Origin of the sequence: Vibrio anguillarum (assembly GCF_001989995.2) — a bacterium.
Lineage (GTDB): Bacteria > Pseudomonadota > Gammaproteobacteria > Enterobacterales > Vibrionaceae > Vibrio > Vibrio anguillarum.
The window spans coordinates 1-57,671 of the sequence record NZ_JAHGUP010000008.1 but is presented as its reverse complement, the minus strand read 5'-3'; the positions used below and the strand labels follow the sequence as shown (position 1 = coordinate 57,671).

Here is a 57,671-nt window from a genome sequence, read left to right as displayed (position 1 = left end):
ACGCCAAACAGATCCCCTACCGCTTATGTAACGCAAAAATGCAACGCGGCCGGAAGGAACTGGATGCGATCGGCGCGCGCAGTGTACCGGCTTTAAAAATTGGTGATCGGATTATGATTGGCTGGAACCCAAACAACTTTGAAAAAATCTATCAAAGTTAATCGAACGATACACATCGCCCCTTTCACACGTACTGTTTCACAAATTCAATAAAAGTACGGTCGGCATTAGACAAATAGCCCTCTTTGCGCCATGCGAGGGCTAAATCTAACCAGACTGGCGGTTCAAAAGGGAGCGCTCGTACATCCGGTTCATGCTCCGTCACAAGCTCTAACAACGCAGTCACTGCGTACTCATGTTTGACAATACTTAAAATCATTGGCAACAGATTGGTTTCAAAAGAGAAATGTGCGCTGAGCTTATGCTCTTTACACACTTTATCAATGAAGTCGCGGTGGAAATAACCGGGCTTAAACATTACCAATTCATGCTCAAAAAAGGTCTTAAAATCTATCGATTCTCGTTGTGCTAACTCATGTTCTTTCCCCACTACCGCCACCATTTGCGATGATAAGAGGGGATCAACCTCTAAATCCGGAGGAAGATCATGATTGAGGATCACGCCAATATCTAGCTCACCACTGAGCAACATTTTTCGAATCGACTGAGTTCCCGCTTCTATCACCGTCATTTTTAGCAAGGGAAAGTGACTTTTAAAAGCCATTACAATTTCTGGAAAGAAATAGGATCCCATCATGCTCGGCGCGCCGAGCCTCACTTCGCCTTTGACGAGCCCTTTAAGCTCATCCATCGCCAATTGTGCATCTTCAAGTTGCTGCAAAATACGAGTGGTGTGTTCATATAACACTTGCCCTTCATGGGTCAGCGTCACTTTTCGCTCATCTCTTTTTAGCAAAACAACCCCTAATTGCTGCTCAAATTTTTTAATCGAAATACTGAGTGCTGGCTGCGCAATGTGCAGTTGCTGGGCTGCTAAAGTAAAGCTGCCGCACTGAACCACAGCCGAAAAATGTTTTAGATGGCGAGTATCCATAGCGTTATGGTTCCACAAAATCAAACGAAGCGAGATTCGTCCAACGAGGTTGGGATATATTTTATATATCACGACGATATTTTTAATATATTTTATTAATCACCAAGCCACTGCTACTGTGATCACAGATACATAACGTAAGTGAAGCGTAATCATGATCGAAATTGGCAGTAAAGAATACCGAAAAGTCACTTGGGGGCTTGCGCTCGGCTCGTTCTTAGTCTTTTGTAATCTCTATCTTTTTCAGCCAATGTTGCCCTACCTTGCTACGCATTTTGCGGTTTCGGAAACTCAAATTAACTGGTTATTTGCCGCATCAACTCTCGCACTCTCCGTCAGTTTAGTCCCTTGGGCAATCAGCTCTGAATCCTTTGGCCGCCGCAAAGTGATGTTATTGGGGCTATTCATGATGCCCTTGATCGGCAGCTTGATGCTGATCAGCCAACAACTGTGGGTGCTGGTTTTAACTCGTGCACTAATGGGCGTCGCATTGGCCGCCTTTGCTTCGGTTGCCGTGGCTTACATGGCTGAGGAGCTTTCACCTCAAGCATTTAGCCAAGCGATTGGCGGTTATATTGCTGCGAATTCATTAGGTGGCATTAGCGGCCGAATTTTAGGCGGTATATTGACCGATGCCTTTGGCTGGCAACAAGCCGTGATTGTGATTGCCATACTTACTTTCGTATGCGCCATCACTGTGCTGTGGTTACTGCCCATTCAACGCAATTTCACGCCGCAACGAGGCTTGTTCTTTCACCACAACCGTGCGCTAGTAAAACATCTTTCTAACCGCACACTGTGGCTAGCGATGCTGATTGGTGGTACTAACTTCGCGCTGTTTGTTAATCTCTACTCAGTGATGGGCTTTCGGCTTGTCGCTGAACCCTACTCGCTACCGATTGGCTTAGCGTCGCTGATCTTCCTATGTTATTTGGCGGGAACACTCAGCTCGAAACTGACCGCCAACTGGACAAAACGCTACAATGCCATTTCGGGCATGATGTTGGGAGCCTTACTCAGTTTGTCGGGGATGTGGCTAGCCTTGATTGAATCGATCCCGTTTATGCTGATCGGTTTAATGTTGATCAGTTTCGGCGCCTTTTTTACCCATACGCTCGCCTACTCATGGGTGAGCCAAAAGGCCAGCAGCGCAAAAGCAACCGCGACTGCTCTGTATTTGGTTCATTACTATGTAGGTGGCAGCCTCGGCGGGTTTTTCCTACTCTATTGCTGGCAAAATGGCGGTTGGCCGGTGGTGGTTTCGGGTGGAATGGTGTTGTATGTGGCGATGTTTTTTCTCTGTTGGAAATTGCGCCATGATGACCGCGCCCTTGCGCACCGCAAACCGCTGCATGAATTGATCAAGTAGTGTTATCCACTCACTTTATCAAAAGACTCATGTTATGCTTGCGCCAAATTGACTGTTTTAATAAGCACTATGAGCGTAACTATAAATAAAACCGCCATCACAACTGAAGTCGAACAGTGGCTTAACGATGTGGTGATTGGCTTAAATCTCTGCCCTTTCGCCGCAAAACCACAACGTAACCAGCAGATCAAAATTTTCGTCAGTGAAGCCGATACTGAAGAACAATTGCTGCAAGATATTTTGCAACAATTGCTAGAGTTAGAAGGCAGCTCGGCACAGTCTCTTGAGACCACCTTAGTGGTGGTGCCAAACATGCTCGAAGATTTTTTTGAGTACAACTTTTTTATCGATTGGGTCGAAGCATTAATTACGCAACAAGATTGGCAAGGCATCTTCCAAGTCGCTACCTTTCACCCTCACTACTGTTTTGGCGGCACACGCCCCGAAGATGACGAAAACCTAACTAACCGTTCGCCGTACCCGATTTTCCATCTTATTCGCGAAGAGAGCATGGAAAAAGTACTCAAGCACTACCCTAACCCAGAAGCGATTCCCGATACCAATATCGCTCGTGTTAGTGCTCTAAGTGACCAAGAACGCCGCCAACTGTTTCCTTATTTGTTTCTCAATAAGTAACCCTGTTCTTTGACCAAACTGATGGCATGGGTCGCAGCTTTGCCATCAGTTTGTTACTATCCATTTTCTTACTGTCAGTTTATTACTATCAATTTGTTACTACGCGTCACAATCCCTGTTAACCAAACCAATGGACCGAGATAATGCATTTATCCAAGCTTACTCAAGAGATTTACGATCATCTTTACCGCGATATTACCGAGTTTCGTAGCACCTTTGATCTCCCCGTTGCTGATGCCAGCAGCTTAAACGATAAAGCTGACACGTTGCATACTTCGCTCGCGATTGAAGAGTTGACTGAACTTGCTGAAGCTGACAATAAAACGGAACAAGCGGATGCGATCATCGATACTGTGTACGTTTTGATGGGTCGTTTAGTCCACCTAGGACATAGCCAAGTGAGTGACAACTTAGCGATCAGCTATTTGATTGATCTTCTGCTCAATGTTGCCGTGAATCGTGGCATCGAATTTATTCCATGCTGGGATGAAGTACACAGCTCGAACATGAGTAAAGTGTGTCGCAATGAAAAAGAGTATGCCGATACCCAAGCCTACTATGCTGAACAAGGTATTGAGCTGATGGCCGTACAAAAAGGCGACTACATTATTGCTAAATGTGCACAAGATTTTGTCTCTGAAGGCAAAACGATTCGCCAAGGTAAAGTGCTTAAATCAGTCTATTACCGTCCTGCTGACCTTGCTTCATTGACGCAATAACCTTGCAAAGACTCATATAAAAAAAACCACCTTGTGGGAGCAAGGTGGTTAAGAGACTTATAAAAAGCCTAACAAGAACGAGAATGTATCGATTCTATTAATGCGATTGGCGTGCCAACTTTCACATAAAACCTAACTATTTGTTTTTAATAGACTTACTATTTTTATCATTCTATCTTCAGCACATTAATGCGCTAAAAGTGTGCTGACTGCACGACAGTTGTGCTTTTAATCAAAGATAAGGTAAGGCTTTCCTTCAACAACAACCTGCTTCACCTGAGTCTGAAACGCTGCACTTAACGCTTGGCTCTCTAATACTTGTTCAACCGAGCCGGAACTTTGCAATACGCCATCTTGCAGTAACAGAGCGCGATCGGCATGGCGCAATGTTCGATTGAGATCGTGATTGGCCATCACTACCGCTATCCCTTGCTGTGCAACCTCTTCAATCAAACGATAAAGCAACCCTTCTTGAGCAATATCAAGAGGCGCCGCAGGTTCATCTAATATCAATAACTGCGCGTAAGGGTTTAAGGTTGGCCAAATTTGCAAGCAAATACCGGCCAAGCGGACACGTTGCCATTCGCCGCCTGACAGTTGGTGAATGGATCGATGCAATTTGTCTTGAATATTCAATCGTTGAGTGAGATGAACCACGGCTTGATTAACAACCTGAGAATGTAAATCGGCGCAACTGGGGATCGCTAAGGCAAGATATTGATAAACATCGACATTAAAAACAGGCTTGTCGTTTTGCGACAGATAAGCTCGGTGCAGTGACAGCGCCTCTAACGATGCGCTTGAAAGCTGAAGATCACCAATGTAGACCTCACCTTGGCTCTCTGTCACGCCAGCTAACGCCGACAGTAAAGTGCTTTTTCCGCTGCCATTAGGCCCAATAACATGCAGCACCTCTCCCGCTTGGCAGGTAAAAGAGAGTGGTAATAAGCGTGATGAAACCTGCAGGCTATTAACGTGAATCATGGTTTTTCAACAACATCCAAATAAAAATCGGCGCACCAATGGTGGTAGTGACGACACCAAGTGGAAGCTCAGCAGCATTAAGCGCCGTTCTGGCAACGGTATCCGCGCAAACCAGTAAGAGTGCGCCGAACAGAGCCGACATAGGTAAAAGGTAGCGGTTTTCAGAACCAAACGCCAAGCGCAATAAATGCGGAACAACCAACCCAACAAAACTGATCACACCGCCCAATGCCACCGCAGCTCCTACCAGCAGCGACACGGAAAAAATCAATTTCCAACGTAGTCGATGCACATCCACACCTAACTGCTTTGCATGAGTTTCGCCCAACATCAGTTTGTCTAACGTTTTTCCTTGCAGAGCAAGCCAGATGATCACCGGAAGCGCAGCTAATGAAAGCGTATGTTGATACCAGCTTGCACCACCAATACTGCCCATCAACCAGTAAACCAGTTGCCTTAAACTGAGATCATTACTGAAATAAAACGCCCATGTCACCACAGCACCAGATAAAATACCCAGCGCCACACCGACCAACAGTAAGCGAGTTGTACTTAAACGCATCGCTTTAGCCATGCTGACCAGTAAAAGAGTAAACACCATCGCACCGACTACGGCACAAAGCATGAAAATTTCAGGGGAGGCCAAGGCAGGGAAGAAAAACAGCACCACTACCATCGCCACACTGGCGCCACCGGAAATACCAAGCACGCCCGGCTCTGCCAAAACATTCCCTAATAACACTTGCAGCGCAGCGCCTGATACGGCTAGTGAAGCACCGATGATGACGGCAGAGAGCAGACGAGGAGCACGAAGTTCAGTCACTAACTGCCATTCCAGTGGTGACCAAGCGTGAAATGGGCTGATAAAGAGCTCACCCACCATCAAATAAAACGCACTCATCGTAATCAACAATGCCAGCATAGCGTAGAGGGCGTAATGCCAGCGACGCTGTTTTTTTAAGAGTAACTGATTGAACGTCATGCGCTTATATGTAAGTAAGAGAAACAATAATGGCCTAACCTTACCGTTAAGCCATTTAAATAGAAAGTGATATACCAAAGCAATCGCCTGTTAACCTTGTCAACAGGCCAAAAGGTTAACAAGCCAAAAGTACCATCGGTTAATCGTATACCAATTGATCGTCTTCATAGCGTGTCGCCACTTTGCACACCATTAACGCGGCGCGCTGGCCTAATGCCACTTTTCGGTTAGGAAATACGATCGCTTCATCTTCATTTTTCGCCATGAGTGGCTTTTCACCATCATGACCAAATACCTCACCATGTTTAAACGCAGTAAAGTTTTCGACGTTATCATCAAACATGAAATCAAAATCGTCATGCAAACGGACGATGGTACGGCTGACACGATAAATAGTTGGCTTTCTTGGCAAGTGTTCAGGTGTCGCATTGGCTACCAAATCGCGCATGGCTAAGTCAAACGCGACTAATCGCTCTAGGTTGTTTTGACCAAGAGGTGCGACTTGCCCCAGCTCAAGCGTTAAAGCTTGCGCGGCAAAATTCTCTGCACTGTACCAACTGAAGGTACTCGAGGGTGAATTTGAAAGCAGCACCGCTTCGATATGCGCACTTTCAATTAATGCCATCAGTGCACGGCTGCGGACAGGATGCCGAGATTTAGGACTGACGGCAAACGAATAATGTTTGGAGTGACGAATCGCACAGTGCAAATCAAGATGCCACCGATTTTGCTCAGCGGTGTGTTCGAAAAAGTCTTTCACTGTCTGTTTGAGATGCTGCGCAATCTCTCTTTCTAGGGAGGCATTGCCCTTTTTATCATCAAATAAACGGTTCAAATTTTCTTGCACGAAACGGGTATGTTGATTCGTCGCCTGAGGATGAGCCACAATAAATAAGCAGCGGTGTTGGACCGCTTGAAAACCTGACTGAATATCATCCACCAGCTTATTGACTAATTCCATTGGCGCAGTTTCGTCACCATGAATACCGCAAGAAATAATGATGTGCTTACTCTCATCGTTGAGATGAGCGGGGATCACTTCGAGCACTCCACGCGAGAGCACTTTAAGCGTAATACCAGCTGCCGTTTTGATTTCGCCAGTGACCATTTCTTGGTCTAAATCCAAACTATCAAATAGGAAAGATTGGCGGAAAAGGGACTTCGTCATGCGTTACTCCTTTATTGCACAGCGGTATGTTAATGAATTGTAGAAGCAATTTATGTTGAGGCGATCCCACTTATCAAGATGGATAAGGGTAAACTTAACTCATCAACGATCGTCTCAATGCCTTATACAAAAATACGCTTAACCAGAGGTTCGGCGTTAATTGCCGGGAATTCTACCATTAAATCTGATAGTTACTCCATACTCTACTGCATGCTCACCCGGTGCTAAATTTGAATTCCGATGCTCTTCACACTCACATTCTTAGCGTTATCTTTTCCTATTTGGATATGAATTAATGATTGATAGTCGATATTCAACACACTATACCAATGGCGGTTTTGCCAATCAGTGCCTAGAACATTGGCAAGTATCATTCTGATTGTTCCACCATGAGCGATGATTAAAGTGTCTTGCTTAATCCCTTTAATCTGAGCCTCCCAAGCACGAGTTACACGCTGATGAAAATCGGCCAAGTTTTCTGCATTCGGTAGTTGATGTTGGGCCGGATTGGTCCACAAAGTTTCCACTACTGGCCACATCGATTGCAGTTCATCAAAGGCCACGCCATCGACATCACCAAAATCCATTTCTTGGAAATCAGGCTCAATTTGGTAATCCAATTTCGGCTGCTGTAAAACCAGTTGCTGCGCTAAATCATGGCAACGGCGTAGCGGCGAAGTAATGATGTTTGAGAAGGAGTAAGGGGATCTCAGTAAAGTGTGAGCGATCTGCTCTTGCCGATGCGCTTCAACGAGCACATCTGTTTTACCATTGAGCGCAGGCCGACCGACGGTTTTACCGTGGCGCATCAAATAGAGATTGATCATTGTGAGCCTTTTAAAGCGATGTCGTTTAGAGCAGTGTCTTTTAAAACGATGTCTTTTAAAACAATCGGTAAGCCCGCCGCAATAAAGCTCACTCGGGTTGCTAACTTGGCTAGCGCTTGGTTAAGCCAGCCCGCGTTATCGACAAATAAGCGCGAAACCTCCCCCAGTGGGATCACGCCAAGGCCCACTTCGTTAGCGACGATAACCAAAGTGGCGGGCGTTTGCTCAACGGCAAAACAGAGTTGCTCGACTCGCTTTTTTATCTCCGCTTCGTGAGCTTGCTGGCCATGGTTATAGATAACGTTATTCAGCCACAGCGTTAAGCAGTCCACCAATACCACATCATGTGCTGAAAAAGTGGCAATTAACTCAGGCAGTTGTTCAGGGCATTCGTGCTCTTGCCATTCCGACGTTCTTTGCTGCTGATGGTGAGCAATCCTTGCCTGCATTTCATCATCAAACGCAATCGCGGTGGCAACATAGTTAAGCTGAGCCTGCGGCAGCCGCATTAACAGCGCTTGGTGTTCTTGCTTTGCGGCCTGTTCAGCGAAACAAGACTTACCGCTACGCGCACCACCCAAAATCAAATGCACCATTATTCAATCAGTCCCATGCTCAAATAACCCAACCCAGCGAATACAATAAGCAGCAGATAGATCAGCAGTTCCATAATCTGTTGTGCAGCGCCAAGGCAATCTCCAGTGAAGCCACCAATACGCGCCATCAACCAAGCTTTGAAGAAAATACGAAAAACTACAGCAACCAATACCAAACTTAAGCTTACCTGCCAACCAAACCATAACGCAGGCGCTAAGCCGCACAGCAGTAGAAAAATGAGCTCTGGAAGGGTTTGTTTATTGGCTAGCGGCTTACTTTTGCTGCTATCGAGATCGCTCACATACGGCATGTCGAAAATCAACGATGCCGCTATCGCACGGCTAAAACTGTAGCCTAGCACCCACACCATCAATACGTTGCCATAACCAAGTAGCGCCTCTAAAAAGAGAAACTTACACAGTAGCGCCATCACTAAACTGGCCGCACCATAAGTGCCAATGCGGCTATCTTTCATGATGCTCAAACGGCGCTCAGCCGTCATTCCTCCGCCAATACCGTCCGCCATATCGGTTAAGCCATCTTCATGAAACGCCCCTGTTAATAGCAAACTGGCCACCATCGTCAGTGCGATGCTTACCTCGTTCGGTAGAATCAGGATCAGCACACTGTAGATGGCACCGCAGATCGCGCCGAGTAATAGACCAACCAAGGAAAAATAGCGCCCAGATCGGTTCATTCGTTCACTGCAATAGGGCGTATTGTTAGGAATAGGAAGGCGCGAGAAAAAACTCAACGCCAACCAGAACAGCTCTAATTGATAAGCGAAAACGCGCAGCATTACACTATCACTCCTGCGTCGGCAAAACTGGCCATGGTGTTGTAGAACTCGGCGGCCGCTTTGACCAAAGGTACGGCTAATACAGCACCCGTTCCCTCACCCAACCTCAACCCTAAATTAAGCAGTGGTGTCGCGTTTAACTGTTCAAGTACGCGTTGATGGCCCGATTCATGGGACTGATGAGCAAAAACCATCAACTCGCGGCAATCCGGTTCAATAAGTGTGGCCACATACGCGGCTACCGTGACGATAAATCCATCCACCAGAATCGGCGTTTGCTGCTGGTAAGCGCCTAAAAATGCTCCGACCATTTGCACAATTTCAAAGCCGCCTACTTCCGCAAGGACCGTTTCTGGATCCAAACCACGGCAGCGTGTTACGCCTTGCTTCACCAGCTGTACTTTTTTCTGATATTGCTGTGTTGAAATGCCAGTGCCGTAACCAACGCACTGTTCAACAGAATGTTCAGAAAGTGCCGCTAATATCGCAGAAGCGCTGCTGGTATTACCAATGCCCATTTCACCAAACATCACTATATTGGACCCCGCACGGATGACCTGCTGCACGGCCTGATTGCCTAGCAATAGCCCTTGTTTCACTTGATCTACAGACATCGCCGCTTGACGAGCAAAGTTCTCCGTTCGGCTACCTAAGCGCTGCACAAAAAAGTGCGGATTGTCGCTTTCTACAGGGAGTAAAATCCCGCAATCTATTACTTTCATCTCGACTTGATTGCTGCGACAAAAACAGTTGATGGCCGCACCACCCGCCAGAAAGTTAAGCACCATTTGCTGAGTCACCGCGCTTGGCGCAATGCTAATCCCTTCATCTGCAATGCCGTGATCGCCAGCAAAGACCAGTACGGTAGGCTTATGAATGGTGATCTGCTGAGTGGGCTGAGGCTGATTTTGACTTTGGATTAAGGCGAGCTGGTGTGCTAATGACTCAAGTTGGCCCAGCGCTCCCAACGGTTTGGTTTTTTGATCGATTCTTTGTTGTATCGCTTGGCTATGATCTTGTTTTAACATTGCTTCTGGGCTCTTCCATGAAAAGAGAAGAGTTTACTCGTATTCGCTAGTATCGGCTAGGTTTTGCCTATTTGAGCCTAAAAAAACACCCCCTGTTTTCTACAAAATCAGGAGGCGTTTTCAGGTTTATATGGGCGCAATTGTCAAACAGACACGCCCACAAAGGCTGGTTTTAACCCATGAAAGACATGATTACGACAAGCTAAACTTCCCGGTATTCACATCCGACCATGCGGCCATAATCGCTTGCTGAGGCTGAGAAGCTAATCCATCCATAAAGTTGCTTTCTCCCACCTTAGGCGCGAAGGAACTCATCGCTTGAATGAGGTTGTCTAACGCATTATCAGTCAAGCAGGTATATTCCTGATCGCCTTGAGCGTCTTTTTCACCTAAACCGATAATAAGTTTGGCTCGATTATTTGCAAAATAATCATTGAAAGTAACACAACCTAACGCATCAAATAGCGTTTGATCGGAAGAGGTATCAGTATGGCGTGCCATAGAGATTTTCAGATCGTAACCACTACGCTCAAACCATAAACGGTTCCAATCAATACCGTTGAAGATGATGTTTTCACCTTGGCGAATATCTTCAACCACGTTATCGATCACCTCACCACTGACCACAAAACTGTCTACGCCAGCACCGCCTTTGAACGTATTTTGGTAACCCCCAAGCACCATGACATCGCTACCTTCACCACCGTTTAATGTGCTGAATTTTGAGATGGCGGCGGCAATTAAGTAATCCTCGCCCTCGCCAGCATTAATCGAAGCATGGTAACCCATCAGTTTGACTTCATCGTTTCCTTGGCCAGCATCAATTCGGTTGTGATTGCCAAAGACTCTCGCAAAGTCATTGCCTGCACCAAGATCAAGTTGGTTGTTATTACCGATGGTTACAGCAAAGTCTTGATCGTCTCCCATGTCCACACGGTTGAAGTTACCTGAAGTGACCGCATAGTCATTACCTGACCCCATGGTGATCTCACCACCTTCGCCAAAGACAAAGGATTGATCATCACCCGCGCCCATAAAGACGTGGTTAATGCGTCCGGCCACAACTGCCGTATCATTACCATCACCGCCGAACATCATGTTCTCGCGACCCATTAAAACGCCCATATCGTGGCCTTCACCGCCGGTGAAAATATTGGAGACTCCCGTTGCGTAGAACACATCGTCTCCACGTCCTCCCCAGAAGTTATTATTGTCGCCTAGATAAGCGCCGAGATCTTTACCGTCACCACCCCAGTTGAAGTTGTAATTACCCAGAGAAACGTTCATATCGCCATCCCCTTGCAAATGCCCACTGTTACGAAGGAAATCAAACGTTTTATCCTTCATATTGAGCAAATCGGCGGTGAGATTCTGCTTCAGATTACTGACCAATGATGCCATCTCTGCCTGCTTATCTTTGCTAAACATGGTGGCAAATAAATTGGGCAAATTGAGCGCATTAAAACCAAATGCGCGCTCTGGTTTGGTTTCTTCAACAGTGGCTGATACGTTTTCCGTTGCCGCAGGCGCGCCATTGAGAGTCACTTGCGCTGTATCGTTTTCCTCTGGTGCTTTCTCTTTCAGTCCATGACTTTCAGCAAAGGATTGAAGACCATCAGCACCCATATCGATTCCCGCTTTGAGGCTATCTAGCAATTTTTCTGGGTCAGTAAATGCGCTGAGCTGCTCACCACCAAACTCGCCAATCACTTCTAGCATCTCTTTTAAAATGGCAACGCCATCTACCGCTTCATCAGTACGAGAGACTATTTTGCCATCAGCGGTGTAATTGACACCGAAGATATCACCTAAAGTCGTCTCTGCACCGACCTCAGCAAATTTACCCAGCAGCTTATTCTTAAGCTGACGAGGCAAGTCTTGCGGATTATAGGTAAAGGTCGTTTGAGCCATTCCCGTTGCTGAGAATTGCTGGGTTAACAGGCCAAACAATGAACCGAGATTGGTATCCAAAATCGCTTGGATGTTGTCTCCGAACATAAAGTTCCAGTTGCCCGTGGTGACCTGAATATCGGCTCCTTGACCACCGACCGCGAAGTTAAAGGCCAACTTCTCGTTCATTTGACGGAACTTATCCGCACGGCTCATCTTGCCAGTATCATTATTACTATTGCCACTTAGCCACTGGTTGTACTTTTTATTCAACGTTGCTTCAGCGTCAGACTTCAAGCCGCGGCTGCTGCGCTCATTCTGAGAGTCCAAATCAACCAAACTGGTGTAGTCAACACTGCTGGTTTGATCGAGACCAGACATCTCTTTGACAAATTTTTTCGCACCAGAGAGTGTCCACTGCTGTTCTTGAGCCGCTAACCAATCGGCACCCTTTCCTGATTGTGCGATGCTTTGTAATACTCCTGAAATACGTGATGCACCATCAAATGGATTGACCAGTGGCGGTGTCGGGATCGACTTATCCATCATCACAATCAGATCATTACTTCGACCTTTGTTGAAGCTCACGTTTCGATTACCGATGAACATTTGTGCACCTTCTAGTGCCTGATAACCACCAATATCGAAGCTGTGCTTGCTCTCACCATTGCCAATGTGAACCATGACGTTATTGTCACCAAAGGCCAGCGACTTAAAGCCACCCGTGCCGACTTTAATGCCCACGTTCGATGTGCCCCAGTTCACTGCCGTAAACTCACCATCACCCACATTGACTTGAATGTTACCTGAGTAGCTGAGTTTATTGTTTGCAGAAGAAGATGAGGTTTCTGTCTCCGCTTTGCGTTTTTCTGGCGCATCAAACACATCATTGTTGTCACCGATTGCACCACGCGCTGGCTCGTCAACGTCGCTGACACCAATACGAGAGAGATCGATGTCGCCTTCCGCAATACCGTTGCGAATACGTTCATCCTTGGCAACAACTTCACCTTGCTCGTCCCAGCTTAGCGACACTTTGTTGTTTTCTGCTTTTTGGACCCAATCGCCATTCGCGTCCTTGGTATGTTTACGCCCTGCCTCGTCTACGGCCAGTTCAGAACTGCGTACAGAGACATCGACACGAAGACCATTCGCATCCATCGCGTTAATAAACTGATGACCAAAGCCTTTTTGCTTATCGTCACTCACCAAAGAACAACCAACAATACTGATATGATCAGGCTTATTGTTGATGTTTTCCGCTTGATTAAACGACTGTTGGAACTTGGCCAATTTCACTGCCAGCTCATCAGCACTGTAGCCACTTAAACGCGTGTTGTTACTTTCTGAGTCATCTCGGCCATGACCTACTAACTGCCAACGTAGCTTTCCATCCAGCTTTGACGGATCGCCATACACCACGCGATAGTTGCCGTCTGAATCGATCTGCACCACCACACTGCTTTCTGGGTGCTTACCCGCAAGGTTCGCAGCGGCTTTTGCAACGACATCATCGTTCTCCATTTGCACGATGATTTGACCATCAAAACGGCTTTCACCGCCGTCCGCTGTCGGAGTCACAACAACATGTTCCCAGTCATTCACATTTTGGTTGTGAAGTATCTTTCCACCAGCCAATGCTTCTTTCGTATCATCTACAGCTTTTGCATTGCCATCGACATCTAAAGCACCGGGCTTTTTAATCGGTGTAGCGTCAAACACAGGTAAATCGAGGATCCCCTGCATGGTGGTCTTATCACCAAAGGTTGGCTTGTAGCTTGCTAACGTGTTGCCATCCATTACCACCACGCGGTTGAAGATTGCTTCACCTGCGTCGTTTTTACCCAGCTTATAGCTTTGAGCCATGTTCAGATCGGACTTGCCGAAGAAACGCGTTAGGTAGTCGCCAAACTTCTCTGCTGATGAGAACTCAACAATACCAGCATTTGGATCGTAGAAGCCGTAAACACGATCGTCGCCTGAGCCTTTTGCCCAAGCTGCCATCGCATGCCCCGGAGCATCAAGTTCCAACAACACAGGTTTGCCGTTAGCCGATGCATCAGTGATTTTCTCAACCACACCGTTTACGGTCAGCGCTTGCTTCCCTTCCAGCTTTTCCTGCCACACTTTCATCGACGTATCATGCATTGGGTTCTTCGCATGAATGGCCGCTAAGCTGCTGAGCAACTTGCTTGCATTGGCTTTTTCACTGTCTGAGTAAAGGGTTGGATTGCTCAGCACCGCTGCCGCAGAGTACATCTTCTCCAGCAGTTGTCTTGCCACGCCAACTTGACCATCGTTTTCCAGCTGTTTCGCAACCAAAACGAGTTTAGAAAGTGGATCACAACGTCCACCAAAACCGTCATTCGATAGGTTCAACAGCATTAACTGTGGCGCGAGCTGTTCAGTCGCTTTCGCATCCACCACGCCAGCAGAAGCAATCTCACGGAACAATCGGTTGTACTTCTCAGACTTGTTCTGGAACGTCACTTTCAGTGCACGACTTTCGATTTCCCAAGCAAGCGCACCTTTTTGCTCTGCGCTCCAGTTGCCTTTAACAAACAGATCCACCAGTTGCTTGATGCTCATATCTGAGCGGAAGCCGTCAACGATCTCCTTCGCATGGTCGTTTTTGTAACCATTTAGGAAATCTTTAGTGGTACGAATGTCTTTCGATTTACCCGGTACGCTCGTATCAGGTTTCAGCGCGTCGCCATAGCGTTTAAAGTCTTTCTCTAGCCCTTTCAGCACTTCGCCCGCTTCTACCGCTGCTTGCTCTGCATTAAACAGACCGGAGACAATTTGATCCGCGTACTGCCCCATCAAGCGGTTGCTCGCTTCGAGGCCATAGAAGGTTTGTTCACCCGTGACGTTGTAGCCAGCAATCGCGAGTTTAGCTCGTAGCTTCTCGCCTTCTTCGCCTAAACCTTCGTTGTCCGTTAGCAGCAGAATCGGCGTCTCTTTTGGCAAGCCTTTTAGGTTCTTCTCCACTGAGAACTGACCGTTAACCGCTTTCGCGATAGCCCCTACAATGCCCGCTGGATTCGCCACTTCATGAGCGGTGATGGCTTTGGTCATGCTTGGCATAGGACGGTCAAGCAATAAGCCAGACACCGCTTGGCCATTTTGCGCGGCATAACGTGCTAAATCTGCGGCAATTGGACCACCCATTGAGTAGCCGTGAATGATGATGTTGCTTGGGTCAATACCCTTGTCATTCACTAGGTAGTTGAACATGGTGCGAGCATCTTGGTACAAGCCTTTTTCGCTTGGTCCGCCGTCGCTTTCACCATAGCCACGCAGGTTGACTGCGAGCATGTCGATACCTTGTTTCTGGTAGTGGCTGCGAATCGCACTCGCTTGTTCTTCAGAAGAAGAACCAGAACCGTGCAGGAACAACACGACTTTACCGCTGGTCGCGCTCGTTTCAGTGTCGCTTGATACAGCTCCCTGATGATAGTACCCCGTTAGACGGCCCGATTCCCCTTTCAAGGTGACTTTCTGCGATTCACCTTGTTCTACCGCATGGTCAAGTAGGGTTTGCGTGATTTCGCCAATCTTACGGCGAGCTTCTTTATCGCCATACAACTCGTTATTGAGGAAGCGAGTCAATGGGCTCAGAGATTCTTTATCGCGCGGTGGCGTACCATCATTTTCGATGGCGACGGTTTCTTTCTGCTTCTCGTTGCCTGATAGAGCATCAAGGACATCGCTTACTTGATGACTTTGCTTCTTAGCCACGATTTCTAACTGGGCCTCTTGTAACGCTTGACCAAAGTTAAATAGCTCTGTCGGCGTCCAAACACCAAACTTAGGCAGCCATGTGTGACCAATGAGTTTATCTGCCCCACCCGCTTTCAACACTTTAGCGACCGTGCTAGAGCAGTTTTTGGTGAGCAGTTGATAACGCGCATCCGGGTCGTTACTTAGACGATGCCATTCTGCCTGCATTGCCGCAGTATTAAGCCCTTCTAAGTTAATGCGGAATACACGGCCTTCATCCGCTTGGCTGGCCTTAAAGGCTTCGATTTCTTCCAGCGCTCTTTCAGCAAACTGACGAACCACATTATCGATGCGTTTTTCCACCAGGGCAGGATCGCCACTCGCTTTAGCTTGTTTCTGTAGCTCTTCGGCAAAACGGTTTGCTACATCCATCATGTCGTAACTGGTGTCATTCCACTGTTCAACGAATGGTTGGAATACATGTGCTGGAATGCCTGTCGTTTCAAGTATATCCGGCTTGCCCAGTAGCACACTCGCGTAACCTTCAGAAACGTCTTTGTACGAGGCATCAATACCTTTAGCGGCATTGAGTTTTTCGATAAAACGTTTCAGCTTAGTTTCGCCATCATTCAAACCAAAACGGTCGTTTTCTTCCGATGCCATATCATGCTCAAGTGTGTCATTTTGATGAGCTGGTTGGCTAAAGTCGCTCCAACGCAATTTAAGATCAGGCTGATCTTCTGTTGCAACGTTGAAGATATTACGGATATTGGATGACTTGCTACCTAGTGGCCACCAACTCACATAATTCTGCTTGTTGAAATCAGCCGCGGCTTGACCTTCAAGCTGCGTGCGACCTTGGCCAATTTGCAATGCGGCGTGACCTAGTGTGCTGTGATCACTCGGCTTCCAGATGTACATGGTCGCGCTCACTGGCGACATGTGCTGTTCAATCGCTTGGTGTACTTTGTTTAACCCAGCGATATCAATACCTTTACCATCTTTTGCAAGATCGTTTGCAGAAAGCCCTGCGAAGATAGTATCGGCAACAACTTGACCATATTCATGACTTACGGCTGCTTTTACTTTTTCAAGTACAGCATCGCTACCGCCTAGCTGATCGATATTGGCAAGATTGCCTTTGCCCTTAGTGACGAAATCGCCGTTTCCGTCGAGATACAGATGTTTGCTCTCTTTCAAGTTGGCGTTATCAAGCTGGTCATACAGACGGCTAAAGCTATCGTGAGTTTTGATGCTTTGCTCTGCGACAGAAAGAACCGAAACTTCCTCTAAACGCACATTCACTTGGTTTAACAGTGAACTCATAGCCTCAACGCGGCCAGAATCGGGGTGACCGAGTACATAACCTTCAATCTGTTTACGTAGGTTGAGCAGTTTTTCCACAGATTCCAGTTCATAGTCTGCGTGTTCAATCGTACTCGCATGGTACTCAGTCAGAGCGTCGATCACTTGTTGGTAACTTTCACCACGGATCTTCCCTGTAACACTGGCAGCATCGAGTAATTCGGTGACAGACATCAATTCTGCTTTGGTGTTGTACTTCCAAGCACCCTCTTCTTTTTGTGCTAAAATTCGCGTGCGGCCATCGTGATGCGAGAGCACCTTGTTATCCACTAAGAACAGCTCATCTGGCATCTGCTCGAAGTTGTCAAAGTTTGCCAAGATAAAGCGCTCAATGGATTTTTGTTGAGCTGCATCTTCTGGGTTATCAAGCAGAATGGTCTTGCTCTTTCCATCGGTTCCCGGCCAGGAGCGAACTTCAAAACCTTCTTCGCCTTCTTGCACTAATAGATTTCGTTCGGCACGAAGTGAGTAGAATGGCAGAGAATCACGTAACATGTTGTCGATGGCGTTACCACCCAATGCTATATCACTGGATGCCTCACCAAGACCTTCAAGATTCACCCCAGAAATGCGAATCTCTTTTCGAACCACATCCTGAGACGCAGTGGTTGGCACAACAATGCTGTCGCCGTTTGTCTCTGTGAACATCGAAGTGACAGAACTACCCGTATTTTTCGCTCGAATTCCTGCGTTAATTTGCAGACGGTTGACTGCATTGGTCGCACCTTCTAAGGCTTCTAGCTCTTGCTCGCTCAAGCCTTCGCTAAAGCGGCCATCAGCGTTTGCCTGACTGTCAGCGTTGATATGGCCCGCAGCACCAGCGGCTTCGACGCTATGTGCTTGACCCGCAAGGCCGCTGCCCGCAACACCTTGACGATCAGGGCGATCGCTTTCGTTTTGCTTAGCCCCTTTCGCATCATTCTGCACTTGGTTGGCTTTATTTTCCGCGTTCATCGCATCGCGATCACCACGCGATTGCGCATCGTTTGCGGCACTGTGTGCGTCAGATTCGGCTTGTTTCGCATCGTTGCCTTTTGCTAAAGCATCATCTTTACGTTTTTCAGCATCAGTTCTAGCATCATCAATGTCTTGCTCTGCACCCGCCAGGTTTTGCTCACCTTTTGCGACGCCCGCTTCCGATTGTTCAACCGAATCTTTGACTTTGTTTTGATTGTCCGCGTGCGTCTGTTTCGCGGCAGCAATCTGCTCACCAGAAACCTGTTTTGCGTTGTCCAATTGGGTTTGAACACCATCAAGCAAGCCACCGGCAAAATTGTTACGCCATTGGTCGCCCGACTCGCCAGTATGCGTTGCTTGGCTATCAAGCACATCAAGACCTTGCGCCAGTTTTGTCAACTCAGCCGTGATAGCTTCTGATTCTTCTTGCACCGCATCACGTTGAGCTTGACCGTTATTTCCTAACGCTTGTTGGTCGGTAGATTCCAGTTGGCTTTGCGAACCTGCGACGGCATCGAGCTGTTTCTGCTTTTCTTGTTCTAGACGCTGGCGATCCGCTTCTGCGCGCTCTTTGTCTGATAGGGCATTCTGCGACGCTTGATTTTGCGTTGCATGCTCACTCACCGCATTAGTTTGCTGTGGCGTTTCTGATTTCGCAACTACGTTATCTAAGATATAGCCCAACCCATCATTATGGCCTGTTCCTTTGAATTCGATACGGTTGCTGCCGGCATGTGCGGTCAGTTTTAAGGTTTTTTGCTGCCAAGCAGAGGCGTCACCAGACGATGGGAAGACGACTTCGCCGTTCCAAAGAACTTCAATGCCTTCGTTATTCGATAGACCTGCACGTTTTGCAAAATCAAAGCTCACAGCAATGACTTCGCCTTCCGTAAGATCGGTCAGATCTTGATAGAGACTGGTGTTGGTGTAGGTATCCAGTTCCGTCACACGTGCGCCGTGCCCTTCACCATTCACGCCATAGACGTTGCCCGAATGAGAAGCTTCAACACCGTGTGTCGATTTCCACCCTTGATCACCTTGCTCAAAATCACCATTCACAATGAGATTCGGAGCTTGAGTTTGATCAGAAGAGCCGTCAACGTCGAGCGCATTTTGCATCTTGTTGAGATCTGGGGTATCTACCTTAGTGACACTGCCTGTAAGGCTATCACCCAAATCAGAGCCCACTTCTTCAATCGCCTCCATTTGGAAGCCATCCAGCTTGGTGATTTCAGGTGTCGCAATCGCACCACGGCCTTTATGCGTGCCGGATGATGATGCTTCATCGCCTTGCACTAAGTAGTTGATTGCTTGGCTACCACCTACACCAAGTACGGTTTGCTTGATGTTATCAAACAGGGCTGAGAGCTTGTTGCTACTGGTGTTGCTCGACGCGACCGCCAAACTGTAGAAATCACCATTACCGATTTTGATCGCCACGTTGTTTTGAGCGTAAGAAGCATTAACCCCTAAACCATCACCAACATGAATATTAGCGTTGGCTTTACCTTTCATGACCGCGACGTTCAAACCATCGCCGATTTTGGTATTGACGTTGTATTGGCCCCAAGCAACATTGACCGAAATACCGTCACCAACCACGGTGTTAATATTGGCATCCCCATAAGCGGCGGTGACGTTTAGGCCATCTCCCACTCGAGTCGTTACGTTCGCTTTACCTTTCGCGGCGGTCACCTGCATACCATCACCGACTTTGGTGACGATGTTGCCCTTACTCCAAAGTGCGTTAAAGCTATCGCCATCACCCACTTGAGTCACGATGTTGGCTTCACCTTTGGCTAGCACAACATTTCGGCCATTACCCACTTTGGTGATAACGTTGGCTTTACCCCAAGCACCGGTATAATCATCACCATCACCCACATGGGTAATGATATTGGCTTGACCTTGCACGACAGAGACTTCTTGACCATCGCCCACTTTGCTGATGACGTTGGCTTCACCTTTGGCAAAATTATAGCGATCTCCATCACCTACATGAGTAAACACGTTAGCTTGACCCCAAGCCACGTTAACACCCAAGCCATCACCGACTTTGGTAATAATGTTTGCCTTGCCCTTGGCAATACCAATGGTCGTGCCATCTCCGACATGAGTCATCACGTTGCCGATATCGGAAATCAACAAACCTACCGTGGTGCCTTCGCCCACTTTGGTGAGGATATTGCCTTTACCCGCCAATACAGCGGCGGTGGTTGCATCACCGACATGAGTCACGACGTTGGCTTTCGCCGCGGCCACAACACCCATGAAATCATCACCCACTTTGGTGACGATATTGGCTTCGCCCAGTGCTAACACGCCCGTTAGACCATCGCCGACATGGGTCATAATGTTGGCTTTACCGAACATCGCCGCCAGCGTTGTGCCGTTACCGACTTTGGTCATCACGTTCACTTCGCCCGCAAATATTCCTAAGCTAGTTCCATCGCCGACATGCGTGTAGATGTTTGCTTTACCGACCATCAGCGCAGCGGTGAGATCATCGCCCACTTTGGTCATGATATTGGCTTGGCCAATCATCGCCGCAAACGTGCTGCCGCTACCTACATGGGTAAAGATATTAGCGTTACCCACCATAGCTGCAAGTGTGGTTCCATTACCGACTTTAGTTGCTATGTTGCCTTTGGCTAACATAAGCGCCACCGACATGCCATCACCGATATGGGTGAAGACGTTAGCTTCGGCCACCATTAACGCGAGAGCATCACCGTTGCCCACTTTGGTAAAGACGTTACCAAGGCCGCCCATCAGTGCCCAAGCATTCCCTTCGCCCACATGGGTAAAGATATTGCCTGCCCCAATCATGACTGCAATGGATGTTCCATCGCCCACTTTAGTGAAGATGTTGCCTGCGGCGCCCATTACACCAAGGGTTTGGCCATCACCAACATGCGTTAGCACGTTGCCAACACCAAGCATAATGCCTGTCGTGTCGCCATTCCCGACTTTCGTTAGGATGTTCGCGCCGCCTACCATTACGCCAGTTGTGGTGCCATCACCGACATGGGTAAGTACGTTAGCGCCTCCGCCCATCACAGCAAGGGTGTTGCCTTTGCCTTTTTTGGTGAGAATGTTGGCTCCGCCTAGGGCTACCGCTGTGGTGTTCGAGGTTTCGTTGTCGCCGCTGATGTGGGTAATCACGTTTGCGCCGCCCAGCATACCTGCGGTTAGATCGCCGTCACCCACTTTGGTGAGCACGTTCGCGCCGCCAGCCAGTACCGATGCTACATCACCTTTACCCACTTGCGTCATCACGTTGAAGCCGCCCGCCGCTAACCACAAGCCGTTGCCAGAGCCAATTTGGGTATGGGTGTTGTAACCGCCGAGCATGACGACACGGCTGTTACCATTACCTTTGTGCACGGAAATATTGCCGTAAGCCAGCAAATGCGCAAGGTATTGACCATCGCCAATACGAACCAATACGTTTACCGCGCCGCCCGCGTAAACATCCATCTTGCCTTGCTTACTTTGGTGAACCAACACGTTCGCCAAACCCGCACCGCGGAAGGTAAGATCCCCTTCCTCGCCACTTTTGACAATCACGTTAGCCGCGCCAGCACCGTTAAATTCAGTGTTACCGAACTGAGAGCTATGCAGGATCACGTTGGCAAGACCGCCACCGTTAAAGTAAACATGACCGCGTGTTACGTTGGATTTAATAACGTTACCGCCACCGACACCATTGAAATGAATATCGCCAGAGCTTTCACCGCTATCGCTTACGGGTTTGAATAAGGTTTGATCTGTGGATTCATCGATATCAGCCACGGTTTCGCTGGTACTTCTTACCGTGTTAACGCTGTAATGCAAGTCGCTGAGCGAGTAACCCTCTTTGTCCATTGCGTGATATCCATACGCAGACGAAATATCTTGGTTAGCTAAATTGGCAGTGTGATCACCTTCTTTATACCAAGAGCGAGCTTGATATTTCAGCGCGCCGGTTTCGGCATCGTTCGCCAGTTCAACCACAACGATTTTCGTGTGTTGTCCCAGCATTTTAGCGTAAACATAAGTGTTGGGTTTGCGGTTTGATTTTACCGCTTTGACATCAACCTTAGTACCATCAGCAAAAATGGCGTAACCACCCATTTTTGCATCCGACAATGATACATCTTTCGCATCAATCACCACACCATTGGCGTAAGTCACCCACTCATATTCAGTCAAGCTTTTCTCAACCGCATGAACAGTCACTGATTGTTGATGTTCAATGGCAATATTAGAAAGGGTGCAACCACCGTTGACTGGATTGGACTCAAAGCCACCTGAAGAAGAAACATCGGAATGAGCAAGATCGGTTAAGTGATTACCCTGCTTGAACCACGCCTCTGAGTAGTACTTGAGTTTGCCGGATTCGGCATCGTTATAGAGACGGATTTTGTTGATTTTGGTGTAATGACCATCTGCAATAGCAAACAAATAGGTATTGGGCTCTCGCTCTGATTTTACGGCGTTAACCGCATGGAACTTGTTGCCGTTATCAATCGATAAACCGTGCATCTGTGCGGCAGTGAGAACGATCTCATCCGCTTTGGCATATTCCATACCTTGAGCATCAAAGTCGCCGCCACTACCTTTACGAGTAATGGTGTTATAAGCACCGCCGCCCGAGAAGTGAATATCACCATGTGCCACATCAGAGTAAAGGCTGTTGTAACCACCCACACCTTCGAAGCGAATATTACCGCGTGTTTCGGTATACACATCGTTCGCATTGTGCGTACGCTCAATTCGGTTGGATGCCCCGGCACCCGCTAGGGTAATATCCCCAACCTTGCCTTTGCGAACCAAATGGTTATCCGCACCAGCTCCACTAAAGTGCAGGTTACCGCTTTCAACACGTGAGCTAATACTGTTAGCAACTCCCGCGCCGACAAAACGCACATCACCTTGAGATCCTTGATACTGGTTAAACCAAGTACGATCGATTTTATTGCCCGCACCTGCACCTTCGAAACTCAAGTTTCCATGATTGGTTTCATGCCAGATAGCGTTGTAGCCACCAGCACCTTGGAAAGAAACATGGCCTGATGACCCTTGCCGCTTAATGTGGTTGTAAGCCGCAGCACCTGCGTAGCTGATGTTGCCATGCTGGCCGTCATGACCAATGTCTACACCAGCAGCAGCACCTGAAAATGAGAGATTACCGTCTCCGTTTTTCTTGATATTAGCATAACCCGCAGCGCCTCGAACGATCAGGTTCCCCGTTGTATCCTCAACTTTTAGATAGCCGGCCCCCGCCGATACCGTATCGTTACCTGAACCGGTATATACCGTGGCTCCGAGCGACCCCAGATGAATATGATCATCTCCGCCATAAGCATGAATTTTGCCGCCCATACCGATGGCAACAATGTCGTTATTTCCATCGTCGGCGGAATAATTTCCGGTGAAGAAGTATTCGACACTTCTCCAAAATGGTTTTCCCATAGACTGTGGCTCTTATTGTTATTTAAATAGAAAACCACTGTACCTTACGGATACAGCGGTCGTTTTGCGTATCGATTTTTCCGCGGACAGTACACACTTTTTGCCCTTTCCACGGCAAAAAAACACGCTGTCGTAAGTCATTGACGATTTGACGTCCGTGACCAAAAGGAGCAAGCATTTCAGGAATGTAGATATGATCACCAGAGCGCCAGTCAGCGGCTTCGATTTCTCGTTCACCGGACAATAGCAACTCTCTCACTTGCTCAGACAAAAACGCCCAATTACAAAATGCAATTGGACCTCCTTGTTCATCTTCGTAATAGCAAAACTGATTTAACTCAAATGATGGCATAATCCGTTGCTGCCATTCACTGATAAGATACCGCTGATGCAGAGGAGAATATTGGCTGAGCAGAAGAATCCCACCCATCATTTTCTGCATCATTGCACGATCCAGTTTCGCCGCGTGATTTTGAATCAACATACGCTAAGCCACCTTTTATTTTTTCGTGCGTGTCACGCGTTTTTTAGCAGGCTCAATACCACTCTCGTTCTCTTGAGGTGCTTCACTCGGTGATGGTAGAAAACCTGCGGCAATTAATTTTTCTAACTCTTCGTTCATACGAGGATCTTCAAGCATATTCTTAACCATCGAAACCATATACATAAAACCAGAAGCAGGCATATGAATCACTTCTTTTAGCTCTAAGTCCGTATCACTTTCCGCCATAATACCGTTTGCCATGTTGGATTGATTCTGTCCAACAAAATAGAGAGAGAAAACACCTTTGTTATAATTAACACTCGATACTGTTTGGACAAATTTCTCAGACATAAATAAATCACCTCATAATTTAAAAATAAAACAAATCCTCTTATAAAAGCAGTGGCTCATAAAAGCAGTTGCTTTTAAAAGGAGTAACGATAACCAAAAAATCATTTTTTATATTATATAGCATTTCAACAGCACGCAACCACATAATAACGAAAACTTATGAGTTAATTAAAGAAACACAAACGCAATAGACCATAACCCATTGATAATAAAAATCTTAAAAAATAATACCAGCAAGTCAGACCAGGTAATATTTGAGCATTCATTGATATTAATGATATAATCAGCCACCCTTTTATCTTTTGGCCCTTAAAGAATCAAATATATGACTGATTTAAATGAAAAAAAATCCATGCTACATTGCTTATCAGTCTACTTACCGCTGATCGGAATTCGTGAGATAAAATTAGATATTTCTAATGAAACGCCATCTAATGCAATTGATTCAATAATAAAAGATTTAAAAGGAAGAAATTATTTAGTCACTACTAATAAAGTGAAGTCTTTTACTGGAATTGCTAAAATAAAGAAACCGATTATTTTATTTAACAAAAATAATCACCCATTTATTTTGGCTAAAGTTGAACAGGATAAATGTTTAATTCATCCATGTGACTCAGATACCCCAAAAGTAGTAGATGCAAGCTATTTAAAACAGAATTGGAATGGAAAAACGCTAGATATCAAAAAAAAGCAATCCTCTTTTGATATTCGTTGGTTCTTACCTGAATTATCGCAACATAAACATTTAATCGCTGAGATTGTTTTATTCTCTTTCGTACTGCAAGTTATTGCACTTATTACACCGCTATTTTTCCAAGTCGTGATGGACAAAGTATTAGTGCATCAAGCCCACTCGACACTCGATGTTTTAGTGTTCGTCTTAGTTATTTCTGGAATAGCTGAGGTATTGCTACGCGGTTTACGCGAATATCAATATGCTCATACCGCTAACCGCATTGATATTAAGCTTGGCATTAAATTGGTTCACCATCTGTTTGGTTTACCGCTGCTGTTTTTCAAATCAAGGCAAGTTGGGGCGATTGTGACTCGAGTAAGAGAGCTCGATACCATACGCGAGTTCATCACAGGTTCGATGTTTACCCTCACGATTGATCTCGTTTTTCTCGTGATCTTTTTCTATGTGATGAGCTTACTTTCTGGCGGGCTAACCTTATTGGTATTGGCCACACTGCCGTGTTATCTCTTTTTGGCTTGGTGGCTAACCCCAAGGCTGCAACAAGCGATTGAACAACAATTTACCCATATGGCGCACAACACTTCGTTTCTAACTGAAACCGTCGCGGGGAGTGATACCATTAAAAGCTTAGCGACTGAACCTCGCTTTATTCGACGTTGGGATACTCAAACCGAACAGATGATATCGAGCAACTATGTGGTTCAGCAGTGGAATAACCGCTCTAGCCACGCAGTGCAGTTCATCCAAAAAATAGCGAGCGTCTTTCTACTATGGATTGGCGCATCAGAAGTGCTCGCGTTACAAATGACCATAGGTCAACTGATCGCTTTTAACATGCTCGCCAGTCATGTTGCACAAACTCTTGCCCGGCTCGTCGAGCTGTGGGGGCAATTTATACAAGCGCAAATTGCAGTCGATAAACTTTCCGACCTACTCAATTTGCCCACCGAGCAGCAGCAAGCCAGCCATCCTCTACAGCTGCAAGGTGCGATCACTCTCAATCAGGTGAGTTTCCGTTATCAACCCGATTTACCGCTGACCATCAATCAGCTTTCACTCAATATCCAAGCGGGTGAGAAAATTGGTGTGGTCGGTGGCTCGGGGTCGGGAAAAAGCACCTTGGCTCGGCTTTTACTCAAGCTGTACAGCCCTGAATCAGGCCAAATCATGTTCGATAACACCTCACTCAAACAGATCGGTGTTCATGAATTGCGTTGCCAGTTGGGGGTGGTATCACAAGAGAACTTTCTCTTTAGTAAAAGTGTTAGTGACAACATTGCCCATTCAAAGCCACAAGCCAACTTGGATGAGATTGTGCAAGCGGCAAAATTAGCGGGCGCTCATGAGTTTATTTTAAAGCTGCCACTGGGTTACGACACGATTTTAGCCGAAGGGGGGCAGTCACTTTCAGGCGGACAACGACAACGTTTAGCCATTGCCCGCACGCTGCTTGCAGACCCTAAGATTTTAATTCTTGATGAAGCCACCAGCGCTTTAGATGATGAATCACAAGCCATCATTCAAACCAATATGGAGCAAATTGCCGCCGGGCGTACCGTTATTACCATCGCACACCGCCTCTCTACGGTAAGAGAGTGTGACCGAATTATCGTGCTGGAAAAAGGTGAGATTGCAGAGCAAGGCACGCATCTACAACTTCTCGCAGAGCAAGGCAAATATTTCCAGTTGTGGCAACTGCAACAAGCATTAAAACAAGAGGATGAGCGAGTATGATCTCTCAGTTAAAGAAGCTTCGCTCTAAGCGCCCGAAAACGAACGGCTACTTTGAGTTTTTACCCGGCCATCTTGCTCTACAGCAGAGCCCACCCTCTCCGTTTGCTCGCATCACCGCCATCACGCTAAGTGTAGGGTTACTGCTCACCTTACTTTGGACCTATTGGGGGAAATTGGATATCCAAGCGACCGCAAACGGGCGGCTGTTAGTCCCTGGGCGCTCGCAAGTGATCCAATCTTACGAACAAAGCCGAGTAGCACAAATCCATATAGCAGACGGCGAACGTGTCGAAAAAGGGATGCCCTTACTGACTCTGGACACGTTAGGCGTTAGCCAAGATATTGAACGTTTGCGTCATCAAATACGCTATCAAACCCATGAATTTCTAAAGTATCAAGCTTTGCGTGGCAAGGCTGATCTAGCTCAACATCCCCTGTATTTGGCATTGGCACCTTCGGCACAGCAAGAGGTCATCGACAGCTTTGATACTGAAAAGAACGAATTCACATCGGTGTTGGAAAACTTGCGTGCTGAAATGCAGGTCAATCTTGCTTCCCAGTCCTCACTTGAGGTCGATATCAGAGGCTTAAAGCAGTTAGTGAGTAATATTACTCAGCGCCTTGATGCTCAAAAAAAGCTCAAACAACAGCGTTTGATCGGTCAAGTGCAGTATCTGGAGCAGGAAAAAGAGTTATTAGAATCCGAACGAGCGTTAGCCCAGCAAACATCACAACAACATGTGCTGCAAAAGCAATATCTCAACCTAGAAGAGCGTTTAAAAGCGCTGCGTGCGCAAAAAGCCAGAGAGTGGCAAGACAAAAGTCAGCAAGCACACCTACAACTCTCAGCGCTGCAACATGAACTGGACAAAGTACGCGAACATGAAGGATTACAAGTGGTTCGCTCTCCTGTCACTGGCACTGTACAGCAATTGAGTGTTCACACCCTTGGGGCAGTCTTACAACCAGCACAAAATTTGATGATTATTGTGCCTGACGATTCGGTACAAGTCGCCGAAGTTAAAATTCTCAATAAAGACATTGGCTTTATTTATGCTGGCCAACCCGTGACGTTGAAAATTGATGCCTTTCCCTATACGCGTTACGGCACCTTATCGGCAACATTGGTTCACGTTTCTAGAGACTCGACAATGGATGAGCAACTTGGGTTGGTTTTTCCCGCTCAAGTGCAATTGTTAAACCATACAATTGAGGTCGATGGTACCTCTGTTGCCTTATTGCCCGGTATGTCTGTCGTGGCTGAGATTAAAACCGACCAACGTCGGATCATCGATTATCTACTCAGCCCAATCCGAGAATATCAAGCTGAAGCATTGCGAGAAAAATAGAGTGGATACCTTAACCAACACCGTCTCAACGGTTCATGATCAAGAAAGCCATGGCGCATTAGCGGCCCTCTCGTTTGCCAGCCTTTCGTTTGATAAGAAAGTCACGCCATCACAACTGATTCATACACTAGGCGTTGCCGAAAATGAGCTCAGTGCTCTCGACATTCAGCGAGCCGCTCAATCTATTGGTCTGAAAAGCCGAATGATCACCGTCAGAGGAAGCGAGCCAATCCCGCTACCTGCATTGGTCAAAATCCGTCAGCAGTGGCATGTCATTCATGCGCTAAACGAGTATGGTTGGACCTTGTACGATCCCATTAAACAGCGCTATTTCGAGTTTCCGTTGGCGCAAGGATCGTCAAGTTCCTGTTATGAGGTCTTATTACTGATTGAGCAGAGTATAGAGCCAAGCGATGTCGCTTTTGGCCTCCGCTGGTTTATGCCTTCGGTACTTCGTCAGTCAAAACAGCTACGTGATGTGTTTCTGTATTCGATTGTGCTGCAACTGTTTGCCCTGTTTGGTCCCAAACTTTTTGAAACCGTTATTGATAAGGTTCTTGTGGGGCGAAGTTTGTCGAGTTTGCACGTTTTAGCGCTGGCTATGCTTGCGCTGGCCATTGCTGAACCTCTTTACAGTTATTTGCGCAATACGGTTTTTGGTCATCTTTCTAGTCAAGTCAATGCAGAGCTATCGGGGCGATTGTATCGGCATTTGATTAATCTTCCATTAAGTTATTTCAAGCAGCGTCAAACCGGGCAGATCATCGCCCGCGTACGGGAAATGGGGCAAATACGTCAGTTTTTGACGGGCTCAACCTTAATGCTGCTCTTGGATCTCATTTTTATCACCCTCTTTATTGGTGTGATGTTTCATTATGCGCCAGCGCTCACCGGGCTGATTATCGGTTCATTAGTGATTTACTTTCTGCTGTGGTTAGGTATTGGACCTTGGGTTCGTCACAAGGTAACGACAGAGTATGACGCAGAAGCAGAGACAACCACCTTCCTGACTGAATCTATAACGGGTATCGAAACAATCAAGACAACCGCAACGGAAGCTCGATTTTTAGAACGGTGGCAGCAAATACTCAGTCGACAAATTGAATGCGCGTTTTCAGCCCAAAAAGCCAGTTTAATTGCTGGGCAATTGATTGCCTTAGTGCAGAAAATAGCCGCTGCCATTTTACTTTGGTGGGGAGTCAACTTAGTACTCAATGGGCAGCTCACTCCCGGTGAATTGGTTGCCTTCAATATGCTAGCAGGGCATGTTACTCAACCCGTTTTGCGACTTGCGCAAGTGTGGCAAGATTTCCAGCACACCTTAGTAGCCTTGCGTCGCGTTGGCGACATTCTTAACGAACCGGCTGAAAATAGTAAAGATGGCCTTGCTTCCATCCCTTCTGTTCAAGGAGGCATTAAGTTTAAAAATGTTCGCTTCCGTTATCATATCGATGCACCGGAAGTCTTAGCGAATCTCTCGTTGACCATCGCTCCGGGGCAATTTATTGGTATTACCGGGCCTTCCGGATCAGGCAAAAGTACATTAACGAAACTGCTACAGCGTCTTTATGTACCTTTGCATGGGCAAGTCTTGGTCGATGGTATGGATCTCGCCATTGCAGATCCGGTCTCGTTAAGGCGCAGCATGAGTGTGGTGCTGCAAGAAAGCATGCTATTTGCAGGCAGCGTTGCCGACAATATTCGTCTTTGTAAACCCGATGCAAGCGATGCAGATCTGATAAACGTTGCAAAGCTTGCTGGTGCGTTAAGCTTTATTGAAGCGCTGCCACAAGGGTTTGAACAACAAGTAGGAGAAAGAGGTGCCAACTTATCTGGCGGGCAACGCCAACGCATTGCACTGGCTCGCGCATTGTTAGTTAACCCAAAAATCTTACTGCTTGATGAAGCGACTTCAGCGCTCGATTATCAGTCAGAGGCGGCCATCATGAGCAATATGGAAACCATTTGCCATGATCGAACGGTGATCAGTATTGCACATCGGTTATCGACGATTCGTCATGCCGATAACATTATCGTCATCGAAGATGGGCAAGTGGCCGAGCAAGGTACTCACGAAGCGTTGCTCGCACATGCAGGACTTTACGCACGCTTATGGAAACAACAAGTCAGTGGTTAACTTTCTCTCCTTCAAATGGGTTAGGTATAAAAAATCTCCCCAGAAATTACTGGGTCTTAAACTTACTCACTAAATTATTCAGATCATCAGCTGAACTCGCGAGATTTTGTGAGTTCAGTAGAGCTCGGCTCGATACAACCACACGCCATAGATATTTTGCACTCTCGCGATATGCTTGCCTTGCTCAAGAAGTATCAATGACTTGCTTAAATAACTCACCGATCGGTTCATTTACCAGCACAATAGAAAGATTGATAACCATTTGTTCTAAATCATGCTGATTTTGTCTTTGGATTAACCTACGTTAAAAGATATGGTTGCGTTTCATCGCTTTTATTCCCCTTTTACCTAGCATTATCGACTACATCGCTCATCGGCGATCAACGTAATCATGGGTACACAACTTTTAAGGTGTCGCATCATGTCAGTTGCAGCCATTGCCGCACTCGCAGTATTTATTGGCATTCTGTTTTTTCTCTTCGGACAGCAGAAAAAGTCTCACACTCTTTCACGCTTAGTGCTACTTGGGTTGATCCTAGGCAGCGCATTTGGCCTTGCTCTACAAGTGGTTCTTGGTGAAGGACATGTGGCCATCAAGGAAACATTAGGCTGGGTCAACGTCGTCGGTAACGGCTATGTTGGTTTGCTAAAAATGGTGATTATGCCTTTGGTGCTGGTGTCGATGATCGCTGCGGTTGTGAAGCTCGATAAAGGTGGCTCGCTCGGTAAAATCTCTGGCCTGACCATTTCTATCTTACTGCTGACGACCGCTGTCTCGGCATTGATCGGTATTTTTGTCACCCAAGCTTTTGGTTTAACAGCAGACGGCCTCGTTGAAGGCAGCCGTGAAACTGCGCGTATTGCTGTACTAGAAAGCCGCGCCGCTACTGTGAGTGATTTAACTATTCCTCAAATGCTATTAAGCTTTATTCCGACCAATCCTTTTGCCGACTTAACCGGTGCTCGCTCAACCTCGATCATCGCTGTGGTTATTTTTGGCGTACTAACGGGTATTGCGGCGCGTAAAGTAATGTCAGAGAAAGCCGAGCTAGAAACGCCAATCCGCACCTTTGTCGAAGCGATACAGTCGATTGTGATGCGCCTCGTGAAAATGGTGATGGCACTAACCCCTTACGGTATTGCGGCGTTGATGGCGAAAGTTGTCGCTACATCAAGTGCGGGCGATATTCTGAGTTTGCTCGGTTTTATTGTCGCCTCTTATGTCGCCATTGCATTGATGTTTGTGGTGCACGGTATCTTGGTTTCTTTTGTAGGCGTTAGCCCTAAAGAGTATTTTCAGAAAATTTGGCCAGTGTTGACCTTCGCGTTCACCTCACGTAGCTCAGCGGCAACCATTCCTCTGAATGTAGAAGCGCAAATCACTAAGCTGAACGTACCACCAGCAATTGCCAACCTATCGGCTTCATTCGGTGCCACTATTGGTCAAAACGGCTGCGCTGGTATTTACCCAGCCATGCTCGCAGTGATGGTTGCTCCTACCGTCGGTATTAATCCAATGGACGTGCACTTTATTTTGTCGCTAGTGGCGATTATCGCAATCAGCTCATTTGGTATTGCCGGCGTCGGTGGCGGTGCTACTTTTGCAGCCTTAATCGTGCTACCAGCGATGGGCCTACCAGTGACGATTGCAGCACTGCTTATCTCCATTGAACCGTTGATTGATATGGCCCGCACCGCGTTGAACGTTTCAGGCTCAATGACGGCAGGTACCATTACCAGCCGCTTACTGAACGGTAAACAGGTACAAGTTCAAGAACAGCAAGCCTAGAAAGTATCGAACGTTCTCGTTTTTCTCCAAGCCGGTGCCAATGCGCCGGCTTTTTCATTTCAAATCCTCATCAGAGCATGCTTCGCACATTGCTATGTCACACAGGCAATGGTCTAATAAACCTTAAATTTCAGCGACTGGATACTATCGAATGCGACAAGAGCACCCGCCTACTTTCTTTTTCCTCGACTATGAGACGTGGGGAGTCAACCCTGCGAAAGATCGTCCGAGCCAATTTGCGGGCGTTCGCACCGATATGGATTTTAATATTATTGGCGAACCACTGGTTATCTATTGCCAACCACCAGCGGACTATTTGCCTTCTCCAGAAGCGGCGCTTATTACGGGTATCACACCACAAAAAGCGGTGGCCCAAGGCTTGCCAGAGCCTGAATTTATCGCCAAAATTCATCAACAACTCGCCACACCCAACACCACCAGTCTTGGTTACAACAGTATTCGTTTTGATGATGAAGTAACGCGTTACACTTGCTATCGTAATTTCATTGATCCGTATGCTTGGAGCTGGCAAAACGGCAATTCACGCTGGGATTTACTTGATGTGATGCGCGCCTGCCATGCGCTACGTCCAGAAGGCATCAACTGGCCCGAAAATGACGAAGGCTTTACCAGTTTTAAGTTGGAGCATCTCTCGGTTGCCAATGGCATCGAACACGCAAATGCCCACGATGCTATGGCCGATGTTATCGCCACCATTGAGCTGGCCAAAAAAGTAAAAGCCGCCCAACCCAAGTTGTTTGATTACTTTTTTAACATGCGCCATAAACGCAAACTCAATGATCTGATTGATATCGTCAACATGACACCTTTAATGCACGTATCGGGTATGTTAGGCCGAGAATGCCAATACACCAGTTGGATCGTGCCGATTGCTTGGCATCCCACCAATCAAAATGCGGTTATTGTGGTGGACCTTGCCAAAAACCCTCAACCCCTGATCGATTTAAGCAGCGAAGAACTGCATCAACGTCTATATACCAAACGCGAAGAGTTGGCAGAAGATGAATTGCCAGTGCCCATCAAATTAGTGCATCTCAATAAATGCCCTATCCTTGCGCCGGCCAAAACATTAACGGCCGAAAATGCAGACCATATCGGGGTCGATAGAAACCTGTGCCTTGAACACTTAGCGCTCATCAAGCAGTACCCTGAGATCAGAGAAAGGCTGATTGGCCTCTACACAATTGAGCGAGAATATAAGCACAGTGACGATGTCGATACTCAACTCTACGACGGTTTCTTCTCTCCCGCCGACAAAGCGGCGATGGAGATCATTCGCCAAGCTGACCCTGTCAACCTCGCCGCATTAGACATTAGTTTTAGCGATAAGCGCATCGAACCCTTGCTGTTTCGCTACCGCGCTCGCCATTACCCATTGACATTAAGTGACGAAGAGCAAAGGCGTTGGGCAACTCACTGTCGTGATTATTTCGAAAGCCACCTTGAAGAGTACATGCTCAATTTAGAGAACTTAGTTCACACCCACAGCAGTGACGAAAAGAAAATGGCTATTTTAAAATCCGTTTACCGTTATGTCGAAGACATCGCGAGTTAATGTACGAGGTTTTCGCGCTGTCAGGTTTCAAACCAACACGCTGCGATTCCATTTCCGAAAATAGTTTAGGCACAACAAGGCACCGACTTTTATTGTGAATACCATTGCAAAATATTTGGTCTCTATGGGGCTGATTTTCCTTTGCCTGATGGCAGGTATCAATCTTCAACATTGGCTTGGCATCACCATTCCGGGCAGTATTATCGGAATGCTAATTCTGTTTAGTTTATTGGCAAGTGGGCTCGTGCCTGTCGAATGGGTAAAACCCAGTGCCAGTCTTTTTATCCGTTATATGGTCATTTTATTTGTCCCTATCAGTGTCGGATTAATCGAGCATTTTGATTTATTGATGAGTAACGCCATCCCGATTCTTGCCAGCGCGGTGGGCGGTACGCTGATCGTATTAGTTTGTCTGGGTTTAGGGCTGGATCGTTTTTTGAAAAAGGGGAATAAGTGATGTGGTTATTGCTCACGATTGCGGTCTTTTTCCTGACACGTTGGATCAGCAAAAAATGCAAAACGGCCATAATGAATCCGTTACTGCTCAGCCTTGTGATCATCATTCCTATCTTGCTATTTTTTAACATCCCTTATGCCAGTTACTATGCTGATAACCAGTGGCTTAGCTTTCTGTTGCAACCGGCCGTGGTGGCGCTGGCTTATCCTCTCTATGAACAACTGCCTCAGATCCGCTCAAATTGGCGCATCATTGCCCTCGCCTGCGGGGTGGGCAGTGCTATGTCAATGCTCACAGCCAGCTTAATTGCTGTTTATCTTCAAACGGATATACATTTAATCGCCAGCCTACTGGGTAAATCAGTTACCACACCGATTGCGATGGAAGTTTCCAGTAACCTCGGTGGGGAGCCAGCCATTGCCGCCGTTTTAGTGGTCATTGTAGGGCTGTTTGGCGCGATTCTCGCCTACCCTATCTATAACCTTCTCAACATCACGCATCCCATTGCTAAAGGCTTAACCATGGGCACCGTATCTCATGCGCTGGGCACAGCAACCTGCGCTGAAAAAGATCCACGTGACGCAGCATTTAGTTCACTTGCATTAGTCGTGTGCGGCGTAATCACATCGATACTTGCTCCAAGTTTTTTTGCTTTTTCAATGTGGTTGTCCACGCTATAGAGTGCCAACAGAAATCAAAGATACGTCTACTCATGGGTTTTGATTGTAGACGTGTCTCACTTTAAGGCTGACTGTAATCGATTTCATGTGTGACCTCACTCTAAATGTGAAAACCAAAATTATGTTACATTAAATTACGTGATTTAAATCTCAGTAAAATTTCATTCTTCGCCTAGAATATTCCTCAATACATAGATAAGGACTCATTATGAAAAGCCGTATTGAACAGGCGCTAGCGGATACGCCAAAACCCGTTGCAGAATTTTTGTCGTCTATTCTGCTATCAGACGATTTTGACGCAACCCTATCACCAGAACAGTTCAACCAACTGCTTTCTCTTTCTGGCTCAGATGATGCGGAATTGCGCGTTGCACTGCTGCCTTTTGCGGCCGCCTATGCTTACGTACCGATTTCAAACTTTTACGTGGGAGCCATCGTCAGAGGTTTATCGGGCCGTTTGTACTTTGGCGCGAATATGGAGTTTTCCGGTGCGCAATTGGGCCAAACCGTACACGCCGAGCAATGTGCCATCAGCCATGCGTGGATGAAAGGTGAACAAGGCGTTGCTGACATTACCATCAACTTCAGCCCTTGTGGGCACTGCCGTCAGTTTATGAATGAGCTTACGACCGCAGACTCGCTTGCCATTCAGCTACCACAGCGTGATGAGAAGTCACTGCAAGAGTACCTACCTGAATCATTTGGTCCTGCCGATTTAGGTGTTGATTCTGGTCTAATGGCAGACGCTAACCACGGCAAAACAACTAGCGAAGATGACCCACTCATTGGCTTAGCTCTTAATGGCCTAAATCGCAGTTACGCACCCTATACCAACAATCTCAGTGGTGTTGCCCTGCAAGTTGAGAATGGTAAAACCTACGTCGGTGCGTATGCTGAAAATGCCGCATTCAACCCAAGCTTACCACCATTGCAAGTTGCTCTTGTTCAGTTAATGATGGATGGCCAACGCTTTGATAATATTGTCGCAGCCGCATTAGTTGAGATGTCTGATGGCAGTATTAGCCATTTAGCCGATACTCAAGCCACCTTGGAAGTAATTAACCCAGACATTCCTCTTTCCTATCTTGTGGTTTAGGCGCTCTAGTGAAAAATCCCCAACGCATGGGGATTTTTTCCTTTTGATGGTGCAGGTTTTACCGCATATCCTTTCCGCCCAACAAATTATCGAACACCTCTTGTTTACTCATCGGCTTGTAAAAATAGAAGCCTTGGATCTCATCAATATTCCAGACTTTGAGTTTGCGCAGTTGCGAAGCAGTTTCAACCCCTTCAGCCACGGTAGTTAAGCCTAGCTCTTGCGACATATTGATAATACTGCGCACCAAGGTTTTGGCTTTGTCATTGGATTCCAATGTGGAAATATAAGACTGGTCTAACTTCACTATATCTAATGGAAAATCACACAATGTACTAAACGAGGAATAGCCCGTACCAAAATCATCAAGCGCCAACTGTATACCGAGTTTTTTTATCGCATCCATGCGTTTGATCGTCTCTTCTTCAGCCCCCAACAACATACTTTCCGTCAATTCGAGCACTAATTGTCCCGGTTCAATTTGATATTTTTCAATCAATACTGATAAGTACCCGACCAATTTTTTACTGTAGAAATGCGGGCTAGAAAGATTGACGTGAATACTTAGCCGTTTACCCAACGAAAATTGCGACTGCGTTTGCAGTTCGCTAATAAATTGGCAGGCTTGGCCTAGTATCTGCTCTCCCAATTCAATGATCACTTTACGTTGCTCAGCCAAAGGGATAAATACGGTTGGCGAAACCATACCAAGTTGAGGGTGCTTCCAGCGAGCCAGAGCTTCAAAGCCAATGATTTCGGCACTGTCTGCACGAACAATCGGCTGATAGTAAGCAATAATATGACCATCTTTCACGGCTGAGATAAGATCTCGATTGATCGCTAACGACTTCTGGGCATGAACAAACAATTCTTGTGTCACAGAGACAACCAGACTGGCTCCAGCTTTCTCTGTTTGTTGAATGGCATAAAAACCACTTTGAACCAAAGTTTCAAAAGAATCGATAGCCAATTGTGAATCAATCACAGCACCTTCCACACTCAAATCGAGTTCCAAGCCGCCAATGTCAGTCTTCCTCTTGTAACTATCGATAAGCTTAGTGCCTCTATGAATCAAAAAAGAGGTTGCCCCGTTACCCAACTCACACACCATAAATTCATATTCACTAATTCGTCCCATTATGGACGTGTTGAAACGGTTTCTGAGCGTAGCCGAAAAATGTTTAACGGCCATATCGTAAGCACTGTGTCCATATACTTCTGAAATTTCTTTTAGTCTTTTAACCCGTAGGTAGAGCATGGAAAACCCACCACATTCGATCGGATTGTCAATCAAAGGCTGGACTTGGCTCATCATCGTTGGACGATTAAGTAAACCTGACACTGGGTCACAATGGGTAAGGTCGTAAATAAGCTGCTCTTGCTGCTTTTGCTCGCTGATATCAGTAATCGATAGCATGATAGAGCGATGCCCACGTTGTTCTATCAATGTAGCTTCGATAAGACACTCTAAACGCTGCTGACCCTTTGTAACAACATGTCCCTCAAATTCACGCATCCCTTGTTCTATATTTTGGTAGAGTAATTCACTGCTGCACACCACATCATTTTGTATAATACAAAACTCATCTAAAACCTTTCCAACCAACTCATCTCTAGAATAAGAAAGCATATCCAACAAGGCTTGGTTCACATCGACAATGAAGCGATCAACCACCAGCAACATTCCGAGATTTTGGCTTTGATAGAGTGCATCAAATTTCTGTAACGTCTCTTTAAGCCTATCTTCCGCCAAGGAGGATGAGGCAGCAAGCGAACGGACAAGTTCGGTAATTCGTTCAAACTCATCTTGTTTATCACTCGATTGTGAAGAGAATGCACTCTCTTCAATCAGCTGATTGATCCCACGCTCAAAATTCTCAAACCGTTTGGCTACCTTACTGCGAAACAGAGCAAAAGTAGCCACGGCGACAAAGCCGGCCGCAATGATGATCGTCAAAATCAAATAATAAAAAGTTTCGTTCCCTTTTTGATAGTAAAGCCGCTGAGCACAGGTTTTTAGATAGCCAATAGGTTGCCCTGTCATATCACTGAGTAAGGTGTAATGCGTGATATTATTTTGATCTCTTTCAATACCTTCTTGATTATGACTAACAGGTAAAATCACAGGAGCATCGGTAACTACAATGTCATTTTTAGCGGTTAGTAGGTTCTGATACTGAGAAGGGAAACGGCGGGTTAAGTGCTGTCCCCATAGCATCCACCCCACAACATCAGCCGTACCTTCACTGTTACGCACCGGAGTTAGGCTCACCACCCACACACTATTTTCCACACGGATGAGGCCAGAGCGGCTAGTTTTATCCTCATCAAGTGTGTGATGCATCTGAATTAAATGGTCGCTCACACCTTGTGAGCGTATCAACTGTTCCACTAACGAACAGTTTGTGCCAGGTTCAATATCCCGACATAAGTATTCAACCAATTGCGAGGATTCGGTGATGAAAGCCAAAACGTCTAAACCTAAAGTATCGAGGGAATCAGGATACAAGTTGCGCTCAGCAAATTGAGTGTCGCCATTCAACAGCAACAGATAAGTTTCATCCCAATAAGCCCAATCATAAGAACGCTTTTCTTGCTGTACTAAAAGATCTTGAATGACCGACTGAGCTTGATTGCTATCTCGATGAATCTCAATTGATTCAAGCTCATTCAAACTATATAAAAAAAAGTGGCGAGTAATAAATAAGCTGCTAAGAATGATCCCAACCAACCCGACAGAAAACAACAGAGCAGTTTTCGTGTGTAGAGTAATAAAACGCAAACGTAAGAAAGTTTTCATAGCCATAGGTGTCTTTTTCTTAGTCAATCCCACATAAACTTTAGACTGAAATTACTTCATATTCTTAACGCAGTTTCTCGAATGCTGTTTACTGCACATTAATTGCTATTTCAGCCTTAATTTTGTACAGATATGAGTTCGTTTACTGCGTATTACACAAACCACTTTATCGACAGTACGAACAGGAAATTACTCATCTCTCATCACAAAGGCAAACGTTTGCTTTTATTCTTAATTTTAGTATGATTTTGGCTGTTTTCGCTATTACCTATTGCTTGAATGTAAGGATTCACTATGTTTGGTACTGCTACACGTGAAAATGCCACCCGCGTTTTACTGCTTGGTTCCGGAGAATTGGGCAAAGAGGTGGCAATTGAATGCCAACGCCTTGGTTTAGAAGTGATTGCCTGTGATCGCTACGCCAACGCTCCAGCAATGCAGGTGGCGCATCGTAGCCACGTATTGGATATGCTCGATGGAGATGCGCTACAAGCCATTATCGAACTCGAAAAACCAGACTACGTGGTGCCAGAAATTGAAGCAATTGCCACTCACAAGCTGGTTGAACTGGAAGCGCAAGGCTTAAACGTGGTCCCCACTGCAACGGCCACTCAATTGACGATGAATCGTGAAGGCATTCGCCGTTTAGCCGCAGAAACTCTTGCCTTACCTACCTCTCCTTATCAGTTTGCTGATGACTATAATGATTTTGTACTGGCGATTGAGCATGTCGGTATGCCTTGCGTAGTTAAGCCTGTGATGAGTTCATCAGGTAAAGGCCAAAGTGTGATTAAGACGCAAGAGGATATTAGCCGCGCTTGGGCATACGCTCAAGAAGGTGGCCGCAGTGGAGCTGGGAGAGTGATCGTCGAAGGCTTTATCGATTTCGACTACGAAATTACTCTCTTGACGATTCGAGCAGTGGATGGTGTCCATTTCTGCGCTCCCATTGGCCATCGACAAGAGGAAGGGGATTATCGCGAATCATGGCAACCACAAGTGATGTCGGCTAACGCAATTAAAGCCGCTGAATATGTAGCAGAACAAGTGGTTAATGCACTCGGTGGTTACGGCTTATTTGGTGTTGAACTGTTTGTAAAAGGCGATAATGTTATCTTCAATGAAGTGTCCCCTCGCCCACATGATACGGGAATGGTCACCCTCATTTCGCAAGAGCTGTCTGAATTTGCGTTACACGTGCGCGCGTTCACGGGTATGCCAATCAACAGTATTACCCAATATGGGCCATCGGCATCTGCGGTTATTTTAGGTCAAGGCACCTCCACTAACCTTAGATTTGATGGAATAAATGAAGCACTGTCTATCCCACACACTCAACTTCGTCTGTTTGGTAAACCAGACATTGATGGACGCCGTCGACTTGGGGTTGCTCTGGCGAAAGATAAAGAACTCAAACAGGCTTTGCACAACGCAATTCAATGTGCCAAAAGCGTGCAAGTGATTCTGTAAAAACGCAAAGCGAGCCACTAGGCTCGCTTTCATTTTCTTCACCAACAATACTCGCTGCAGAGCCTTACTCTTTAATCAGTTCACTGACCGTGCCAACCACACTGTCCGCGGCTTTTCTCATTTCATCAATCAGCTTTTGCGTCTCTTCCAGTTTGCTGTTACATGCCGTGACTTGGCCTTGAATTGCCCCCATCATCGATGTCGAGCTGTTGGTCAGTTCGCTATTGAGCTTAACAATATTACCAATTTCATCGGTCGCTTTGGTGGTATTGGAGGCCAATGAGCGCACCTCATCAGCAACCACCGCAAAACCCCGGCCATACTCCCCGGCACGCGCAGCCTCGATAGCGGCATTGAGCGCCAGCAAATTAGTCTGTTCTGCTATGCCTGTAATGGTGGTTACAATTTTGGTGATTTGCTGCGACTGGTTGGCCAGTTGCGTCATCGATGTATTCGCCTTAGTGATCGCGTTATCAATCTCTTTAGCAATGGAGGCGGCTTCGGCTAGCGTTCCCGTCCCAAGTTGAGCAATATGTACCGTTTCTTGTGAGGTGTGATGCGCCACTTCTGCTGCATCTTTAATCGCCCGAGCTTGCAGTACTCGTTGCGTGACATCAGTTGCAAACTTAGTCACACCAATCACTTTATGCTTTTCGTTAAAGATGGGGTTATAAGTCGCTTCTAACCAAATTTCATCACCATGTTTTGTAAAACGTTTAAATAATCCCGTTTTAAAATGGCCGCTAGCGAGCGACGCCCAAAAATTAGGATCCTTTTTATAAAATTCATCATCACAAAAAAGTCGATGATGCTTACCAACGATTTCTGCCAATTTGTATCCAACACAGGACAAAAAGTTTGGATTCGCCTCCACAACCGTCCCATCGGGAGTGAAAGAAATCACAGCCATTGACTTATCGACAGCTTCAAATACGGCCACTTGTCTATCCAATTTCTCTTTTGCAGCAGTGACATCACTGGCAATCTTCACCACCTTAACCACTTTTCCTTGCTCATCTTTTACTGGGATGTACGTAGCTTCAATCCAGACTTTATTATGGCTTTTAGTTAAACGGCAAAACGTACCCGCATGAGGTTTACCTTGCGCTAAATTTTGCCAAAGTTGACTATATTGAGGCGCATTAACAAATTCACTTTCACAGAACATTCGATGATGCTGGCCCACCACTTCCGATAATGAATAACCCAACACTTGTAAGAATGAGGAGCTGGCAGTCAGAATATGTCCTTGTGGATCAAACTCAATATAAGCCATCGTGCGTTTTATTGAATCAACCACCAGTTCATCACTGCTCTTTTTAGACTGTTGATTGCTGTTTGGCTTCCGACTAAACAAACCCATAGTTTTTCCTTAGTATTAGAGCGGCTGATATAGACGTAATGGCTTGCTCTCATCAAACGCCTAAAACCTACCTATTTATTGTTATATAAGATGTATAAATAAACGATCTAAGCATAGTCTGTTACTTCTCAATTAACCACACGACTTCAGCAAAACGGCTTAATCCTCGTTGACTGATCTTAGGGTGATTTTCATCAGCATCGTCACGAAACAGACACGTCACTTTGCAGTCAGTGAATAACGACTCAACTTCATTTTTGGCGACACAGAATGGAGGGCCCGTCATTTCACTTTGAACGTAATCCAGCGTCACAAGCAATATCCTTCCGCCCTCTTTTAACAGTGAAAGCAAGCGAGTAACGTACTCCTCTCGCATTTCAGGGGGCAGTGCAACTAACGCCGCTCGGTCGTAGATAAGCTCAACCGCTTTTAGCGGCGCACTAAAGACATCTCCGGTATAAATCATCAGTTCATCAAACTGATACAGTTCATGCGCTCCATTTAAGCGAGTGACCGTTGGCGTATAAAAATGCTCGGCAAAAAAGGAACGAACGGCAATTTCACTCAGCTCTACACCCTGAACCTGTTCATGCTGGGAAGCGAGCCATATCAAATCTTCACTTTTTCCGCACAATGGTACAAATACACTTTCATTTCGTTGAGGTGAGAGTTGAGGCCAATATTCGATCAACAATGGGTTCACATCTTCTAAGTGAAATCCTATTTGGTTGGAGGCCCATTTCTTGTGCCAAAACTCGGAATCTTTCATTATCTTCGTGCTCTACGATTAAAATCTACAGCCAGACAAAGTACATGCTACTGACTAATAAGTGAATCCCCAACGGGTTAAACAAACAGCACAAAGACAGATAAAGATGTTCATATTTGGTTCATCCTCATTAGATACACTTGGTAACACATCAAATTGAACAGATAGCCTGGCGAGGCGTCTGAAGATAAGACCTGTGATAAAGCGCAAAATTATGGATTAATTGTTCCACGAGCTATTGAGTTCACTTTCTTCATCCCAAGATCTCATAGCAAGCGACTCTGGTTATCACGTGTTTAGGTCTATTTTGGTTTCACCTTTTACCTAGACTAAGTTAAGGAGAATGAATGAGCCTATTTTTACGTACTACGGCACTGATGCTTTTAGTACTAAGCAGAGCCCCTGCCTTTGCAGCCGTTCCGTTCAATTCAGAAAGTGATGTCAAAGTTGGTGAATCGAAAAATCAACTCTCATCTAAACTGTTCAAGCATAGTTTAAGCGGTTTATATGGCATCCAGTCCACCAACAACCAGCCTTTGCAACCCTACAACGATTTTGAAATTCTCTACAGTAAAGCTCACCAAGCTCAACGTGAACTTGAAACATTGTGCAGAAGTACTGCTTTACTGACATCAACAGAGGCTCACTTTTCTGGCGTGAAATCACGTGACCGAGCATTAAGTAAAATAGAACATGAATTAGGTGGGCGAGCTGATAGGATCACAGATTTAGCCAGAACAACTCTTGTGGCAAATGATGTGCCAAGCTTAGTCGAGGCTTATGAAGTATTAAGCCGAGAAGCCAGCATCGTAAAAGTAAAGAACCGCTTTAAATCGCCTGCCGCATCAGGCTATCGTGATTTAAACTTACTGGTTCAACTTCCTAAAACCAACATCATTGCAGAAGTACAATTGCACCTTAAAGCCATTGCTGATGTGAAAAATGGCCCCGAGCATCGTTTCTATGAACAGATCCAGAAGTTTGAACGTGTCGCCGCATTAGAGAAGCGAGCGTTACATGATATTGAAAAGGCACAAATTAACCAGTTTCGTCGCCAATCTATCGAGCTCTACCAAAACGCCTGGCAGCCGTATATCACTACTCATATTCAAGCAGCCTAATACGTTCAGAACCCTTAACTCACCATAAACAGAAAAAAAAGACCACGCATAGCGTGGTCTATTGCTCGGTCTATTTTTCGACATTAATGTTCTCGACTCGGGCTTTTAATTTCTGCCCTGGGCGGAACGTTACGACACGTCGAGCGGAGATAGGAATATCCTCACCTGTTTTTGGGTTTCGACCCGGACGCTCGTTTTTGTCTCGTAGATCAAAATTACCAAAACCAGATAGTTTTACCTGTTCGCCACTTTCAAGCGCCTTGCGAATCTCTTCGAAAAACACTTCAACCGTTTCCTTGGCATCCCGTTTACTGTATCCAAGCTTTTCAAACAGGTTTTCAGCCAATTCGGCCTTTGTGAGCGCCATAAAACTTCCCTCAAAGCTATGTTAAACCTTGCTGCTTCTAAGCAGCGCCAAAGCATTTTCGCTTAGCCAATCAATAAGATATCGGCTTTACCTGAAAAGTGTATGCCAAGCTTCTGATTTTCGCCAACTTTTTTATTCGCAACAATATTAATAGTTTCATCAAAATAAGCGCATATACTGGCTGCATTTATACAATTAGACGTCGAAGATTGAGAAAAAACACTGACAATTTAGTTAGTTATATCATAACAGCCAATATTTTCAGAATTTCATACTATTTTGAATGGATATCGATTTCTGATAAAAAAATTTATAACCTGTTAAATCATAGACTTGTTTAACACTAACTTGTCACTAAATTGCATATAAAAAAGCAGGCCCAACTTGAACCTGCTCAAATATACTTAGGCTACTTTCTGAATTAGTCGCGCAGGGCTGCACCAAACTGTGCCGCTACTGAAGTCACAATCGATTCAACAGCGCTTGCAATATCGGCTTCTTCTAAAGTACGTTCAGTCGATTGAAGCATCAACGCAATCGCTAAACTCTTCTTGCCCTCTTCAACCCCTTTGCCTACATAAACGTCAAACAGCTTCGCCTCTTTTAGAAGCTCACCACCAGCGTTACGACATGCATCGACAATATCACCTGAAGCAATGGCGCCATCAACAACCAGTGCTATATCACGGCGGTTCGCTGGGAACTTAGACAGTGATGCAGCTTCTGGAATTACACGGGTGTTCACAGCTGACCATTCAAGTTCAAATACGATGGTGCGGCCATTCAAGCCAAACTTACGCTCAAGCTCTGGATGAACAGTGCCTATCACCCCAATAATCTCACCATCGACAACGATAGCGGCCGATTGCCCAGGGTGCAGCGCTGGGTGTGCAATAGAAGTAAAGCTGTAAGCTTTGCCGTTGGCGGTTAAATCAAGAATGGCTTCCAAGTCACCTTTTAGATCGAAGAAATCAACCGTTGCGGTGTCCATGTTCCAGTGCTCTTCACCACGAGTACCGGATATTACCCCCGCGAGCATAGGCTCTTGGCGCATACCGTTCTCTGCCGAAGCATCAGGAATAAAACGCAAACCATATTCAAACAAACGAACGCGTGGCTGCTGGCGTTTCTGGTTATGAACCACGGTATTTAATAGACCTTGGATCAAGCCCAAACGCATCGCCGACATATCAGCAGAAATAGGATTAGGTAGAATGAGTGGTTCAACATCTGGAACAATCAGTTTCTGCTGCTCTGGCTCAACGAAGCTGTAGGTGATCGCTTCATGGTAACCACGGTCAACTAACAAATGACGAACACGCTTAAGTGGCAAGTTTGCTTCTTGGTGGTCATTCATGCTCAATGCTGCAACGGGAGCTTGATTAGGGATATTGTTGTAACCGTAAATACGGCCAATTTCCTCAATCAAATCTTGCTCAATCGCGATATCAAAACGCCACGTTGGCGCGGTAGCAACCCAACTTTCTGCGCAACTCTCAACACTCATACCTAAACGTTTTAGGATTTCAACCACATCAGCATCCGCAATGTGATGACCAAGCAAACTGTCCAGTTTAGTACGACGAAGTGTGACTTGATTTGGTTTAGGTAAATCCGTTTCAGACTCAACACTAACCACAGGTGCAACTTCACCGCCACAAATATCAACCAGCAACTGCGTCGCTCGTTCCATCGCACTGGCTTGCAACGCGTAGTCAACACCGCGCTCAAAACGCATGGATGAATCAGTATGTAGGCCATAGCTACGAGCACGACCGCGGATATGGTCTGGTGCAAAGAAAGCACACTCAAGCAGTACATCTTGTGTTTCTGAGCTAACGCCTGAACCTTCACCACCAAAAATGCCCGCAATGGCTAATGCTTTATTGTGATCGGCAACAACTAGCGTATCGACATTCAACTTAGCTTCTGTACCATCGAGTAGCGTAAGTTTTTCATCCTGCTCGGCCATACGAACAACAATACCGCCTTCGATCTTGGCAAGATCAAAGGCATGCATCGGTTGGCCTTGTTCAAGCAAGATATAGTTAGTGATATCAACCACTGGATCAATTGAACGTAGACCGCAACGGCGTAACTTCTCTTGCATCCAAAGCGGTGTTTGGGCTTGAACATTAATGTTTTTAACCACGCGACCAAGATAACGCGGACAAGCGGCCGGTGCTTTCACTTCAATAGAGACTTTATCTTCAATTGAAGTAGGAATAGCGATGACCGATGGCTCAGTGAGATCAATGCGGTTCAATACACCTACTTCACGAGCAAGGCCACGAATACTAAAGCAATCTGCGCGGTTCGCGGTCAAATCGACATCAATAGTCACATCATCTAAGCTTAGGAATTCGCGGAAATCAGTACCAACGATGGCATCTTCTGCAAGCTCCATAATGCCAGCGGATTCAACATCAATCCCTAGCTCACTGAATGAACAAAGCATGCCGTGAGAAGGTTGACCACGTAATTTTGCTTTTTTAATCTTGAAATCGCCGGGCAGTACCGCACCAACAGTCGCTACCGCCACTTTTAAGCCTTGTCGGCAGTTTGCTGCACCACAAACGATATCAAGCAGTTCTTCCTCACCCACGTCAACTTTCGTTACACGCAGTTTGTCGGCATCCGGATGTTGACCACATTCCACAACGTGACCCACTTTGACGCCAGTAAATTCACCGGCGACAGCAAGAACGTCATCGACTTCCAAGCCTGCCATTGTAATTTGATGTGTAAGTTCGTCAGTCGTAACCGCAGGGTTAACCCACTCACGAAGCCATGATTCGCTGAATTTCATTGTGTTTACCCTTGAATTACTTGAATTGTTTGAGGAAGCGCAGATCGTTCTCAAAGAACGCGCGTAGGTCGTTGACGCCATAACGAAGCATCGTTAAACGCTCAACACCCATACCAAATGCAAAGCCAGAATATTTTTCAGGGTCAATACCAACACTGCGCAAAACGTTCGGGTGAACCATGCCACAGCCTAGAACTTCAAGCCATTTACCATTTTTACCCTTCACATCCACTTCCGCAGAAGGTTCTGTAAATGGGAAATAAGAAGGACGGAAACGCACTTCAACTTCTTCTTCAAAGAAGTTACATAAGAAATCGTTCAAAATACCTTTAAGCTGAGCAAAATTGACGTGCTCATCAACCAACATGCCTTCAACCTGGTGGAACATTGGTGTGTGTGTTTGGTCGTAGTCATTACGATATACGCGGCCCGGCGCAATAAAACGAAACGGCGGTTGACCATTTTCCATAGTGCGAATTTGCACACCTGACGTGTGTGTACGCAACATTAAATCTGGATTAAAGAAGAAGGTATCGTGATCAGTACGTGCTGGGTGATCGGCAGCGATATTCAACGCATCAAAGTTGTGGAAGGCGTCTTCAATTTCAGGTCCAGATTCAACATGAAAACCAAGCTCACCAAAGAACTGCTCAATGCGTTCAACTGTGCGAGTCACTGGGTGTAAGCCACCATTTTCAATGCGGCGTCCAGGCAAAGTAACGTCAATCGTTTCAGCCGCTAGTTTGGCTTCTAACTCTGCTCGCTGCAAAGCATCTTTACGCGTAGCAATGGCGTGTTGCACTGTCTCTTTCGCAACGTTGATCTCTTGACCTGCAGCGCGACGTTCTTCGGGTGGCAATTTACCTAGGCTCTGTAGCTGAGTGGTTAACTCACCTTTTTTACCCAAGTACTGAACACGCACTTCATCAAGTGCGACTAGCGAATCGGCAGCATTAATCGCTGCGGTCGCATTAGCAATAATCTCTTCTAGATGTTGCATCGTTTCCTCATCTACCTGTAGGTAGTGTCCGTATAGGATGTTTTTGTATTTTTCAGATAGCTGCACATAGTATCGAAAGCCACCTCTAAAGCCAAATTGAAATGATACTGACGCTTGCTCTTGAACAAAAAAACGGCATTATTTTTGCCGCTCTCTTGATATTACCTCCCTCTCCCCAAACAATAATAAAAACATGACTATTTTTGAGAAGAAACGATGAACATCACGATAACACCAATCGAACCACAAGATGATCCGGACATTTGTAAAATTATCCAATCTGTAGGCGCTGAATTTGGGGCCATCGGTGAGGGTTTTGGCCCATCTGATGCTGAAGTAGAAAACATGAGTCAACATTATACGCAAGAGAGAAGCAGCCTTTATCTGGTAGCCAAACGTGACGGCATCATTGTCGGTGGAGCAGGTATTGCAGCCTTTCATCATAGCCAACGGATCTGTGAGCTAAAAAAACTCTTCTTATTACCAGAAAGTCGCGGTTTCGGGCTAGGAAAAATGCTCAGTGAAGCATGCCTATCGTTTGCTCAAAATGCAGGTTATCAATCTTGCTATTTGGATACGTTATCTAGTATGACATCCGCCATTCAGTTATATGAAAAGCTCGGATTTATACATTTGGATCGACCAATGGACGGCACTGAGCACAACGGCTGCGATATGTGGATGCTTAAACAGCTGTAAATCATCGCATCTGCTTATACAAAAAATGCCTACCGAACGGTAGGCATCAAAAGCAGTTGAGATTTAATGCTTAAGTTTTAAAACTTAGAAGAAGTATTTTAGACGGATACGCATGCCTAGATCTTTGTTTTCTGTGTCGTCTACTTTCGAGTAGTAAGTACCTAGATAAACAGAGAAATCTTCCACATCCATCACATTAGCAAATTGGTAAGAAGCATAAGTGGTATTTACCTTCTCGCTAGTACCTTTATCAACATCACCATAGACATGACCTAGACCAAAGCCTTTAAACAGTAAGTTAGCACCGATGGTCGTATCTTCTTGTTTAGTTTTGTCGAAATCACGGAACGCATAGTTCACGTTGATAGAAAGATCGTTAGCAGAATAGTTAACTGTCGCGCCATAACCAAGGAAATCATTCGCAGCATCTTTATCATCTGCAGTCAGATTGGCTTCTAAACCAGCAGCAACACGAACTGAGTCAACGATTTGGTACGCAACAACTGGGCGTACGAACACAGCATTTTTATCCGCTGTAGTCGCATTCTTCTCAAATTTGGTAGAGAGTTCAAAGTAAAGATTATCCGCTGTCTTACTAAAACCGACTTGGCCGTTATCGCCACGACCACGAGCCGCATTCGCTCGATACGGTTCTGCTGTTGCGTATTCAAGCATAGTATCTTGACCAACAGGGAATAGATCAAATGCTTCATAACGACCTACTCTCAATTCCCAGTTATTTGCTTGACCAAATGCAATCCACGCATCATCAAGCTCAACATCACCCGTTGTTTTAAGTAAAGGTTGTGCTTGTGCTTTGATATAACGGTCACCACTCACACTGCGCTCACCAGCGATTTGAACCAAAAGACGACCGTCTTGATTTAGCTCTTGCTTATCAGTGGCATTTTTATCACGAAGGTTAATATCGAACTCGACATCACCGCCGATTGAGAAAACACCTTGTTCACCTTCAACACTGATACCTGCGTTTGCTTGTAGTGCGGCTGAAATTAGAATTGCGGCAAGAGAAAGTTTACCAGAGGTAGCAAAATTCATTTTTTATACTCCATCGACCTTATGGTCATCATTATCATTATGTTGGTGCTTGACACCTTGAATCTCATCCTGAGATATAGGTAATAAAATTAATTAGTTAAGTTCAGATTCACCGGGGGAAGTAGCACGCTACTTTGGTAATCATGAATAACTCAATCTCTTTATTACTCAGCAACCACTGCTTATGTATTCCCTTAACGTTGCTGACGGGGATGGAGTTTACATTCACCAAATCAATGTAAAAATAGATCAATGTCACATTAGGAACCGTTCCCATGAATGCATTATTGATAAGTTTATATAAATCACGCTTTTGCAAATAATTCACACCATAAATTAAATGTTGGCACGAAAATTATGTGAAGTAGACCGAAATTTCGCTTCACAAAATAATAACAACTCAAGATAATGGTTGCTTTATCAAATTATTAACATTCTAGAATTGAGAATAGAGAGTGAAAACGATGCGAGATTTGACCATAAATTGAAGCATTGCTGTTTTGATGGTGATGGCTTTGCTTAAAATATTTCAATTTCACGTCCGAAACCGTCAACGAATATAGTGAACGTAGGGGGGATTTACCCAATTTCTGCTAGGGCTTTAATTTGGAGCGACACGCGAGGTTCGCTTTCTTTTGGACTAAAAGCGTGACCTCAACCTTGGCAAGGTGGCTCTAAAACGACATCGTTGGTTGTGAACTGGCTGTGAGACAGAGATGAAAAAGCCCCAGCATTTCTGCCAGGGCTTTAATTTGGAGCGACACACGAGGTTCGCTTTCTTTTGAACTAAAAGCGTGACCTCAACCTTGGCAAGGTGGCTCTAAAACGATATCGTTGGTTGTAAACTGGCTGTGAGACAGAGATGAAAAAGCCCCAGCATTTCTGCTAGGGCTTTAATTTGGAGCGACACACGAGGTTCGAACTCGTGACCTCAACCTTGGCAAGGTTGCGCTCTACCAACTGAGCTAGTGTCGCATACTGCATAAGCAGTGAAAAGATGGTGCCCCGGGCCGGACTTGAACCGGCACGACTCGAAAGTCGAGGGATTTTAAATCCCTTGTGTCTACCAATTTCACCACCAGGGCACGCAATTCTGCATTGCGATGCTGTTTACAAAATTTAGTAACACCATCTTTAGATACTGAACGTTAAGTTCAACACCTCAAAATTTGGAGCGACACACGAGGTTCGAACTCGTGACCTCAACCTTGGCAAGGTTGCGCTCTACCAACTGAGCTAGTGTCGCAATGGAGGCGCGTCCCGGAGTCGAACCGAGGTCCACGGATTTGCAATCCGCTGCATAGCCCCTCTGCCAACGCGCCCCTGTAACATCAAGGGGTTGGGTTGTTTCTTCCGTTCCTCTCAAGTACGGGATGCATTCTACGCATTCGATTCGATGAGTCAATATTATTTTTTTAGTTTTTAAACCGTTTGGCTATTTTGCATTCAAAAAGGACAGATTTGGTTAATTTGATAGCAAAATTCACCACCTTTTACACGAGATAACTGTGCTTTAACTGAAGCAATAATGCATGTTGTGAAAGGGATTGTAGAAATTGGAGGAACAAAAAACGGGCCTAAGCCCGTTTCTTAATGATGTTCTGCATTGAGGAGGTCGTCTTTAGCTGCCGCCAAGTATTGAACCATTGACCAATAGGTCAAAATGGTTGCGATGTATAACGCTGCATAGCCGACCCACACCATCCAATCATCATGACGCCAAATCAGTACCCACAATGCAAACATTTGGGTGAGCGTCTTAACCTTCCCAACCCATGAAACGGCCACACTGGCTCGTTTACCAATTTCCGCCATCCATTCTCGCAACGCAGAAATGATGATTTCACGGGCAATCATTGTCACGGCTGGAATCGTTATCCAGAGACTGTGGTAATGGTCGGTGATCAAGATAAGAGCCGTCGCAACGAGCACTTTATCCGCTACTGGGTCGATAAAAGCACCAAAGCGAGAGGTTTGCCCAAGTTTTCGCGCAAGCATGCCATCTAACCAATCGGTAAAACCCGCTACCCAAAACACCATTGCCGCAGCAAAAGGGCCCCAGCCGTAAGGCAGATAGAAAACAACGACAAATACTGGGATAAGGAAAAGTCGTAATAAAGACAAAATATTAGGAATATTCAAACGCATATTTATAGGCTCTTATCGATTGCGCGGTTATGTTGCGTTATTTTTCTTATTGTTTCAATGCTTGATAAATGTTTTCAGCTAAAGAATGGCTAATACCGGGCACTTTGGCGATTTCTTCAACAGTGGCTCTTTTTAGCTCTTGCAGCCCTCCCATATATTTCAGCAGTGCTTGCCGGCGTTTAGGCCCAACCCCTTCTATGCCTTCCAATGTACTGGTACGCCGTGTTTTACCTCGTTTGGCTCTATGCCCAGCAATGGCGTGATTATGACTTTCATCGCGAATATGCTGAATCAAATGCAAAGCTGGCGCATCACTTGGCAGGTTAAATTCATCGCCATCGGTTGTAATCAACGTTTCTAGCCCCGGTTTGCGGGTAACACCTTTGGCGATACCAATCATCACTGGTCTTTTCGGCCAATCTTGCCAATGGCTGGAGATGATCTGCAAAGCTCGATTCAATTGCCCTTTACCACCATCAATGAAAATGACATCGGGGATTTTTTCCACGTCAAGCTGCTTGGAATACCGCTTATCTAACACTTGTCCCATTGCAGCGTAATCATCCCCACCAGTAATTCCCGTGATGTTATAACGGCGGTATTCTGGTTTAACAGGCCCTTCTTGGTTAAATACCACGCATGAGGCGATCGTACTCTCTCCCATGGTGTGCGAAATATCAAAACACTCCATACGCTCTATGCTATCCAACCCTAAAACAGCTTGAAGTGCTTTAAAACGCTGGTTGATCGTCATTCTATGGTTAATTTTAGCCGTTATTGCGCTCAATGCATTGGTATTAGCCAATTTTAAATATTGAGCACGCACACCTGTTGGGCTGATGTGGAAAGAAACTTTACGCCCGACCAGGGTCTGTAAGGCTTCTTGCAGCGGCTTTTCATCCTCTAGCAGACCCGCATTTAAGATCACTCGACTTGGGATCGTACGCGCCTCATTGTGACTTAAATAATACTGTCCTAAAAAGCCATCAAACACCTCTTCTTGAGTCGTGTTAGCCGGAATTTTAGGAAAATGGCTACGACTACCCAATATTTTACCTTGGCGGATCATCAAAATATGGATGCAAGCGATGCCATTTTCTTGGGCAAATCCCAATACATCCATGTCATCCATCGTCTCTTCAGAAACAAACTGTTGTTCTTGGACTCTTCGAATGGCTTGGATCTGGTCTCTAAATTTAGCGGCATTTTCAAACTGCAGTGCTTGGCTGGCTTGTTCCATTTTTTGCACTAATGTTTCAAGTACTTGGTTATCTTTGCCTTGCAAAAACAATCGAACATAATTAACCAATTCAGCATACTCTTCATCCGCAATGATATGACTCACACAAGGTGCAGCGCAGCGGCCAATTTGATACATCAGGCAAGGACGAGTCCGGTTGCTATAGACGGTATCTTCACATTGTCTTACCGGAAATATTTTTTGGATGAGGTGTAACGACTCTCGAACCGCACCAGAATCAGGGTATGGACCAAAATACTCACCTTTGCGCTTTTTCGCGCCACGGTGCAACGACAAACGAGGGTGCTTATGCCCACTAATAAAAATATACGGGTAAGATTTATCGTCTCGCAGCAGCACATTGTATTTAGGCAAATATTGCTTGATGTAATTGTGCTCAAGGATCAACGCTTCCGTTTCAGTGTGAGTAACGGTGACATCAATTTTATCGATATGGCTGACTAACGCGCGCGTTTTCTCACTGTCGATTGTTTTTCGAAAGTAACTAGAAAGGCGTTTTTTGAGGTCTTTGGCTTTGCCAACATAGATGATATCAGCCTCGGCGTTATACATTCGATAAACGCCGGGCTGATGGGTAACGGTTTTAAGAAAAGCGACCGAGTCGAACAAAGAAGTCACTAAAGCGTCTCGGTGTCTAACATTCCGTGTCGAATAGCTAAATGGGTCAGTTCAACATCACCGCTGATCGCTAACTTACTAAACAGTCGATATCGATAGCTATTTACTGTTTTGGGGCTAAGACTAAGTTGCTCGGAAATATCCGTCACTTTTTGCCCTTTGGTAATCATCATCATAATCTGCAGCTCTCTTTCCGAGAGATCAGCAAATGGATTGTCAGAAGCTGGCGAGAATTGGCTTAATGCCATTTGCTGTGCGATTTCAGGCGAGATATAACGCTGCCCGCTATTCACAATGCGAATCGCGTTGACCATTTCATCTGGGCCTGCACCTTTGGTTAAATAACCCGCGGCTCCAGCTTGCATCACTTTGGTCGGAAATGGATTTTCCGTATGAACCGTTAACACGATGATTTTCACATCTGGATTAAAGCGCAGAATTTTTTTTGTCGCTTCCAAACCGCCGATACCAGGCATGTTCATATCCATTAAAACAACGTCGACATGATTACTGCGACACCATTTTACTGCTTCTTCACCGCTGTCAGCTTCCCCTACTACGTTCATTCCACGGACGTCTTCAATAATACGTCGTATCCCTGTGCGAACCAGCTCGTGATCATCTACAAGGAAAACACTTATCAAACTTGTATCTCCACACTCATCTATTGGCTCTGCACCCACTGAATCGTGGATAGCAGCATCGCGGCCCACATTAATTAGCTCACAATTGGAAATTAACTCACAATCGGGTAATTAACTTAACATTGGTTTTTACTCACACTGAATATGTGCTCAAACCCCAAATTTGGCAAGTACTTATTTGTTCGGCTAATCATCCAATGAGAATCCATCAACAAATCAAAAGCTTAATTATATTAGCAGAGATGTCGCACGACTTTTACATGATTTTTTGACAAATTTGAACCTAAACATAAAAATGCAACCAGCCTCATAAAAATACAAAAGCAAAACAAATCATAAAGTTAAAATGCATACACCATACCAATTAACGGTTATTTCATCTCCATCGCCCGCTTACTCACCTCACTGAAATTCGTTATTTACCTCGTAGCTCTGATATGATGCCCTCCCCCAAGGTTACGACTATTTGGATTTATTACGCTTGGTTATTCAACACGGTTTTTTACTTACTCGCCATGCAAGAGACCTTCATGGCTCGACTCATATTGAGTTGTGGTTGAGTACGCCTCAAGGTCCAACCCAACTGGTTATCCGTGGTGAAAAACCCGTTTTCTTCATACCACAGAAAGATGTACCACAAGCGCAAAAATTAGCGTTAGAGCGGCAGCTCTCTATCGAATTAAAAACATTGGATTTGGAAGATTTTGAACATAACCTCCTAGCGGGTTGTTATTGTCAAACGATTCAAACGCATGCTGAGTTTTCGGCACTACTAAAGCAACATCATATTCTGACGTTAGAAGATGATATTAAGCTTGCCGACCGCTTTCTTATGGAGCGTTTTCTTAAAGGCAGCATTGAATTCACTGGACGGCTTACCCAGACGTTTTCCCACTCAAAAATAGAACAGGCGAAATGTCGACCGGGCAACTATCTTCCTCATCTGAAAGTGGTTTCGCTGGATTTAGAGTGTTCTGAAAAAGGCATTCTCTACTCGATTGGTTTTGATAGCCCAATGGACAGCCGCGTCATCATGATTGGTGAGCCCGAACCTTGCGATACCCCAATTCAATGGGTGAAAGATGAATACGCATTGCTCAACGCTCTCATCGATTGGTTCACTGAGTTCGACCCTGATGTAGTAATTGGCTGGAGCGTTTATCTGAACCTGCATATTTAACGATCTTTTATTGACCAATTCTTAACCACCTGCTTAAGTCAACATAACACTACATCGTATAAATGAATGCAGAGATTATGTGGAAAAAGATCAAAGTCACGGGGATTCGAAGTGCAATTGGTATTATCGATACCTATTTTGTAGTTCGTGATGACATACCATTTGGAACTGAAGAACACTTCCACGTTCCTGCCTCCCTATATCTTCTTCTAGGATCAGCAAATGGTGTGAAGTTAAGCACACAAAAAGATCGCGCGAGTGACTTAGTTCTCTTTTTTAATACCCTTGAATTCCCCAATGATCCACGGCAATTTCCTTTAGATTGGAAGCTGTTAACTGGTAATGACCAAGCAGGCTATTTAGGTTACCTAAGAACTGAACGAGAGAATAGCGAACCAACTATTCTAAGGGCAATTTCGTCAATACGTCCATTTTATCTATTCGCTCGTGACACGTTACCGATCCTAGATTCACACACAGCATACTCTTTCCCATATCTTAAATACCGATCCCGTAAAAGTATAATTTCAAACACTCTCACCCCAAGAAGGATCAAGTCACAATATATAGATCGGCTACTTTTCGAGGTCATTGAGGCAAATATAACTGGAAAAAGTAAATTCACTCGAATTCGGAATCTCATTGGAATACGCCTAGGGAGAAACAGTGGTTTAAGAGCGCATGAAGTCACGCTAGCAGGAAATTTTAGCACTGGTGAGTTGCGTACTAATATTGCTGAGATGCGTGCTCGTGGTGAATCTTCAATAGAGATCGATATTATCTCTGAAAAAGGAAATAAAGAGCGACCAATCGTTATCAAGAAAAACGACGTAGCATTAATTGAGCGCTTTCTAAATGGTCCTCGTCGAAAGCTGCCTGAGGGAGAGCTCTTATGCCGTTCGGATGGACTCCCTTTTTCTAGCGACAGCACTCCTGCGACAAAATGGTTCAAAGACACACTAAAAAAAGCAATGCCAACATTACTATCCAAATATTACGATTTCTGCTCAAATTCTGACCGAAAGTTCATAATTGCTAAGAAATCGCTCAGGGAGTTGAGCTTCCATTCTGGAAGACATAGCTATGCAACTGATCTTGTAAGTGAAGCCTATGAGGCAGGAACCGACCCGAATGAACTTCTTTTGATTCGCCTTGGGCATGTTAACAAATCAACTTTATCGGTCTATATAACCGTCGAAGCCATTCTGGTAGGTAGAGAGACTAACAAATCAGAGCTCGATATATCAACACAGGATAAGTAATGAAAGATAAAAACAAAAATTGGTTGTCTGACTATGCTCCTGCTGAAATAGCCCCATTAAATAGCGATCCAACGACGGCACGGATCTCTATTCTTAGTTCGCATAGCCGCATAGAAGATAAAGTAACAAGAGTTGAAAATCTGACAATTCCTCCGAAGCTTATTAACGATCCTTTATGTTTAGCGTTAATTTCCTATTGTAAATCTGAAGACTTTTTAAGCCAATCACCAAATACACGTAAAAATAAATATGATCATTTCAGTAATTTATTTCTTTTTCTTGATAAGCACTATGGTGAGCAGCGTATGTCTGATGTGACAGGCATTCATCCAGACTATATCAGCTACAGAAAAAAAAAGGGACAAAATATAAGTTCTTGTATTTCTACAATTAACGTAGCACTTAAGTGGTACATAGAACAAAAAAATAATGATCCAGAGCATATAGCAAGAGTTAAAGCTACACAAACTAGAATACCCAAAATTTCACGCAACCCTAGTAAGCCAAGACCTGCACTGTCTGACCTCATTGAGTCAATAGAATATGATGATGTAATATTAATTAAATCACTCAGAGATTTTTCTGTTGTCATGCTAAAAGTAATGAGCGAACAGAGGGATTATTTACTATCATTCCCAGAAATAATTGAAGCTAAATCATCACTGCCTAAATTAAGTAAAGACGTACGAGAATTAATTGAACGAGGAGTTAATAGCTCATATAAAGTATCATTTGACTTAACACAAAAGTATATTAAGCCAATATGGGATGCAATATCATCATCAAATGACGGTTTACTGATAGAACGTATGCTATTAAATTGTAGTTACACTCGCTCATACATACAAAACCGTGAAGACCCCATAACTCAGGAAGAGCAGAAAGAATTTCTAGAGCAACATTTAAATAGTGATGGTTCACTGAGGTCTAATAGTAGTGACTATTTTTACAAAGTAGCGAAAAAGAGGAACATTGTAAGCGCCGCGAAGCTTTCTAACCTTTCTTATGAATCATTATCCCAACCTACGAAAGTAGAAGAAGTATTAATATCCTTACTCCTAGCAAGTGAACGAATACAACCGTCGGGGCAGTTTGAACTATCCATAGACAATTATTACATCACAGGTGACAGTGGTTCGTGGGATTTTAGCAAAAAACGCTCTATTGCAAAGGAGCGTAAGCGCGTCATAAAC

At 45.4% G+C, this 57,671-nt stretch carries 38 protein-coding genes, 4 tRNA genes and 1 pseudogene (1 of these 43 running past the window's edge); 18 read left to right on the top strand and 25 right to left on the bottom strand.

The features are described 5' to 3' along the window. On the top strand, positions 1–161 hold the 3' portion of the coding sequence (locus PL85_RS01335; protein ID WP_010318599.1) for a glutaredoxin family protein. Its footprint begins 67 nt before the window's first position; the window shows 161 of its 228 coding nt (coding positions 68–228); the start codon falls outside the window, past its left edge; the stop codon is at positions 159–161. 23 nt (positions 162–184) lie between these two features. On the opposite strand, the gene PL85_RS01330 is transcribed toward PL85_RS01335, so the two are convergent. Beyond that, complete coding sequence (locus tag PL85_RS01330) at positions 185–1,054, bottom strand: LysR family transcriptional regulator (RefSeq protein WP_115339867.1); 870 nt, start codon at positions 1,052–1,054, stop codon at positions 185–187. A 154-nt stretch (positions 1,055–1,208) separates the two neighbouring features. Between PL85_RS01330 and PL85_RS01325 the strand changes: the two genes are divergently transcribed. The 3 genes from PL85_RS01325 (at position 1,209) to PL85_RS01315 (ending at position 3,778) form a co-directional block, all read left to right on the top strand. Continuing rightward, positions 1,209–2,423: an MFS transporter gene (locus PL85_RS01325; RefSeq protein WP_115339868.1), complete on the top strand. Its 1,215-nt coding sequence runs from the start codon at positions 1,209–1,211 to the stop codon at positions 2,421–2,423. A gap of 69 nt (positions 2,424–2,492) precedes the next feature. Next, the gene (locus PL85_RS01320; RefSeq protein ID WP_026027360.1) at positions 2,493–3,059 is read left to right on the top strand and encodes a DUF1415 domain-containing protein; all 567 of its coding nucleotides are present in this window, start codon (positions 2,493–2,495) and stop codon (positions 3,057–3,059) included. A gap of 143 nt (positions 3,060–3,202) precedes the next feature. Continuing rightward, positions 3,203–3,778 carry a nucleoside triphosphate pyrophosphohydrolase family protein gene (locus PL85_RS01315; protein WP_010318603.1) on the top strand — a complete coding sequence of 192 codons (576 nt, stop codon included), beginning with the start codon at positions 3,203–3,205 and terminating at the stop codon, positions 3,776–3,778. A 228-nt stretch (positions 3,779–4,006) separates the two neighbouring features. On the opposite strand, the gene btuD is transcribed toward PL85_RS01315, so the two are convergent. The 10 genes from btuD to rtxH all read right to left on the bottom strand — a co-directional run bounded on the left by btuD (position 4,007) and on the right by rtxH (position 24,390). Beyond that, a complete protein-coding gene (gene btuD, locus PL85_RS01310) occupies positions 4,007–4,762 on the bottom strand; it encodes a vitamin B12 ABC transporter ATP-binding protein BtuD (RefSeq protein ID WP_010318604.1) in 756 nt (251 codons plus the stop codon). Further along, complete coding sequence (gene btuC, locus PL85_RS01305) at positions 4,749–5,744, bottom strand: vitamin B12 ABC transporter permease BtuC (RefSeq protein WP_174223838.1); 996 nt, start codon at positions 5,742–5,744, stop codon at positions 4,749–4,751. Before btuC ends, btuD begins: the two co-directional genes overlap by 14 nt. A 139-nt stretch (positions 5,745–5,883) precedes the next feature. Continuing rightward, a complete protein-coding gene (locus PL85_RS01300; protein WP_064625447.1) occupies positions 5,884–6,912 on the bottom strand; it encodes a succinylglutamate desuccinylase in 1,029 nt (342 codons plus the stop codon). A 224-nt stretch (positions 6,913–7,136) separates the two neighbouring features. Further along, the gene (locus PL85_RS01295; protein ID WP_115339870.1) at positions 7,137–7,739 is read right to left on the bottom strand and encodes a histidine phosphatase family protein; all 603 of its coding nucleotides are present in this window, start codon (positions 7,737–7,739) and stop codon (positions 7,137–7,139) included. Beyond that, positions 7,736–8,335 carry a bifunctional adenosylcobinamide kinase/adenosylcobinamide-phosphate guanylyltransferase gene (gene cobU / locus PL85_RS01290; protein WP_115339871.1) on the bottom strand — a complete coding sequence of 200 codons (600 nt, stop codon included), beginning with the start codon at positions 8,333–8,335 and terminating at the stop codon, positions 7,736–7,738. Before cobU ends, PL85_RS01295 begins: the two co-directional genes overlap by 4 nt. Then, complete coding sequence (locus PL85_RS01285; RefSeq protein ID WP_088728912.1) at positions 8,335–9,135, bottom strand: adenosylcobinamide-GDP ribazoletransferase; 801 nt, start codon at positions 9,133–9,135, stop codon at positions 8,335–8,337. The genes cobU and PL85_RS01285 overlap by 1 nt, the downstream gene beginning before the upstream one ends. After that, entirely contained in the window at positions 9,135–10,163 is a 1,029-nt protein-coding gene (gene cobT, locus PL85_RS01280; protein WP_115339872.1) for a nicotinate-nucleotide--dimethylbenzimidazole phosphoribosyltransferase, read from the bottom strand. The genes PL85_RS01285 and cobT overlap by 1 nt, the downstream gene beginning before the upstream one ends. A 192-nt stretch (positions 10,164–10,355) precedes the next feature. After that, the gene (gene rtxA, locus PL85_RS01275; protein WP_115339873.1) at positions 10,356–23,555 is read right to left on the bottom strand and encodes an MARTX multifunctional-autoprocessing repeats-in-toxin holotoxin RtxA; all 13,200 of its coding nucleotides are present in this window, start codon (positions 23,553–23,555) and stop codon (positions 10,356–10,358) included. 22 nt (positions 23,556–23,577) lie between these two features. Beyond that, positions 23,578–24,039 (bottom strand): RTX toxin-activating lysine-acyltransferase RtxC, encoded by a 462-nt coding sequence (rtxC, locus tag PL85_RS01270; protein ID WP_069211967.1) that lies wholly within the window; start codon positions 24,037–24,039, stop codon positions 23,578–23,580. Positions 24,040–24,054: 15 nt separating this feature from the next. After that, entirely contained in the window at positions 24,055–24,390 is a 336-nt protein-coding gene (gene rtxH / locus PL85_RS01265) for a protein RtxH (protein ID WP_013856638.1), read from the bottom strand. 325 nt (positions 24,391–24,715) lie between these two features. Between rtxH and PL85_RS01260 the strand changes: the two genes are divergently transcribed. From PL85_RS01260 to cdd, 8 genes are all read left to right on the top strand, one after another. After that, the gene (locus tag PL85_RS01260) at positions 24,716–26,824 is read left to right on the top strand and encodes a peptidase domain-containing ABC transporter (protein ID WP_019282577.1); all 2,109 of its coding nucleotides are present in this window, start codon (positions 24,716–24,718) and stop codon (positions 26,822–26,824) included. Further along, positions 26,821–28,173, top strand: a complete 1,353-nt coding sequence (locus PL85_RS01255; protein ID WP_017049398.1) for an HlyD family type I secretion periplasmic adaptor subunit — start codon at positions 26,821–26,823, stop codon at positions 28,171–28,173. Before PL85_RS01260 ends, PL85_RS01255 begins: the two co-directional genes overlap by 4 nt. 1 nt (position 28,174) lies before the next feature. Then, the gene (locus PL85_RS01250; RefSeq protein WP_115339874.1) at positions 28,175–30,310 is read left to right on the top strand and encodes a type I secretion system permease/ATPase; all 2,136 of its coding nucleotides are present in this window, start codon (positions 28,175–28,177) and stop codon (positions 30,308–30,310) included. 421 nt (positions 30,311–30,731) lie between these two features. After that, a complete protein-coding gene (locus tag PL85_RS01245) occupies positions 30,732–32,099 on the top strand; it encodes an L-cystine transporter (protein WP_026028454.1) in 1,368 nt (455 codons plus the stop codon). A gap of 151 nt (positions 32,100–32,250) precedes the next feature. After that, positions 32,251–33,675, top strand: coding sequence for an exodeoxyribonuclease I (sbcB, locus tag PL85_RS01240; RefSeq protein WP_081245014.1), 1,425 nt, complete (start codon positions 32,251–32,253; stop codon positions 33,673–33,675). Positions 33,676–33,799: 124 nt separating this feature from the next. Continuing rightward, positions 33,800–34,132, top strand: coding sequence for a CidA/LrgA family protein (locus tag PL85_RS01235; RefSeq protein ID WP_033197434.1), 333 nt, complete (start codon positions 33,800–33,802; stop codon positions 34,130–34,132). Continuing rightward, on the top strand, positions 34,132–34,812 hold the full coding sequence (locus PL85_RS01230; RefSeq protein ID WP_010319624.1) for a CidB/LrgB family autolysis modulator: 681 nt from the start codon (positions 34,132–34,134) through the stop codon (positions 34,810–34,812). The genes PL85_RS01235 and PL85_RS01230 overlap by 1 nt, the downstream gene beginning before the upstream one ends. Before the next feature lie 208 nt (positions 34,813–35,020). Beyond that, positions 35,021–35,908, top strand: coding sequence for a cytidine deaminase (gene cdd / locus PL85_RS01225; RefSeq protein ID WP_019282580.1), 888 nt, complete (start codon positions 35,021–35,023; stop codon positions 35,906–35,908). Between the two features lie 58 nt (positions 35,909–35,966). Here cdd and PL85_RS01220 read toward each other — a convergent pair whose 3' ends face one another. Then, positions 35,967–38,714: a bifunctional diguanylate cyclase/phosphodiesterase gene (locus PL85_RS01220; RefSeq protein WP_231494656.1), complete on the bottom strand. Its 2,748-nt coding sequence runs from the start codon at positions 38,712–38,714 to the stop codon at positions 35,967–35,969. Between the two features lie 288 nt (positions 38,715–39,002). On the opposite strand from PL85_RS01220, the gene purT reads away from it, so the two are divergent. Next, complete coding sequence (purT, locus tag PL85_RS01215) at positions 39,003–40,178, top strand: formate-dependent phosphoribosylglycinamide formyltransferase (protein ID WP_017047011.1); 1,176 nt, start codon at positions 39,003–39,005, stop codon at positions 40,176–40,178. A 64-nt stretch (positions 40,179–40,242) separates the two neighbouring features. Here purT and PL85_RS19010 read toward each other — a convergent pair whose 3' ends face one another. Together PL85_RS19010 and PL85_RS01205 are read right to left on the bottom strand one after the other, a co-directional pair. After that, positions 40,243–41,541 carry a methyl-accepting chemotaxis protein gene (locus PL85_RS19010; RefSeq protein ID WP_019282582.1) on the bottom strand — a complete coding sequence of 433 codons (1,299 nt, stop codon included), beginning with the start codon at positions 41,539–41,541 and terminating at the stop codon, positions 40,243–40,245. A gap of 121 nt (positions 41,542–41,662) precedes the next feature. Then, a complete protein-coding gene (locus tag PL85_RS01205; RefSeq protein ID WP_019282583.1) occupies positions 41,663–42,310 on the bottom strand; it encodes a thiopurine S-methyltransferase in 648 nt (215 codons plus the stop codon). Between the two features lie 347 nt (positions 42,311–42,657). On the opposite strand from PL85_RS01205, the gene PL85_RS01200 reads away from it, so the two are divergent. Beyond that, positions 42,658–43,431: a nucleotidyltransferase family protein gene (locus PL85_RS01200; RefSeq protein WP_115339875.1), complete on the top strand. Its 774-nt coding sequence runs from the start codon at positions 42,658–42,660 to the stop codon at positions 43,429–43,431. 70 nt (positions 43,432–43,501) lie between these two features. On the opposite strand, the gene ihfA is transcribed toward PL85_RS01200, so the two are convergent. The 3 genes from ihfA to pheS all read right to left on the bottom strand — a co-directional run bounded on the left by ihfA (position 43,502) and on the right by pheS (position 47,607). Then, positions 43,502–43,798 (bottom strand): integration host factor subunit alpha, encoded by a 297-nt coding sequence (gene ihfA, locus PL85_RS01195; RefSeq protein WP_010319630.1) that lies wholly within the window; start codon positions 43,796–43,798, stop codon positions 43,502–43,504. A 421-nt stretch (positions 43,799–44,219) separates the two neighbouring features. After that, positions 44,220–46,607 carry a phenylalanine--tRNA ligase subunit beta gene (gene pheT, locus PL85_RS01190; protein ID WP_115339876.1) on the bottom strand — a complete coding sequence of 796 codons (2,388 nt, stop codon included), beginning with the start codon at positions 46,605–46,607 and terminating at the stop codon, positions 44,220–44,222. Between the two features lie 16 nt (positions 46,608–46,623). Continuing rightward, positions 46,624–47,607, bottom strand: a complete 984-nt coding sequence (gene pheS / locus PL85_RS01185) for a phenylalanine--tRNA ligase subunit alpha (RefSeq protein WP_017044058.1) — start codon at positions 47,605–47,607, stop codon at positions 46,624–46,626. A 216-nt stretch (positions 47,608–47,823) separates the two neighbouring features. On the opposite strand from pheS, the gene PL85_RS01180 reads away from it, so the two are divergent. Next, a complete protein-coding gene (locus tag PL85_RS01180; protein WP_115339877.1) occupies positions 47,824–48,306 on the top strand; it encodes a GNAT family N-acetyltransferase in 483 nt (160 codons plus the stop codon). Positions 48,307–48,390: 84 nt separating this feature from the next. Here PL85_RS01180 and PL85_RS01175 read toward each other — a convergent pair whose 3' ends face one another. From PL85_RS01175 to uvrY, 8 genes are all read right to left on the bottom strand, one after another. Further along, a complete protein-coding gene (locus PL85_RS01175; RefSeq protein ID WP_088728926.1) occupies positions 48,391–49,365 on the bottom strand; it encodes a carbohydrate porin in 975 nt (324 codons plus the stop codon). An 899-nt stretch (positions 49,366–50,264) separates the two neighbouring features. Then, positions 50,265–50,340 (bottom strand) — tRNA-Gly (locus PL85_RS01170). A gap of 23 nt (positions 50,341–50,363) precedes the next feature. Beyond that, positions 50,364–50,450 (bottom strand) — tRNA-Leu (locus tag PL85_RS01165). Positions 50,451–50,535: 85 nt separating this feature from the next. Beyond that, positions 50,536–50,611 (bottom strand) — tRNA-Gly (locus PL85_RS01160). Between the two features lie 2 nt (positions 50,612–50,613). Further along, positions 50,614–50,687 (bottom strand) — tRNA-Cys (locus PL85_RS01155). A gap of 268 nt (positions 50,688–50,955) precedes the next feature. After that, entirely contained in the window at positions 50,956–51,513 is a 558-nt protein-coding gene (gene pgsA, locus PL85_RS01150; RefSeq protein WP_013856615.1) for a CDP-diacylglycerol--glycerol-3-phosphate 3-phosphatidyltransferase, read from the bottom strand. A 46-nt stretch (positions 51,514–51,559) separates the two neighbouring features. Further along, on the bottom strand, positions 51,560–53,392 hold the full coding sequence (uvrC, locus tag PL85_RS01145) for an excinuclease ABC subunit UvrC (RefSeq protein ID WP_047688276.1): 1,833 nt from the start codon (positions 53,390–53,392) through the stop codon (positions 51,560–51,562). Then, positions 53,392–54,036, bottom strand: coding sequence for a UvrY/SirA/GacA family response regulator transcription factor (gene uvrY / locus PL85_RS01140; RefSeq protein ID WP_026028128.1), 645 nt, complete (start codon positions 54,034–54,036; stop codon positions 53,392–53,394). The genes uvrC and uvrY overlap by 1 nt, the downstream gene beginning before the upstream one ends. Before the next feature lie 481 nt (positions 54,037–54,517). Here uvrY and PL85_RS01135 point away from each other — a divergent pair. The 3 genes and pseudogenes from PL85_RS01135 to PL85_RS01125 all read left to right on the top strand — a co-directional run. After that, positions 54,518–55,195, top strand: a pseudogene (locus PL85_RS01135) (DNA polymerase II); the annotation flags it as partial. A gap of 98 nt (positions 55,196–55,293) precedes the next feature. After that, complete coding sequence (locus PL85_RS01130) at positions 55,294–56,478, top strand: site-specific integrase (RefSeq protein WP_115339878.1); 1,185 nt, start codon at positions 55,294–55,296, stop codon at positions 56,476–56,478. Continuing rightward, positions 56,478–57,671 (top strand): hypothetical protein (locus tag PL85_RS01125; RefSeq protein WP_214649806.1); only part of this gene is annotated, 1,194 nt, incomplete at its 3' end. The genes PL85_RS01130 and PL85_RS01125, both read left to right, overlap by 1 nt.

What these genes read in the sequence shown, in the direction of transcription:
- PL85_RS01330 (WP_115339867.1), bottom strand. Translation starts at nt 1,054, where the DNA reads ATGGATACTCGCCATCTAAAACATTTTTCGGCTGTGGTTCAGTGCGGC.
- btuD (WP_010318604.1), bottom strand. Translation starts at nt 4,762, where the DNA reads ATGATTCACGTTAATAGCCTGCAGGTTTCATCACGCTTATTACCACTC.
- PL85_RS01300 (WP_064625447.1), bottom strand. Translation starts at nt 6,912, where the DNA reads ATGACGAAGTCCCTTTTCCGCCAATCTTTCCTATTTGATAGTTTGGAT.
- PL85_RS01180 (WP_115339877.1), top strand. Translation starts at nt 47,824, where the DNA reads ATGAACATCACGATAACACCAATCGAACCACAAGATGATCCGGACATT.
- PL85_RS01220 (WP_231494656.1), bottom strand. Translation starts at nt 38,714, where the DNA reads ATGGCTATGAAAACTTTCTTACGTTTGCGTTTTATTACTCTACACACG.
- PL85_RS01295 (WP_115339870.1), bottom strand. Translation starts at nt 7,739, where the DNA reads ATGATCAATCTCTATTTGATGCGCCACGGTAAAACCGTCGGTCGGCCT.
- PL85_RS01320 (WP_026027360.1), top strand. Translation starts at nt 2,493, where the DNA reads ATGAGCGTAACTATAAATAAAACCGCCATCACAACTGAAGTCGAACAG.
- PL85_RS01200 (WP_115339875.1), top strand. Translation starts at nt 42,658, where the DNA reads ATGAGCCTATTTTTACGTACTACGGCACTGATGCTTTTAGTACTAAGC.
- pheS (WP_017044058.1), bottom strand. Translation starts at nt 47,607, where the DNA reads ATGCAACATCTAGAAGAGATTATTGCTAATGCGACCGCAGCGATTAAT.
- ihfA (WP_010319630.1), bottom strand. Translation starts at nt 43,798, where the DNA reads ATGGCGCTCACAAAGGCCGAATTGGCTGAAAACCTGTTTGAAAAGCTT.
- btuC (WP_174223838.1), bottom strand. Translation starts at nt 5,744, where the DNA reads ATGACGTTCAATCAGTTACTCTTAAAAAAACAGCGTCGCTGGCATTAC.
- rtxC (WP_069211967.1), bottom strand. Translation starts at nt 24,039, where the DNA reads ATGTTGATTCAAAATCACGCGGCGAAACTGGATCGTGCAATGATGCAG.
- PL85_RS01205 (WP_019282583.1), bottom strand. Translation starts at nt 42,310, where the DNA reads ATGAAAGATTCCGAGTTTTGGCACAAGAAATGGGCCTCCAACCAAATA.
- PL85_RS01255 (WP_017049398.1), top strand. Translation starts at nt 26,821, where the DNA reads ATGATCTCTCAGTTAAAGAAGCTTCGCTCTAAGCGCCCGAAAACGAAC.
- PL85_RS01230 (WP_010319624.1), top strand. Translation starts at nt 34,132, where the DNA reads ATGTGGTTATTGCTCACGATTGCGGTCTTTTTCCTGACACGTTGGATC.
- pheT (WP_115339876.1), bottom strand. Translation starts at nt 46,607, where the DNA reads ATGAAATTCAGCGAATCATGGCTTCGTGAGTGGGTTAACCCTGCGGTT.
- purT (WP_017047011.1), top strand. Translation starts at nt 39,003, where the DNA reads ATGTTTGGTACTGCTACACGTGAAAATGCCACCCGCGTTTTACTGCTT.
- PL85_RS19010 (WP_019282582.1), bottom strand. Translation starts at nt 41,541, where the DNA reads ATGGGTTTGTTTAGTCGGAAGCCAAACAGCAATCAACAGTCTAAAAAG.
- PL85_RS01260 (WP_019282577.1), top strand. Translation starts at nt 24,716, where the DNA reads ATGACTGATTTAAATGAAAAAAAATCCATGCTACATTGCTTATCAGTC.
- PL85_RS01235 (WP_033197434.1), top strand. Translation starts at nt 33,800, where the DNA reads ATGGGGCTGATTTTCCTTTGCCTGATGGCAGGTATCAATCTTCAACAT.
- PL85_RS01245 (WP_026028454.1), top strand. Translation starts at nt 30,732, where the DNA reads ATGTCAGTTGCAGCCATTGCCGCACTCGCAGTATTTATTGGCATTCTG.
- rtxH (WP_013856638.1), bottom strand. Translation starts at nt 24,390, where the DNA reads ATGTCTGAGAAATTTGTCCAAACAGTATCGAGTGTTAATTATAACAAA.
- PL85_RS01130 (WP_115339878.1), top strand. Translation starts at nt 55,294, where the DNA reads ATGTGGAAAAAGATCAAAGTCACGGGGATTCGAAGTGCAATTGGTATT.
- pgsA (WP_013856615.1), bottom strand. Translation starts at nt 51,513, where the DNA reads ATGCGTTTGAATATTCCTAATATTTTGTCTTTATTACGACTTTTCCTT.
- rtxA (WP_115339873.1), bottom strand. Translation starts at nt 23,555, where the DNA reads ATGGGAAAACCATTTTGGAGAAGTGTCGAATACTTCTTCACCGGAAAT.
- cobU (WP_115339871.1), bottom strand. Translation starts at nt 8,335, where the DNA reads ATGGTGCATTTGATTTTGGGTGGTGCGCGTAGCGGTAAGTCTTGTTTC.
- cdd (WP_019282580.1), top strand. Translation starts at nt 35,021, where the DNA reads ATGAAAAGCCGTATTGAACAGGCGCTAGCGGATACGCCAAAACCCGTT.
- sbcB (WP_081245014.1), top strand. Translation starts at nt 32,251, where the DNA reads ATGCGACAAGAGCACCCGCCTACTTTCTTTTTCCTCGACTATGAGACG.
- PL85_RS01315 (WP_010318603.1), top strand. Translation starts at nt 3,203, where the DNA reads ATGCATTTATCCAAGCTTACTCAAGAGATTTACGATCATCTTTACCGC.
- cobT (WP_115339872.1), bottom strand. Translation starts at nt 10,163, where the DNA reads ATGTTAAAACAAGATCATAGCCAAGCGATACAACAAAGAATCGATCAA.
- PL85_RS01325 (WP_115339868.1), top strand. Translation starts at nt 1,209, where the DNA reads ATGATCGAAATTGGCAGTAAAGAATACCGAAAAGTCACTTGGGGGCTT.
- PL85_RS01175 (WP_088728926.1), bottom strand. Translation starts at nt 49,365, where the DNA reads ATGAATTTTGCTACCTCTGGTAAACTTTCTCTTGCCGCAATTCTAATT.
- PL85_RS01285 (WP_088728912.1), bottom strand. Translation starts at nt 9,135, where the DNA reads ATGCTGCGCGTTTTCGCTTATCAATTAGAGCTGTTCTGGTTGGCGTTG.